Annotated in this window: 50 protein-coding genes and 2 pseudogenes (1 of these 52 cut by a window edge); 30 read left to right on the forward strand and 22 right to left on the reverse strand. The window is 65.9% G+C overall.

From position 1 onward, the window contains the following. Nucleotides 1-213: 213 nt before the first annotated feature. The 3 genes from B7R93_RS03340 to B7R93_RS15165 all read left to right on the forward strand — a co-directional run bounded on the left by B7R93_RS03340 (nt 214) and on the right by B7R93_RS15165 (nt 1911). Nucleotides 214-516, forward strand: a complete 303-nt coding sequence (locus B7R93_RS03340) for a DUF2306 domain-containing protein (RefSeq protein ID WP_262507547.1) — start codon at nt 214-216, stop codon at nt 514-516. A gap of 444 nt (nt 517-960) precedes the next feature. After that, nucleotides 961-1509, forward strand: coding sequence for a hypothetical protein (locus B7R93_RS03345; protein ID WP_103019432.1), 549 nt, complete (start codon nt 961-963; stop codon nt 1507-1509). Nucleotides 1510-1758: 249 nt separating this feature from the next. Next, complete coding sequence (locus tag B7R93_RS15165; protein WP_157942182.1) at nt 1759-1911, forward strand: hypothetical protein; 153 nt, start codon at nt 1759-1761, stop codon at nt 1909-1911. A gap of 69 nt (nt 1912-1980) precedes the next feature. On the opposite strand, the gene B7R93_RS03350 is transcribed toward B7R93_RS15165, so the two are convergent. The 4 genes from B7R93_RS03350 to B7R93_RS03365 form a co-directional block, all read right to left on the reverse strand. Further along, nucleotides 1981-4560: an ATP-dependent helicase gene (locus B7R93_RS03350; protein ID WP_103019433.1), complete on the reverse strand. Its 2580-nt coding sequence runs from the start codon at nt 4558-4560 to the stop codon at nt 1981-1983. Between the two features lie 201 nt (nt 4561-4761). After that, nucleotides 4762-5274 (reverse strand): single-stranded DNA-binding protein, encoded by a 513-nt coding sequence (locus B7R93_RS03355; RefSeq protein WP_103019434.1) that lies wholly within the window; start codon nt 5272-5274, stop codon nt 4762-4764. A 174-nt stretch (nt 5275-5448) separates the two neighbouring features. Continuing rightward, nucleotides 5449-5967, reverse strand: a complete 519-nt coding sequence (locus tag B7R93_RS03360; protein ID WP_232797960.1) for a 3'-5' exonuclease — start codon at nt 5965-5967, stop codon at nt 5449-5451. 214 nt (nt 5968-6181) lie between these two features. Then, nucleotides 6182-7003 carry an uS10/mL48 family ribosomal protein gene (locus B7R93_RS03365; RefSeq protein WP_103019436.1) on the reverse strand — a complete coding sequence of 274 codons (822 nt, stop codon included), beginning with the start codon at nt 7001-7003 and terminating at the stop codon, nt 6182-6184. Between the two features lie 577 nt (nt 7004-7580). On the opposite strand from B7R93_RS03365, the gene B7R93_RS03370 reads away from it, so the two are divergent. Together B7R93_RS03370 and B7R93_RS16295 are read left to right on the forward strand one after the other, a co-directional pair. Then, nucleotides 7581-8054 (forward strand): hypothetical protein, encoded by a 474-nt coding sequence (locus B7R93_RS03370; protein WP_103019437.1) that lies wholly within the window; start codon nt 7581-7583, stop codon nt 8052-8054. A 146-nt stretch (nt 8055-8200) separates the two neighbouring features. Continuing rightward, nucleotides 8201-8399 (forward strand): annotated as a pseudogene (locus tag B7R93_RS16295) (alcohol dehydrogenase); the annotation flags it as partial. An 11-nt stretch (nt 8400-8410) separates the two neighbouring features. Here B7R93_RS16295 and B7R93_RS03380 read toward each other — a convergent pair. Then, nucleotides 8411-8797, reverse strand: a pseudogene (locus tag B7R93_RS03380) (zinc-binding dehydrogenase); the annotation flags it as partial. Nucleotides 8798-9380: 583 nt separating this feature from the next. Further along, complete coding sequence (locus B7R93_RS03385; RefSeq protein ID WP_103019438.1) at nt 9381-9764, reverse strand: hypothetical protein; 384 nt, start codon at nt 9762-9764, stop codon at nt 9381-9383. 504 nt (nt 9765-10268) lie between these two features. On the opposite strand from B7R93_RS03385, the gene B7R93_RS03390 reads away from it, so the two are divergent. Then, on the forward strand, nt 10269-10652 hold the full coding sequence (locus B7R93_RS03390) for a TIGR03643 family protein (protein WP_232797963.1): 384 nt from the start codon (nt 10269-10271) through the stop codon (nt 10650-10652). 532 nt (nt 10653-11184) lie between these two features. After that, nucleotides 11185-11499: a hypothetical protein gene (locus tag B7R93_RS03395; RefSeq protein ID WP_103019439.1), complete on the forward strand. Its 315-nt coding sequence runs from the start codon at nt 11185-11187 to the stop codon at nt 11497-11499. A gap of 119 nt (nt 11500-11618) precedes the next feature. Here B7R93_RS03395 and B7R93_RS03400 read toward each other — a convergent pair whose 3' ends face one another. Both B7R93_RS03400 and B7R93_RS03405 read right to left on the reverse strand, forming a co-directional pair. Next, a complete protein-coding gene (locus tag B7R93_RS03400) occupies nt 11619-12197 on the reverse strand; it encodes an NAD-binding protein (protein ID WP_232797965.1) in 579 nt (192 codons plus the stop codon). A gap of 131 nt (nt 12198-12328) precedes the next feature. Then, nucleotides 12329-13519 (reverse strand): carboxypeptidase-like regulatory domain-containing protein, encoded by a 1191-nt coding sequence (locus B7R93_RS03405; RefSeq protein WP_103019441.1) that lies wholly within the window; start codon nt 13517-13519, stop codon nt 12329-12331. 622 nt (nt 13520-14141) lie between these two features. Here B7R93_RS03405 and B7R93_RS03410 point away from each other — a divergent pair. The 12 genes from B7R93_RS03410 to ispE all read left to right on the forward strand — a co-directional run bounded on the left by B7R93_RS03410 (nt 14142) and on the right by ispE (nt 28101). After that, complete coding sequence (locus B7R93_RS03410; RefSeq protein ID WP_103019442.1) at nt 14142-15554, forward strand: carotenoid oxygenase family protein; 1413 nt, start codon at nt 14142-14144, stop codon at nt 15552-15554. A 251-nt stretch (nt 15555-15805) separates the two neighbouring features. Next, nucleotides 15806-15961: a hypothetical protein gene (locus tag B7R93_RS15435; protein WP_198598569.1), complete on the forward strand. Its 156-nt coding sequence runs from the start codon at nt 15806-15808 to the stop codon at nt 15959-15961. Between the two features lie 437 nt (nt 15962-16398). Then, nucleotides 16399-16683, forward strand: coding sequence for a DUF427 domain-containing protein (locus B7R93_RS03420; protein ID WP_103019443.1), 285 nt, complete (start codon nt 16399-16401; stop codon nt 16681-16683). 67 nt (nt 16684-16750) lie between these two features. Next, complete coding sequence (locus B7R93_RS03425; protein ID WP_103019444.1) at nt 16751-17257, forward strand: GAF domain-containing protein; 507 nt, start codon at nt 16751-16753, stop codon at nt 17255-17257. Nucleotides 17258-17422: 165 nt separating this feature from the next. Then, nucleotides 17423-19939: an ABC transporter permease gene (locus B7R93_RS03430; RefSeq protein ID WP_232797966.1), complete on the forward strand. Its 2517-nt coding sequence runs from the start codon at nt 17423-17425 to the stop codon at nt 19937-19939. A 110-nt stretch (nt 19940-20049) separates the two neighbouring features. Then, nucleotides 20050-20235 (forward strand): CPXCG motif-containing cysteine-rich protein, encoded by a 186-nt coding sequence (locus B7R93_RS03435; protein ID WP_103019446.1) that lies wholly within the window; start codon nt 20050-20052, stop codon nt 20233-20235. A 143-nt stretch (nt 20236-20378) separates the two neighbouring features. Continuing rightward, nucleotides 20379-21137 (forward strand): YggS family pyridoxal phosphate-dependent enzyme, encoded by a 759-nt coding sequence (locus B7R93_RS03440; RefSeq protein WP_103019447.1) that lies wholly within the window; start codon nt 20379-20381, stop codon nt 21135-21137. 196 nt (nt 21138-21333) lie between these two features. Continuing rightward, on the forward strand, nt 21334-22506 hold the full coding sequence (locus B7R93_RS03445; protein ID WP_103019448.1) for a DivIVA domain-containing protein: 1173 nt from the start codon (nt 21334-21336) through the stop codon (nt 22504-22506). A gap of 59 nt (nt 22507-22565) precedes the next feature. Next, the gene (locus tag B7R93_RS03450) at nt 22566-23423 is read left to right on the forward strand and encodes a purine-nucleoside phosphorylase (RefSeq protein ID WP_103019449.1); all 858 of its coding nucleotides are present in this window, start codon (nt 22566-22568) and stop codon (nt 23421-23423) included. Nucleotides 23424-23538: 115 nt separating this feature from the next. After that, complete coding sequence (gene thrA, locus B7R93_RS03455) at nt 23539-26004, forward strand: bifunctional aspartate kinase/homoserine dehydrogenase I (protein WP_103019450.1); 2466 nt, start codon at nt 23539-23541, stop codon at nt 26002-26004. Between the two features lie 181 nt (nt 26005-26185). Beyond that, complete coding sequence (locus B7R93_RS03460) at nt 26186-27145, forward strand: homoserine kinase (RefSeq protein ID WP_103019451.1); 960 nt, start codon at nt 26186-26188, stop codon at nt 27143-27145. Nucleotides 27146-27240: 95 nt separating this feature from the next. Beyond that, on the forward strand, nt 27241-28101 hold the full coding sequence (ispE, locus tag B7R93_RS03465) for a 4-(cytidine 5'-diphospho)-2-C-methyl-D-erythritol kinase (RefSeq protein ID WP_103019452.1): 861 nt from the start codon (nt 27241-27243) through the stop codon (nt 28099-28101). 120 nt (nt 28102-28221) lie between these two features. Here ispE and B7R93_RS03470 read toward each other — a convergent pair whose 3' ends face one another. The 4 genes from B7R93_RS03470 to B7R93_RS03485 all read right to left on the reverse strand — a co-directional run bounded on the left by B7R93_RS03470 (nt 28222) and on the right by B7R93_RS03485 (nt 33592). Next, nucleotides 28222-28764: a hypothetical protein gene (locus B7R93_RS03470; RefSeq protein ID WP_232797967.1), complete on the reverse strand. Its 543-nt coding sequence runs from the start codon at nt 28762-28764 to the stop codon at nt 28222-28224. 225 nt (nt 28765-28989) lie between these two features. Further along, a complete protein-coding gene (locus tag B7R93_RS03475) occupies nt 28990-30285 on the reverse strand; it encodes a metallophosphoesterase family protein (protein WP_232797968.1) in 1296 nt (431 codons plus the stop codon). Nucleotides 30286-30415: 130 nt separating this feature from the next. Continuing rightward, nucleotides 30416-32788, reverse strand: a complete 2373-nt coding sequence (locus B7R93_RS03480) for a penicillin-binding protein 1A (RefSeq protein WP_103019455.1) — start codon at nt 32786-32788, stop codon at nt 30416-30418. Nucleotides 32789-32839: 51 nt separating this feature from the next. Further along, on the reverse strand, nt 32840-33592 hold the full coding sequence (locus tag B7R93_RS03485; RefSeq protein ID WP_103019456.1) for a UDP-2,3-diacylglucosamine diphosphatase: 753 nt from the start codon (nt 33590-33592) through the stop codon (nt 32840-32842). A gap of 152 nt (nt 33593-33744) precedes the next feature. Between B7R93_RS03485 and B7R93_RS03490 the strand changes: the two genes are divergently transcribed. The 3 genes from B7R93_RS03490 to ispG all read left to right on the forward strand — a co-directional run bounded on the left by B7R93_RS03490 (nt 33745) and on the right by ispG (nt 37228). Then, entirely contained in the window at nt 33745-34410 is a 666-nt protein-coding gene (locus B7R93_RS03490) for a rhomboid family intramembrane serine protease (RefSeq protein ID WP_103019457.1), read from the forward strand. Nucleotides 34411-34954: 544 nt separating this feature from the next. Continuing rightward, nucleotides 34955-35869 (forward strand): rhomboid family protein, encoded by a 915-nt coding sequence (locus tag B7R93_RS03495; RefSeq protein ID WP_232797969.1) that lies wholly within the window; start codon nt 34955-34957, stop codon nt 35867-35869. 189 nt (nt 35870-36058) lie between these two features. Next, nucleotides 36059-37228: a flavodoxin-dependent (E)-4-hydroxy-3-methylbut-2-enyl-diphosphate synthase gene (ispG, locus tag B7R93_RS03500; RefSeq protein ID WP_103019459.1), complete on the forward strand. Its 1170-nt coding sequence runs from the start codon at nt 36059-36061 to the stop codon at nt 37226-37228. A 48-nt stretch (nt 37229-37276) separates the two neighbouring features. Here the strand turns inward: ispG and B7R93_RS03505 are convergent, their stop codons facing one another. From B7R93_RS03505 to B7R93_RS03515, 3 genes are all read right to left on the reverse strand, one after another. Beyond that, complete coding sequence (locus tag B7R93_RS03505) at nt 37277-38227, reverse strand: L-lactate dehydrogenase (RefSeq protein WP_103019460.1); 951 nt, start codon at nt 38225-38227, stop codon at nt 37277-37279. A gap of 45 nt (nt 38228-38272) precedes the next feature. Beyond that, a complete protein-coding gene (locus B7R93_RS03510; RefSeq protein ID WP_232797970.1) occupies nt 38273-39115 on the reverse strand; it encodes a DNA-binding protein in 843 nt (280 codons plus the stop codon). 121 nt (nt 39116-39236) lie between these two features. After that, a complete protein-coding gene (locus B7R93_RS03515; RefSeq protein ID WP_103019462.1) occupies nt 39237-40082 on the reverse strand; it encodes a universal stress protein in 846 nt (281 codons plus the stop codon). Nucleotides 40083-40317: 235 nt separating this feature from the next. Here B7R93_RS03515 and B7R93_RS03520 point away from each other — a divergent pair, with 235 nt between their 5' ends. The 3 genes from B7R93_RS03520 to B7R93_RS03530 all read left to right on the forward strand — a co-directional run bounded on the left by B7R93_RS03520 (nt 40318) and on the right by B7R93_RS03530 (nt 43541). Continuing rightward, on the forward strand, nt 40318-41691 hold the full coding sequence (locus B7R93_RS03520) for a sensor histidine kinase (RefSeq protein ID WP_232797971.1): 1374 nt from the start codon (nt 40318-40320) through the stop codon (nt 41689-41691). A 210-nt stretch (nt 41692-41901) separates the two neighbouring features. Next, nucleotides 41902-42555 carry a response regulator gene (locus B7R93_RS03525; protein WP_103019463.1) on the forward strand — a complete coding sequence of 218 codons (654 nt, stop codon included), beginning with the start codon at nt 41902-41904 and terminating at the stop codon, nt 42553-42555. A gap of 44 nt (nt 42556-42599) precedes the next feature. Further along, the gene (locus B7R93_RS03530; protein WP_103019464.1) at nt 42600-43541 is read left to right on the forward strand and encodes a universal stress protein; all 942 of its coding nucleotides are present in this window, start codon (nt 42600-42602) and stop codon (nt 43539-43541) included. Between the two features lie 91 nt (nt 43542-43632). On the opposite strand, the gene B7R93_RS03535 is transcribed toward B7R93_RS03530, so the two are convergent. Further along, entirely contained in the window at nt 43633-43926 is a 294-nt protein-coding gene (locus B7R93_RS03535; RefSeq protein ID WP_157942183.1) for a hypothetical protein, read from the reverse strand. A gap of 224 nt (nt 43927-44150) precedes the next feature. Here B7R93_RS03535 and B7R93_RS03540 point away from each other — a divergent pair, with 224 nt between their 5' ends. Then, nucleotides 44151-44450, forward strand: a complete 300-nt coding sequence (locus B7R93_RS03540; protein ID WP_103019466.1) for a putative quinol monooxygenase — start codon at nt 44151-44153, stop codon at nt 44448-44450. Nucleotides 44451-44598: 148 nt separating this feature from the next. Here B7R93_RS03540 and aroA read toward each other — a convergent pair whose 3' ends face one another. After that, nucleotides 44599-45891 carry a 3-phosphoshikimate 1-carboxyvinyltransferase gene (gene aroA, locus B7R93_RS03545; RefSeq protein WP_103019467.1) on the reverse strand — a complete coding sequence of 431 codons (1293 nt, stop codon included), beginning with the start codon at nt 45889-45891 and terminating at the stop codon, nt 44599-44601. A 174-nt stretch (nt 45892-46065) separates the two neighbouring features. Continuing rightward, nucleotides 46066-47151 (reverse strand): adenosine deaminase, encoded by a 1086-nt coding sequence (add, locus tag B7R93_RS03550; RefSeq protein ID WP_103019468.1) that lies wholly within the window; start codon nt 47149-47151, stop codon nt 46066-46068. A 303-nt stretch (nt 47152-47454) separates the two neighbouring features. Here add and B7R93_RS03555 point away from each other — a divergent pair, with 303 nt between their 5' ends. The 4 genes from B7R93_RS03555 to B7R93_RS03570 all read left to right on the forward strand — a co-directional run bounded on the left by B7R93_RS03555 (nt 47455) and on the right by B7R93_RS03570 (nt 52071). Next, nucleotides 47455-47811, forward strand: a complete 357-nt coding sequence (locus B7R93_RS03555; protein WP_103019469.1) for a Sec-independent protein translocase subunit TatA/TatB — start codon at nt 47455-47457, stop codon at nt 47809-47811. 88 nt (nt 47812-47899) lie between these two features. Continuing rightward, nucleotides 47900-49444, forward strand: coding sequence for an amidase family protein (locus tag B7R93_RS03560; RefSeq protein ID WP_103019470.1), 1545 nt, complete (start codon nt 47900-47902; stop codon nt 49442-49444). A 209-nt stretch (nt 49445-49653) separates the two neighbouring features. Next, on the forward strand, nt 49654-50520 hold the full coding sequence (gene sucD, locus B7R93_RS03565; protein WP_103019471.1) for a succinate--CoA ligase subunit alpha: 867 nt from the start codon (nt 49654-49656) through the stop codon (nt 50518-50520). 210 nt (nt 50521-50730) lie between these two features. Then, complete coding sequence (locus B7R93_RS03570) at nt 50731-52071, forward strand: NAD(P)-dependent oxidoreductase (protein ID WP_103019472.1); 1341 nt, start codon at nt 50731-50733, stop codon at nt 52069-52071. 140 nt (nt 52072-52211) lie between these two features. Here B7R93_RS03570 and B7R93_RS03575 read toward each other — a convergent pair whose 3' ends face one another. The 4 genes from B7R93_RS03575 to B7R93_RS15665 all read right to left on the reverse strand — a co-directional run. Further along, nucleotides 52212-53195, reverse strand: a complete 984-nt coding sequence (locus B7R93_RS03575; RefSeq protein ID WP_103019473.1) for a YpdA family putative bacillithiol disulfide reductase — start codon at nt 53193-53195, stop codon at nt 52212-52214. 150 nt (nt 53196-53345) lie between these two features. Further along, nucleotides 53346-54653, reverse strand: a complete 1308-nt coding sequence (locus B7R93_RS03580; protein WP_103019474.1) for an arginine deiminase family protein — start codon at nt 54651-54653, stop codon at nt 53346-53348. 69 nt (nt 54654-54722) lie between these two features. Then, the gene (locus B7R93_RS03585; protein ID WP_103019475.1) at nt 54723-54911 is read right to left on the reverse strand and encodes a hypothetical protein; all 189 of its coding nucleotides are present in this window, start codon (nt 54909-54911) and stop codon (nt 54723-54725) included. Nucleotides 54912-55091: 180 nt separating this feature from the next. Continuing rightward, nucleotides 55092-57460 carry the 3' portion of a PAS domain S-box protein gene (locus tag B7R93_RS15665; RefSeq protein WP_232797972.1) on the reverse strand. The gene runs 1339 nt beyond the window's last position, so only the last 2369 of its 3708 coding nucleotides appear in the window; the start codon falls outside the window, past its right edge — the gene reads right to left on this strand; it ends in the stop codon at nt 55092-55094.

The raw sequence follows: 57460 nt of genomic DNA on the forward strand, positions 1-57460 counted from the left end.
TTCGCTACACCTGACGAAAAGTAGATGCCGTTTTGCTTATCTCTGACGCGTGGAGTCCTTCCTGTGCCCTTCGCACTCGGGGTGCCCCCCTCTTTTCCCAGGTGAGCTTTCCGTTACCCCGCCCATTCTAGGAGTCGATTCTGACTTGGCTCGTCGCTCGTGTCTGCAGGTTCCAACTGTCTTGTCACGGTTCCATCCTACAGATCCTTCATTATGGATACGCTAACTCTCTTTCATACCGGTTGTGGAATGGCAGCTCTGCTTTCAGGCGGGACGGTTGTAGGGATGCGTAAAGGAACGAGGCGCCACCGATACGTGGGCTGGATTTACGTAGCGACCATGATCCTCTTGTGCGTGACCTCATTTTTTATATACGAACTGTTCGGCGGCTTCGGCCCGTTTCACGTGGCGGCGCTCATCAGTCTCGTCTCGGTTATCGGTGGCATCCTCGCTCCTCTTCTTCGAACCCAAATTGGAGAAGAGTGTATGAAGGCCCACTACCGGTTTATGCTCTGATCTTACGTGGGGCTGGTGATGGCAACCGGATCCCATTTTTTTGAACCTATAGGGTCGTTTTTCTACAACCACACGCCGTTAGTTCAGCTCAGCAGTCTTATGGCAACTATCCTCGTGTGTTGGGGGGCTCCCGCGGCCATCGGAGCCTATTTTATCTACAGCCGGAAGGAACAGATCAAAGCACGTGCCCAGTCGGTTCTGGAACGTGTAGAAGGCATGTAGGGGTAACACGTCGCTAGAGCTGAAAATGGGCCGGTGCCGCTATCGGGCGAGATCGGCCAAGTGGTTTCGACTTCGCCGATCGAGAGTGACGATATCAGAGAGTAGAGACTTCGGCCATCGACTCTGTTCTAACTTCTAACGAAGTGAGATCTATGTGGTGGTTTCTTGCCCATTTCAGCTGAGCTCCGTCGTTATGCGTATCGCACCCACACCTCTTCTATAATGACGATTCTTACTGCAGTCGGCGTCATTTCCGGGCTTGGAGCGTTGCTCGGATTCGGGCTCGGCTGGGTGGTGAAAAAACAACCGGAGACGCGCTTTGGCCTCTTCATTCTCCTGCTCAGTCTTACGTTTGCTCCATTCTACCAATCCTACCAAGTTCGTAGCCAACAGGTCAGGGGCTGGTACGAAGATGTTGAAGAGCGCCTCGGTGAAGAGGAGTTCGGTCAGTCGAAAGCTGCCTTGCAAACCTACCAGTGGACCTCTTTAGTAGGAGGCGTTGTGCTCTTCCTGATTGCTCTGAGCGCGACAAAAGTACATCCGATTCTGAGTGCGTGCCTGCCCGGGGTCGGCTTCGTATTCTACTTTCTCGCTTTACTACGTGGACTACAGGAAGATCTTCCGCGGGGCGTGACGCTCGACAATGTACCTGCGATCTGGCTGTTTGTCTGGTGTGCCGGAGTTCAAATTTTCCTGCTCGGATATGTGTGGAAGGGATGGGGTTACAAAGTGAATTGGGACGAGGCACGCATAACACGCCACTGTAGCTGACGAAGGGCCAGTGCCAATTTCAGGCCCTGAAGGTAGAGCAATTCGCCTTCGTTAATCTGAAGTAATCACACGATTGAATGGATACTTCGACACCCGTTTTGCTTTACCGCTGTGCTGAACACCGGACCGCTTCCCGGCCCTTCGCGAGCTGAGTGTGATCGATATGCGCACCCACCCTCGGCTGCTTTCGAATCGGTTTCTGGGACGATACCTCAACGTCTGTCCGTGGAGGGCCGAGCCAGCGCGGCGATGCCCTCGGCATCCGCCCAGCAGAGGGACCGCACAGCCCTGACGTTCGGCGGTGGGGGGCTCGTGCAGGCCACAGGCCCCCCCTGGACCTACGTGGCGGGATTTCTCCTCATGGTGACGGTTATCCTGGCCGGACTGCCCGTCGGCCTGTAGCGTCCCGACCGGCGCGCTGTCCTCAACGGGGACAGGAATCGGCCACGTCGAAGCAGCCCCAGGTCCCCTTCATTCCGCGACGGTGCCGCCCACGGCGTCGTCTTCCGGAACGCCCTGAGGGCTGCTATCGGGCGCGGTACTGTCGGGAGCATGGGCGGCATCGCCTGCGTCGGGGGCCAGCCCGAGGGCGTCCTCGACGACCGCCCGGCCCTCTTCGAACGCCGTCCGCAGCTGTTGAACGGTCGCCTCGTCCACCGGCGCCTCCGTGGAGGCACCCGCGTCTTGTTCGGCCGTCTGACCAGCGTGCCCGTTCGCCCCGGGAGCCTCCTCCCCCTCCGTCGGGATGGCGTCGGCGTCGTGCGCTTCGTCCTCGGGGGCGTCGGGGTGGCGAGCATACGCCGCACTCTCGGCGTCCGCCGTCTCCCGGAGCGCCTCTGCGCGGCCAAGGTGGTCGGTGAGGGCCTGTCGCTGCCCCTCGGTGGGGGTCCACCACGCCTCCAGATACCGGCGGAGACGCAGCTCCCCGGCCCCGATGCAGAGCCAGGCCACGTCCGCGGCGGTCCAGTCGTCGGCCGGCCGCTGGGTGGCCTGCCGCACCCGGTCGCACAGGACGAGGCGGTGCTCGGCGTCGGCCTCCGCCAGGAAGGGCGACGGCGGCTCGGTGCGGTCGTAGGACAGGTGCAGCTGCTCCTGCGCCCGCGTGAGGGCGACGTAGAAGAGGCGACGCTCCTCCTCTCGGCGGGCGGGCGGGGCGTCGTCCGAAGACGAATCCCCGGCATCAGCGCCGTCGGGGGCGCCGTCCACGCTGCCCGCGTCGGGACGAGAGGTTCTGCCATCGTCACGGGACGTCGGAATCGTCCCCTCGTTGCAGCCCGGCACAAACACGACGGGCCACTCCCGGCCCTTCGCCCGGTGGATGCTCCGGATCTCCAGCACGTCCGCCGAAGAGTCGCGCTCGGGGCGGTCGGCGGAGATCTCCTTGATCCGGCGCAGGACCGACGCGACGTCGGCGTGCCCCCGCGCGAAATCGATGAGCGATCGGGCCGTCTGAATGCGCCGGTCGGCCAGCTCCTCGAAGGCGCTGTAGCGCCGGAGGTAGTCTTCGTAGTCGAGGGCCTTGAGGAGCCAGTCGACGGTCCTGTGGGCGGGCTCGTCGAGGCGGTCCACGAGCTGGTCGGCCATGTCCAGGAAGCGCTCCACCCGCTCGGCGGTCCGGTCGTGCATCTGCCCCGTCGAGGCGGCCAAAAGATCTGTGATCGCCGTCTCTTGGCCCACCGCCTCCCGGCAGAGGCGCGTGATGAGGTCCGTACGGACGTACCGGTTCGGCTCCCGCATGAGCGTCTGGAACCGGTCGACGTAGCGCTGCGCGTTGCGCCGGTGGTCGAACCAGTCGTCGCGGGCCGTCGCCTCCAGGGTGCCCCAGAACAGGTGCCGGAGCAGCACCTGCACCGGGCGCCGCCGGTAGAACGGCACGTTGCCCACGATCCGGTAGGGCAGGTCGCGGTCGATGAAGACCTGCTCGAGGGACGGCGTCTGGGCGTACTGCCGGACGAGCACGACCATCTCGGGCAGGGTGCGGCCCGTGTCGAGCTGAGCCTCGACGGCGCCGGCCACGTGGGTCGCCTCGGCGTCGGCCCCGTCGGCAGCGTGGACCTGCGTGCTGCCGCCGAAGCCGCGGGTGAGGTTGAGGTGCTTCTCGCGCCGGCGGTCATTGTGGGCAATGACCGCGTTGGCGAGGACCGTGTGCGGGGCCTGCGACCGAAAGGTATCCCGGATGAGGTACTCGTCGGCGTCGTATGCCTCCCGAAAGTCCAGGATGAACGACGGGTCCGCCCCGCGCCACTCGTAGATGCACTGGTCGTCATCCCCCACGGCCATGTAGTTGCGGTGCGGCTCGGTGAGCACGTCAAGCATCTCGTACTGGACGCGACTGATGTCCTGAAACTCGTCGATCAGGACGTGCTCGTACGTCTGCTGCGCCCGGGCCCGCAGGTCGTCGAACCGGAGGAGCGCCTCCCACCCCTCCAGCAGCATGTCGTCGAACGTGACCCATCCCTCCCGCCGCCGCTCCTCCTCGTAGTACTGGTAGAGCGTGACGAAGTCCTCGTTGTCGTGCTCGGCCTGCCGGGCCTCCTCGCGCGCCGCCGGCGGAAGGGCTGCGTCTTCGAGGTCGGGGTAGCAGAGCTGCGCCTTCCACGCGCTGACCTGGTCCTCCAGCTCGCCACGGTCGATATCCAGCTCGTGGTCGTCGAGGTCCCGCTCGCGGGCGAGGTGCGTGAGGGCACGGCCGGCCAGGACCGGTCCCAGGCGGGAGGGGTTGAGGTCCTCGTCCCCGAGCCGGCGCGACCAGTGGTGCTCCGCCTCGGCCCATTTCAGAAACTGGCGGCCCAGCGAGTGAAGTGTGCGGCAGTTCGCACCCGGCAGCCCGAGCTCTGTCAGTCCCTCCTCCAGGTCCTGCGCCGTGGCGCGGCTGAACGAGCTGGCCAGGATGTCGGTCGGGGCCACGCCGCCATCCTCCACGAGGCGCGCGATGCGGTGGACCAGCGACGTCGTCTTCCCCGCCCCGGCCACCGCGAACACCAGCGCGGGCCCCTCGCCGTGGTGGACGATCCGGGTCTGCTCGTCGGTAAGGTGCTCGCGGGCAATCATGTGAAGTAGGGTGGGTTCAACGTGGCCGTTGGGAAACGTGGCCGTTGGGAAACGTGGCCGTTGGGAAACGTGGCCGTTGGGAGGAGACGGGGGCCCTACGACACGGACGGGGCCAGTGCACTCCCGGCGGAGGGCATGCGGGGACGCGGGGTCTTGCTCCGATGGCAACACCGACCCGAGCGGAGCGCGCCGACCGGCGCTTTAAAACGGGAGGTCATCGTCGGGCTCGAAGGTCTCTCCCCCACCGGGCTGGCCGTCTCCGCCGGACGGGCCCGACGGCCCTCCGCCGGAGGATCCGCCCTGGCCGCCGGATCGCCGCTGACTGGGCGCAGGACGCTGCCCCTGGGCCGACTGGCCGCCGCCCGGCACAGCCCCCTCCGGGCCTTCTCCAAGGAACGTCGCCTCCAGGGCCTTCACCTCCGTCGAGTAGCGGGTGTTGCCGTCTTGGTCTTCCCACTGATTGGTCTTGATCTTCCCCTCGAAGTACACCTGCGAGCCCCGCTCAAGATATTCGTTGCACACCTCTCCGAGACGGCCCCAGGCCACCACGTCGTGCCACTCGGTCTGCTGGACCTCCTCCCCATCGCTGTTGGTGTAGGACTCGTTCGTGGCAAGGCTCATGTTGCAGACGGCCGTCCCGCTGCCGGTGTACCGGAGCTCCGGATCGTCCCCGAGGTTGCCGATCAGGATCACTTTGTTTACGCTTCGCGCCATGGTTTTTGGGTACGGTTCTCAACAGCAGTAATGACGTCAAGAGTGAGAGGCAAAGGCCCTACACTCGCCCCGGCCCCCGGTGATGCACGCCCAGTGTGTGATCGTGTAAACAGTCGATGGCCCCCGGTACGAGCCTTGCCTGAGCTGTGCCCTCCATTCGGACACGGACAGCCCTCACCCGGACGCGGGACGACGGACACTCGTCCAGACGCGGCGCGCGAGTTTGGCGTCGTAGAGGGCGCGGTGGTGGTCTCCCTCCGTGGGGATCGCCACGCCCAGGCGCCGAGCCGCGTCGGTGAGGGCAACGCGTTCCGTGTCTCCGAGAACGTGGGTCGCCCGGGGTTGCACGTCTTTCCACGTGTCCTCTTGAATCCGACGACGAGTGGCGGGCCGGTCGGCCAGGGTGGCCGTCTGCAGAAGCATGCGACGGTCGTAGGTCGGCCCGAAGGTCCAGACACGGTCGGCGTCCCCGAACACTGCGTCCAGCCGGTCGGCGACCGTCGCAAACGGGGGCGCGTCTGCCAGCTCCTCGTCCGTGATGCCGTGCACCCGCCGGGCGCCACGGGTGACGGGCGCAAGGGGGGCCACGAGGGTGTGAATCAGCACCTCCCCCTGGGCCGCGACTACCCCCACCTCAATCACGGCGTCTTGAGGGCCCGAGCCGGTGGTCTCCGTGTCGAGAAAGACGTCCACTGCCGGATGAGTGAGTTGATCAAGGGTCTTTCGGACGGGGCGGTCACAGCACGCATCGTCTCTTGACTGTTTCCCAGACGGTTGTTCAGTGCGCTCTGAGGCGCTCACTGAACGGGCCCGATCCTTCCGCCGCCGGTGCCCGCCGGTGCTTCCTGTGCATCAACGCTCTGCGGGCGGGAAGGTGTTGGGGGGGCCGGGAATCGTTTCCCGACGGTCAACGCTTTGCCTGCCGGACGGTGACGTCTACGGCCTCCGGCAGCTGAACCTGTCCGAGCTGGGCGACCAGCTTGGGACTGGCCTGCCACATTTCGATTGCGCGGTGGTGCACGTGTTGGATAAACGGCTCTTCACTGCCTGGCTTGCTGGTTGCTCCCTCCTGGCGTTCGCCCGCAGGGGATTTCTCTCGGGCCGGCAAGGGAACCGCGACCGGCGTTCGGTGATGGTGCTCGGACACGAACTGGGTGATCTGATGGACCGCCCGGTCCACCATTTGGTGATCCGTGCTCGAAAGGCGAATTTGGAGCACCGGCGGGCTCTTGCGTCCCGTCGGGGGAATCGAATCGGGAATGGCGGAGGGCGCGAGGTTAATCAGGCGGCCCTCTCCCCGATACCCCCCGGCTCGAAGGTCGCTCTCGAGCTTCAGGAGGGCCCGGTCACGCTCGTCGCGCTGCTGGTGCCAGCAGTCGTGGGTGGGCCACGGCCAGCTCAAATCGTCGAAAAGCGTAAAGGCACCACCGCCCTCGGTGTGCAGGTACACCTCCTCCGAGCACCACCAGCAGTCGAGCCGACAGGTGAGGGCATGGTCCAGGCCCTGAAGGCTCCAGTCCTGGCTGATCGTGGGGATGGATCCACACTCGTGCGGACGGGCCGCTGAGGCCCCCTGTTCACCCGGCTCCAGGGAGCGCCAGGCCCCATCGTCGGACCGGGCCATCCGGACCAGCTGTCCGCACCGGCTGCACGTCTTGAGGTACGAGCCCCCCTCCGCGCCAGCGGACGTAGAGGCGTGTTCTGCGGCATGTGCGGGCGAATTGGTCATACAGGCAAGTTAATCTGTGGGGCAGGGCCCTGCGGGATGAACGTAGGCGCTTCCGCATCAGCTTTTCGGCGACTGGAAGCGACCGTGCGGGCTGGCTGCTGGTTAAGCGTAGAATGCCCAAACGGGCCTCGGTGGGCGAGGGTCTCCACACTGCAGGTCTGTTTTGGAGTTTTTCACGTACCCCGGACGATGGCGCCGGCACGCTCCACGGCCCCCGTTCGGGCCTCCCACGGGGCCGGGACGCACACCGGCCGGGGCAGACAACCGCAGACGGCCTCGGCGCTCGGCTCGGGGCCCAGCCGCAGCCGCGGTAGACGTCCACCGGGCCTGCAGGACAGGGAGCCCAACCGATCGGCACGATGATCGCTTGTTTGCACTGCAGGCCCGAGCATCCGCGTTGTAAACGCATTTAAAAATGCCTCGTCCTGTTCGATAACTCTACTGGAGGTGTATATCAAGACGGCTTCTTGTGTGCCCTTCGTCTCGGCGCCTTGCAGAGTGCATCTCGTTGTGTACGTTCTCGCATTGCGCCAAAGGACAAGCCCCGCATTGGTCAAACAGATCGCTCCGACCGGCTATGCCTTCGATCCGCGACAGCTCCCGGCTGTACTCGATGGAGGTGGACCCTGAAATCAGGGCCGCCCGGTTTCGGTGGAAAGGACAGCCCACGGGGGAAGAGTTCCGGTACGGGGCCAATCAGCTTCTTGAGTTTGTTCGTTCGAGGACCGTGACCGGACTGATCGTCGACACGAGGAAGATGACGGCCCACCAGCGCTCCAGCATGGAGTGGCTTGTCCGGTCGTGGATGCCAGACGTGGCGTCGGCCGGCATTGAGCACATCGCGGTCGTTCACGGGGACGACTTGATTGCGAGAACGGAGATGAGCGCCCTTGACGATCAGTTTCAGCGGGCCGAGTCTTTTCCGTTCTTCTTTGCCACCCATAGCCCAAGGGACGCTCAGGAATGGGTTGCGGAGAAGGACCAGAACACGCTCTCTTTCTCCCACCTCGCCCGGTACTTCTCCTCCCTGAAACTGTTTTCGTTTTCCTGAGGGGAGAGTCCGCTCTCGTCCGCATCATGGCGACCGCGCCCTCGCATGGGCGACGGGTTGTCTTCTGCCGTGGTCTCCTCGTTGTCATGAGCCCTCGTCTGCGACGACTTCGGCGTCCCCCTAACGCTCCGGGCAATTTCGCGCCCTGTGGCACGTGTGCCCAGTGCCGGGCCGGCCAGCACCAGGGGTGTCCGAATCAATTGTCAGCCCGGCTTCTCGGCCCCGGGGGCCTTTGCCGAGTTCGTGGGCGTCGATTACGCCGATGAAAACCGAATCCGCCTCCCCGAGTCGATCGACGCGGTCACCGGGGCAAGCCTGGGCTGCCGCTTCGCCACCGCCTTCCGGGAATCCACCCACAGCTCCACCATCACCGTGATCGACGCCCAGTCGTCCATCGCGGCGTAGCCGTCGGGCACCTCCTCCAGGCCGACGGTCGTGTCGAATACGGGGGAGGGGTCAAGCGTCCCGGCGAGGACGTCGTCCATCAGCTCGGGGATGTACGCCCGCACCGGCGCAATGCCACCTTGGAGCGTGATGTTCTCGCGGAAGAGGCGAAACATGTCCAGCCCCCCGTCTTCGGCCCCGAACAAGCTCCCCACGTACCCAACCGTCCCCCCTGGCCGACACACGCCGATTGCCGTCTCGATTGCGGAGGCCGCGCCGACACACTCCATGACGTGGCGCGCCCCGCCTCGGGTCTTCTCTCGCACCTCTTCGACGGCCTCCTCCCCGCGGCTGGAGACACCAGGGCAGGCCCGGATTGGCGATCGGCCTCCGACGAGCAAAAACTCGCGGCACGGCGCGGAAGCTTGATTTGCCAAGGTGCCGGGCGTCCGTCTCGGTTTTCCCCAGATGGTGACCGTCGCTGCGCGTGCCCCGCCCCCGGAGGCGGAACCTTCCGGCCTCTGAAGAACTGAGATGCCATCAGGGGCATGCCGAAGAGGGCCCCTGGCTACAGCGGTCAGGCCCGGGAGCGAGAAGGCAGTGTCACCGAGCACGTCTATTTCGCCCCCCGTGGTGCTCCAGCCTGTTCTCACCCAACGTTCTTCCAGGTACCATGCAGCGACTTATTCGACCGGAGCTTGCTCGCCACCTAAATGTCTCCCAGGCAGCAGTGACACGAGCAACGCGCCGGCGAGAAATGTGTGAGGGCTGCCCGGTGGCAGAGTGGGCACTTCGACGGGGTCGACAGGTGTTTTACGAGGTGCCCGATGAGGCAATCTCAAAAATCACAGAACCGGACACAGGGTACCTCAAGAGACAAAGTCGAGTTCTCAGGGTCCTGATGCGAGGAGGATGACCGAAACGGAAGCGCCGGCCGTCGGGCTACATGCCCCATCCTGGGCAAGAGGACCACTCCAAAATGCCCCTCCAGACCCAGCCGATCCGCCACACAACCTGCCAGACTTCTTCTGTCCCGGTCGGGCCAAGGACCCAGATTCCCCCGGCGACCATCACCAAGACCGCAGCGGTCTCGCCCCACGACGCCTGCACCCACAGGGCCACCAGCATGCCCACCCCGGCCCCCAGTGCTACGAACAACAGGCCGGCCTGGGTGGGATCCATCCCTGTTTGGATGCCCCCCCATCCAGCGCCGGGCTCCGGAAGCCGGGACTCGCCTTCCAGAAAAAGGCCCCCGAAGAACAGCAGAAGCAGGCTGATTAGACAAAAAATGGCGCCGTAGGTAAGCGCGCTACGGACGTAGTTCACGGCAAATGGAATCTGCTGGCACGAAGGGGCTGACGTTGAAGGCTCTCGTCACATGATCGTCGAGTCGTTCTGCCCCGCGGAGGGGAAGGCGCCGGAGCACTGTCTGCCCTCGTCTCCTGCCTACGCGTTTCAAGCACACGAACGGGCTTCGGGCTTTTTGCTTGGCGCCCGAGCAGGAACCGGTTCGGGACGACGCCGATCCGGAAAACAAATTGAGTCTTTCCCCAAGTTCGCATGTATGATGTCGGGCAGGTCTACCCATTCGGTCGGGAAAGCGCCCCGCGGAGCCCCGGTCCACGGTACAACCTTTCGACCTTGTTACTCGCAAATCCGGACCTCCGGCGAACCGGCTGCCGTCTCCCCCATGCTTGTACTGAGATCTCTTCCCGGTGAAAGGGCAGGAGGGGCTATCGTGCGCAGCGCCATCGCTGCAGGGCCATTGCCGTGTGCCGGGCCTCCGAGCCACTCCGCCGTTTGCACTCTGCTTCAGCCCCGCCGCACTCCATGGGTGTTCAAAGCGACCACGGCCTTTCCGACGAGGAGGTCTCCCACGTCATCGGGATGGCCTGGAAGGACGACGTGCCTTTCGAGGCGATCAAGGCGCGGTATGGCCTCGACGAAGAAGCGGTCATTGCGCTCATGCGCGACCGGCTGAAGCGATCGAGCTGGACGCTTTGGCGGGAACGGGTCAGTGGACGCCCGTCGAAGCACGCCTCCCGTCGTTCTCTGACCGACTCGGTCAGCAAGCGGCCCCCTGGCGCCCGTTCACTAGACTCCTTCGAGCAGGAGTCGTCCCGCTCGGGTTCACCGAGGCCTTCCTCTGTCCAGGACCGCCCGGGCGACCCAGGCGACGCCTCCGGACGCAGCGAAACGAACCCGGAGGAGTAGAGGCCGTGGAGCCGAGGTGTCGCTGGGCCCTCAGACGCTGTCCGGTGCACGTTCGGTGGCCCCGGCCAGAATTCTCGCGCTGCGATGCATCGCCACGACCCTCACTCAGGGCCCCCTGTGGGCACATGGAGGAGCGTACACTGGTGCCGTTTATGATGCCACGACGGTTCCAAGGACAGGCCTCGAACAGCAACACACCGCCCACCGAGCATGTCTAGCCCCCTATCGCGAGGGGTGCACGAGGGATCTCGACCGCAGCCCACGTGAGGGGGACGGCCGGCCCAGGAGAAATGAGGATCGGGGCGCAATCGAAAACGGCCCGCTTCGATGATTCGTCCACCTCACACGAGCAGACCGGCTCGTGTGAACAGACCGCCGGTCTGTTTTCGTTTGGAAACACACTCCGCAGACTGAGATGCATTGGTCTGCTTCTCTCTGCCTCAGCGGGATGTGCTCCCGACGGCCGGGTCCGCTCCCTGCTCCCTCAATGCTCGCCGTCGGGGCTCTCCCCCCCTCACAGATTCACAGGCCCATGGACGACACAGACGCTGTGCCTTCTCGCCCTGACCTTCGCGACCAGTTCGAGCGACTCTTCGGAAGCCGGACGCCTGACTTTGAGCAGCAGGCCGAGGAGCTGCAACGACTGCGCCGCAGGGTGGCCGAACGTCAGGGGGAGCAGTTTGCGACGGAATGGTACGAGGTGTACGGCCGTCCGGTCGAACTGGGCCGCCTCGCCCATGGGCAGTGGGCGCAGTTGGGGCCGAGAACCAAGCGGCACGTCGTGGACACGCTCCAACTGGCAGAGCCGATCGGGGACGAGATGAGCTACCTTCCTGCCTCAAACTAGCACACTCAGGCCCGCGACGCGCAGAGGCACGGACGCAAGAGTGTGTCACTCGGGACAGGAAACGACGGCTCTTGTCTGTGCCCAGGGATGTCTGCACACGGGGATCCATCAGGCCCTTCTTACAGATTGCCCCGGCGCTGGCCAACCAGACAGCGCTCCGCCCGATGAGCCACACCGGGCGCGGCCGCAGTCAAGTACTGGTGGCCCAGCACGAGTTCGGTGCCGGGCTGCGGCACCTCCTCGTTCGTGACCTCAAATGCAACGTGGCTCTGGTCTGGAAGCCCGGCGGTCGGCACCTCCGAACCGACCTGGACCTCGAGCACGTCGAGGTCGCTGGTCGCGTCCTCGAAGATGTGCGCACCGCCGGACAAGATCTGGTTGACCGCGGACGTTGCACCGGCCCGCTCCGGGTAAACGACCCGATCAAAAGACATGCCCTCCTCGTCGAGCTGGCCGGGCCGTTTGATCCGGGCGACCGTTCGGATGCTGTCCGTGAGGTGCGTGACGACCGCACAGATCGCGAAGTTTGTCGCTCCGGTCTCAGTCAGAGCAGCGAGGACATCGGCGTGCTCGGGATCGGCCTGCGCTGGAACGCCCGGATCCGTGGCGTCTTCGTCAATGACCGTCGCCCCCAGTGTCTGCCGGGCATCCTCGACAGCCTCAGGGTTCTTGTCGATGAGGTCCGCATCGTGGGACAAGAGCCATCCACACCGGTTCATCGTTCACAGCGCACGGGTCGCCCCGCACCGAAACACCCATCGCTTTCCATCTCGGGAAATCCCCATCTTGAGACATCCCCGACACGCCCACTGGACGCTCACATCGGGACCTACTGCGGACGGTACTCTTTCGGCACCTGGTCGGCCACCCGCTCGAACCCGAAGTGTCCCGACACCGTCACCCCGTACCGCTCTACGACTTCCCCTTTGTAGTCGACCGTGGCCGGGCCTCGTTCCAACCAAAACTGAGAGGTTTGGTAGCGGGGCGCCCGCCCGCTCCGACGCCCGGTGCGCTCCTCCTGCCAGTCCGAATAGGCCTCGCTTTGCTTCTCTCCGAGGTAGACGACCTCGGCCGCGCCCTGAAAGTCGAGGATGTGCTCGTCCGGCACGTCTCCATCGGTCATGATATCGCCCACCTCGATGGACATCCGTCCCCCGGACCCGCCCGAGAAGCCCGCCCCACCGCTGCCGGGCAGGCCCGACGATGAGCGTTCGGGAGGCCCGCCCGGTGCATCTTGGTGGTAGAACAGCTTGAAGCCCTGTCCCTCGACTCGATCCTCAATCATGGCGAGCATGAGATGATGGAAGGACCCAAAGAACGCCTCTCGACGGGCCTTCTCCCACTTCGCTTCTTGGGCCGGGCTGCCCTCCAGCTCTTCAAAGAACGGCTCTCCATCATACTGCGTCCGTCGCTGGGTAACCTTGAAGTCCTCCAGGTGATACTCGACCCGGTAGCCAAGGGCTCGATTCTCAATCACGATGGGCCGGGCCGCAAAGGCCTCCAGTGAGCCCAGTCCTCCGTCGAAGCTAAGGACCTCCCGGTTCAGAATGTCCGCCCGCTCGGCGTTCGGGGTTTCCCCAAGGAAGGCGGCCCGGAACCGCTCGAAGCGCCGCTGCCACTGCTCGTCGCGCTCGGCCTCGACGACGACGCCCTCCCCTTCGAGGACCGTCTCCTGCAGTGCAAACTCGAAGCGGTACGTCCTCGACTCACGCAGGTTGAGGCTCCGGGACTTCGCTTCGTACCCCACGAAGGAGACGTAGAGCTGCTGTGCCCCGAGCGGCACCCCCCGGAGACGAAAGCGCCCCTGGTCGCCGGTCGTCGTCCCTTGCATGCTCCCCGCAATGAAGACATTCGCGTCCGAGATGGGGTCACCGCTCGCCGAATCCACGACGGTGCCCACGAGGGTAGCCCGGCCGCGAGCGGGGTCGGACGGCTGGGCATGGGCCTCCTGCCCGGCGGCAAGCAGGGCAAGAAGGCAGAGGGGAAGGAGAAACCGGAAGACGCCTGGGCCACGACGCATGGGACGAAGGAGTGCGAAAATGTAGAGGGTGGACGAAAGAGGGCAGAGGGAGGGTGGGCCTTGCGCGAGCCTTGTGCGGGCCCAGAGTGCATGCGCACTCCGCCTGCACACTTGCTCTCCCCCTTGCGTGCGTGGCCGGAGCCACGGAGTTACAGCTCCTCCGAAGCACGAGGCTTGCCGGCCGGGCAGCGCAACTCGCCATCGCGAGGCAACCGCACAGGAGAGTGAACTCGCCCCCCTCCACAGCAGCGTTGCTTCGTGGATGCATTAGACGCTGTCTGCCCCCCCGGAAGTACTTGGTCGCTGCGCTCCCAGCGCAAGATGGCTTCTGCATTCGCCCGGTAGCTCCCCACGGGCATGACCTCGCTCCTGCTCGGCCCCCGCTACAGAGACTCATTACAGAGACTCATTTGAGCACCATTTTGCAGCTTCGCCCACTGTGTGTACTCGGCTGGGCCTCCTCAGTCGCTACGCTCGTGTCGGTTGAACATCAATCCACGAAACAGCTTCTGAAACATCAGAAGTGCGAATCGCCTTGGGCCACACACGTTTCATAGGAGCTCTTTGGGGTGTCCGACGCGGAAGCCCCAACGCCCCCCACACGAATCGCGCCGTTTTGCCAATGCCTGCCGACTACCGCCGCGGGTTTGAGGACCTCCGCCGGGAGATCCACAGACCAAGCCTTCCTACGACCGGGGACCTGCCCGAGTGGCTCACCGGAACCCTTCTCCGGAACGGACCGGCCCAGTTTGAGGTCGAGGGTCAGGAATACAACCACTGGTTTGACGGCCACGCGATGCTTCACGCGTTCAAGATCGGGAACGGGGACGTGGGGTACCGAAATCGCTTCCTCGAGTCGCAGAGTCGGGCCGAGGCGCTTGAGCAGGGCCGAATTGCGCGCTCGGAGTTTGCGACCGACCCCTGCATGTCGATTTTTGGGCGGGTGATGAGCCTGTTCCGGCCCGGCCATCCCAAGCCCACGGACAACGCCAGCATCAACGTGGCCCGGCTCGGTGACGCGCACGTGGCGCTTACGGCGACGCCCCTCCCCATTGCTTTCGACCCAGACACCCTCGCCACCGCCGGCGTGGTGGAGTACGAGGACGAGATTGGGGCCGACACCTCGACGGCCCACCCGTACGTGGAGCCCGGCTCTGGACGCACCCTCACACAGATGCTCTCCTTCGGGCGGCAGTCCCAGTACATTGTCGGGTACATCGACCCGGACGGACCCACCCGAGAGCCCATCGCCAGGCTCGACGTGGACAAGCCCAGCTACATGCACAGTTTCGGCATGACCGAGCGCCACGTGATCCTGTCTGAGTGGCCACTCGTCGTCGATCCGCTGAGCCTGCTGGCCCAAGGGAAGCCCTTCATTCAGAACTTCGAGTGGGCCCCTGAGCGGGGCGTTCGCTTCCACGTGCTGCGCAAGAGGGATGGGTCGGAGGTTGCAACGTGCAGGGCCGAGGCGGCCTTCGCCTTTCATCACGTAAATGCGTTTGAGCGGGACGGAGAGATCATCTGCGATGTGGTGGCGCACCCGGACGCATCGGTCATCGAGGACTACTTCCTCGATCGGTTGCGGGGCCCGGAGCCCACCTCCGGAACAGGACGCCTGCGCCGGTACCGTCTTCCCCTCGGGGGCGGACCGGCAGAATGTGAGCGGCTCAGCGGGACGCCCATCGAACTGCCCCGCATCCACGAGGCACAGGCCCGTGCCCGGCCGTACGGCTACGTCTACGGGATCGGCGAGCGTCACCACGGCCAGTTTGCCGATCAGCTCGTCAAGGTTGACGTGGAGACCGGAAGCGCTGACGTCTGGCGCGAGGACGGCACGTGTCCCGGGGAGCCGGTGTTTGTGCCGGCCCCCGACGCCACAAACGAGGACGAGGGCGTGGTGCTCTCGGTGGTGCTCGACCCCGAGGCGGACCGCTCGTTCCTACTCCTCCTCGACGCGGCGTCGTTCGCCGAACGGGCCCGGGCCGAGGTGCCTCACGCAATTCCCCACGGCTTCCACGGACAGTTTTTTGCGTAGCCGGTCCGCGAGGTACGGGCCGAAGCCACTCAGGGAGCGCCGCCGTCCAGGGACGGAACGCAGGCGGCTCGGGGGGCCGCGCCCCGAGGCATTTACACCGGTCGACTACGGCTTCTACCACACCGAGGCCCTGGTCGACGGAGAGGGCGGCGCGGTCCGTCTATGCGCGGCGCACAGGGGCAGACCTGACGGACGACCAGACGAACGCGATCTTTGAGGCGACCCTGCCGTGCTTCACACACGACCCGTCCATGGCGCCCCGGTACTACGAGCACCTGGAAGGCTGGATGGCACGTCGTGGCCTAATTGACGCCTGCCGCGGAGGCGAGGCCTACTGGGCAAAGGCCTTTGCACTGCCGGCCCCACAGCCCGCCCAGGCAGAGAAGACGACCGCAAAGTCTGAATAGGTTGAGCGCGTCTGCGACGAGGGGCGTATGGCGGCCGGTCGTCCGAGCGAGGGGAGGCTCTTGCCCCGAGCCCCACCGGGACCGGTGGAAATAGTGTGCCCTGCGTTCCGGTCCCGATTATTGCCGTACTTCCCGATGTCCTCTCTTCCACCACGGGCGCCGTACTGACTGAGCGGCTCGAAGGGGCGTTCTCCTCATTTTCACGCCCGTGGCCGTCGCCCGGCGGTATGGAAGAGTGTGGGGGGCTGCCCCTGTACGCCGCGCATGCTGCCACATCCTGCTTCATCGTGAGGGACGCCGGGAATACTGCAACGACTTCGACACGGTATGGCACCTGACGGCTGCAGGTCCGTAACGGATTGCCAGGGTCTTTCACTCCCAATACGGCAAAATCGCTTCCTCCTTTTCGTGTCTTCTCTCACAACCCACCGACTCTCATGAAAGCCATTTGGAACGACACCGTTCTCGCCGAGAGCGACGACACTGTGACCGTTGAGGGCAACCACTACTTCCCGCCCGAATCGCTGAACGAGAACTATTTCCGGAAAAGCGAGCACCGCACCACCTGTCCCTGGAAGGGCAAGGCCCACTACTACGACCTGGTAGACAACGGCGACCGCGCAGAGGATTCCGCCTGGTACTACCCGGATCCCTCCGACGAGGCGTCCGAGCTTAAGGACCACGTCGCCTTCTACGCCAGTCAGGTGGAGGTGACGGAGTAGAAGGGCTCCTCACGGCCCCGCCCGCGGGCCGTCCTCGACCATCTTCGTTCATGACCAGCCGTCTCCGATGTCTTCTCCTGCGTCCGCGCCCACGCTGGACACAGCCGATCGCTACACCGACACACGCCGCCGCATCGACGCGCTGCTGGACGGGCCTACCGACTGGGTATCGGCCATGGCCACTGTAGCGTGCGAGCTCCACCACTCATTCGCACACTACGACTGGACGGGCTTCTACCGGGCGGTCTCCGACGAGGAGCTGCTCGTGGGGCCGTACCAGGGCCCGCACGGATGCCTCCACATTGACGTAGGCCGCGGGGTGTGCGGGGCGGCAGCACAGGCTCGCGAGACCCAACTGTGGGCGGACGTGTCCGAGGCCCCGGATCACATCGCGTGCCAGTCGTCCACCCAGTCGGAAATCGTCGTGCCCGTCCTTACCCCAAGCGACGACCTGCTGGCCGTGCTCGACGTCGACTCCGACACGCGGGGGGCCTTTGATGCCACGGACCAGAAGCACCTGGAGGCACTGTGCCAAGACCTCGGGGAGCGATTCGACGCCACAGGGCTGAGGTAGCCTGAAGAGCAGTTCCCCTCCCGGCAAGAACGCACGTATGCCGGCCGCGATGCGTGGCCTTCTCTTCCCCCCTCCGGCCTCCTTTCTGCACACGTCCCCTTTTCTGCCCCACCACTGACGCTTTCTAGAGCCCGGATGAGCGAGAACGTCCCATGGACTCTCAAGATGGCCTGGCGCGACAGCCGCGGCAGCCGCACACGCTTGGCCCTCTACCTCTCCGCGATGGTACTGGGCGTCGCGGCCCTGGTGGCCATTCGGGGGTTCGGGGAAAACCTGACGCAGACGGTCGACCGGGAGTCGAAAACACTTTTGGGGGCCGACCTGAAGATCGAGAGCGATTCGCCGCTTCGGGACTCGACCGAGGCGCTCCTCGACTCGATTGGTGGCACCCAGTCGCGCCGCGTATCGTTTGCGTCGATGGCCTACTTTCCCGCCACCGGCGGCACTCGGCTCTCCGCCGTGCGGGCCGTGGAGGGCGGCTTTCCGTTCTACGGCCCCCTGGAGACGCGCCCGGACGACGCGGCGGCCCGCTACCAGGATGAAGGCGGGGCGCTCGTGGACGGAGCGTTGCTGCGTCAGTTTGGGGTGGAGGTGGGCGACTCCGTCCAAATCGGAGACGTGCACTACCCCATCCTCGGAGAGCTGAAGCAGGCCCCGGGTGAATCCAGCTTTACCTCGGCTGCGAGTCCCCGCATCTACCTGCCCCGGGCTCGGCTCGACACGTCCCTCTTCGGCCGCGGGAGCCGCGTGGAGTACGAGGTGATGTTTGCGTTCGCGGAGGCCCGCGACGTTGAGGCCCTGATCGCGGAGATCGACCCGTACCTGGACCGGCACGACCTTGATCTCGACACCGTCGAGGAGGCGGCCTCGGGCTGGCAGGATGGCCTCGGCGACCTGTACCGATTTCTGGGGCTCGCCGGGTTTGTGGCCTTGCTGCTGGGAAGCCTCGGCGTGGCGAGTGCGGTGCACGTGTACGTGCAGCGTCGCCTCACCTCGATCGCCGTCCTGCGCTGCCTGGGGTCGACGGCCGGACGCACGTTTCGCATCTACCTCGCCCAGGCCGGTGTGCTCGGCCTGATTGGAGCTGGGCTCGGCAGCCTCCTCGGTGTGGCCCTACAGGCCTTCGTGCCCCGCCTTCTGGCCGACTTCCTCCCCGTCGAGGTCAGCTTTGCGGTGTCGTGGACCGCCGTGGGCCTGGGGCTGGTCGTGGGCCTGGGCGTGACGCTCCTCTTCGCGCTGTGGCCCCTGCTGGAGGTGCGGGGCGTCTCGCCGCTCCAGGCGCTGCGAACCGAGGTGGACCCCTCCACCGGGGGCTGGCGCGACCCCGCCCGGTGGGCCGTGGCGGCCGCCGTGGCGGCCGCGGTCTCGGGCATCGCTGTGCTGCAGGCCCCCACCTGGGAAATTGGCCTCGGGTACGCCGCGGGCGTGGGCACTGTGTTCGGGGTGCTCGCCCTCGTGGCCCGCGGCATCATGGCGGGCGTGCGTCGCTTCTTTCCCACGTCCTGGTCCTACCCCTGGCGGCAGGGCCTGGCCAACCTGTACCGCCCCCACAACCAGACGACCGTCCTCCTGCTCACCCTGGGCCTGGGCGTCTTCCTCATCACCACCCTCGTGCTCGTGGAGCGCACGCTCCTGGAGCAGATTCAGGTGGCCGGCGGCGAAAACCGGCCCAATCTCGTCCTGTTCGACATCCAGAATGATCAGGTCGACGGCGTCCGCGACGCGGTGGAGGCGGCGGGCGCTCCGGTCTTGGCCAGCGAGCCCATCGTGACGACGCGCCTGCAGGCCCTCCAGGGCCGCTCCCTTGAGGCCCTGCGGCAAGATTCGACGGTAGACGTGGACTGGGCGTACGAGCGCGAGTACCGCGTCACGTACCGCGACCGCCTCACCAAGAGCGAGACGGTCGTGGCGGGAGAGTTTGTCGGCGCCGTCGAGGGCAATCCGCTGCAGTCCGGCGAGGCCGTTCCGGTCTCGATGGAACAGAGCATGGCCCGCGAGGAGCTGAACGTGGGCCTTGGGGACACCCTCACGTTCGACGTTCAGGGCCGGCCCGTCACGACCTACATCTCTAGCCTGCGCGACGTAGACTGGCAGCGCGTCGGCACCAATTACTTCGTCGTCTTTCCGGAGGGCGTGCTCGGTTCGGCCCCGCAGACCCACGTCCTCCTCGGGCGCACCCCCAACGACGACGTGGCGGCCGCGGCGCAGCGGAACGTCGTTCAGGAATACCCGAACGTGTCCGCCATCGACTTGTCCCTCATTCTCTCCACCTTCCAGGACCTCTTCGGGCGCCTGGCCTACGTGATCCGGTTTATGGCCCTCTTTAGCGTGTTTACGGGACTCATCGTGCTGGCCGGAGCGGTGGTGGTGAGCCGCTACCAGCGGGCCGAGGAGAGTGTGCTTTTGAAGACCCTGGGGGCTTCGCGCCGCACCGTACAGACCATCATGACGGTGGAGTACCTTTTTCTCGGGGCCTTCGCGGCCGCGACGGGCCTGCTGCTCGCGCTGGCGGGTGCCTGGGGCCTCTCGTACTTTGTCTTCGAGGGCCCCTTCGTCGTCGCACCACTCGTGCTTCTCACGGCATTCGTACTCGCCGTGCTCGTGACCATCGGCATCGGCCTCTGGAACAGCCGCGGCCTGTACGACCGCCCGCCGCTCGATGTGCTCCGGACGGAGACGTAGTAGCCCCGCGCGGATCTGAGGGCCCCATCCAACAGTCTCGTGCCCCCCGTGGGACCATCGTGCGGGGTCCGTCGCATTTCGTCCCCTCGCCTCTTCAAACTGCCCCTGCCATGAACGTCCGCGAGCAGACGTTTACGTGCCCACACTGCTGGGAAACAACCGCCGTCCTCCTCGATCCGTCGGTGCGCGAACAGACCTACATCGAGGACTGCGGCGTCTGTTGCCGCCCCCTTCAGGTTCACGTCGTTGCACAGGGCGGCCGCGTCGTGTCGTTCGACGTGCAGCCGACCCAGTAGAGGCCGACGCCAGCCCAGCGAGGCACGCACCGCACTCGGCTCGTTCGGCCGTGCGAAACACCCGTACGGGATCATGCGCGCCGCTGCCGAGATACCAGTTCCCGACCCGCAACGGCTTCCCAACACACGCCCCCGTTCCGCACATGAGCAAGATCCCGGATGCCACCCCGGAGGTGGAGGCCCAAATCCGCCCCGAGGCCGTCGAGGAACGCGTCCAGTCCGTCCGTAAGCGCATCGTTCAGGCCTGCGAGCGGGCCGGGCGGTCCCCCGACGAGATCACAGTGGTCGCCGTCTCCAAGACGTTTCCGATGCAGGCCATTGAATCCGGGACGGACACGGGCCTGGAGCACTTTGGCGAAAACCGGGCCCGACAGCTCCGCGACAAGGCCAAGGCCCGCCCCGGGGCCTTTGAAGGCGGCGACGTAACGTGGCACATGGTGGGCCATCTGCAAAGAAACAAAGCCAAGTTCATCGCCCGCCACGCCGACTGGTTCGACGCGCTCGACAGTCCCCGCCTGGCGGCGGCACTCAACAAACGGGCCGCGAAGAACGACCGCGTGCTCCCGTGCCTGGTGCAGGTCAACATCACCGGCGACGAGCAAAAATACGGCCTCGCCCTGTCCGAAACGCACGACTACCTCGACCACTGTGCGCAGTACGACCACCTTGCCGTCGAGGGGCTCATGGCCCTCGGCTCGTTCGTGGACGATCCCGAAGAGGTGCGGGGCGAATTCCAAAAGATGCGGGCGCTGTTCGAGACGTACGACGCGTCCGACAACCCGCAGGTGGAGATGAGCGAGCTCTCCATCGGAATGAGCAACGACTTCGAGGTGGCCATCGAAGAGGGGAGCACCATGATCCGGCTCGGCACCTCCATCTTCGGGCCTCGCGACTACGAATAGACGGTCTCTCGACTGGCACGGCCCGCCCCAAAAACCGCACGGTCCCGAAACAGTGTCAGGGCAGTCCGGTGAACACAGGGTAGCCCCCTGAACCCTCCCAGGCGTCCCACGGCGGATCGGAACGGGCCACCGATCCGGCCGAGACCGCCAACCGTCCCGTTGCCGCACGCACTTCCACGTCCAACTCGCCATTGCTATGACCCTCACGCCGCTCGACATTCGAAAGCGAGAGTTTGACCGGAGCCTCCGTGGGTACGACCCCCAGGAGGTGGACGCGTTTCTCGACATGGTGGCCGAGCAGTGGGAGGACCTGGAGGACGAGCGCCGCCGCCTGAACAACAAGGTGGAGGAGCTGCAGAGCCGGATGGATCACTACCAAGAGGTTGAGGAGGCCCTCCAGCAGGCCCTCGATCAGACGCGCAAGAACGCCGAGGAGACGCTCGAAAATGCCCGCGAGAAGGCTGAGCGCATCGTGCAGGACGCCAAGGCGAAGGCGGCGGACATCGAGCGGGACGCGGAACGCGTTGTGGAGGATGCCAAGGAGCAGGCCCAGGAAATCAAGCACGACGCAGAAACCGAGCGCGAGCAGTTGCGGGCCGACATCCGCCATCTCCAAGGCCGGCGTACCGAGGCGGTGGCGCAGTTGCGGGCCTTCCTGAACTCGGAGCTGGAGGTGCTGGAAGCATACGACGAGGGCCGTGACCCATCCGGGGCGGTGTCGACGGCGTCTCCAGGACCGGCCTCAACAAGCGGGCAGTCCTCGTCTCCGCCGTCGTCCGATCCCACGTCCCCATCGGGCCCAGGCGCCCCCTCTGAGGCTCCCCCGGCCCCGGACCTGGCCCAGGCAGACGACGCGCCCGACGCGGGCTCGGAACCAGCCCCCGACGCGGAACCGGACGATCCCGACCTCCCGTCCCTAGACACCACAGACGCAATGGACGCCGATGCGCCATCCGGCCCGGACCGCGTCGACGATCCCGATTCGCCCGAAGCGGATTCCGCGTCGGGCGAGGAGGGCGTTCCCGAGACCGAGCCTCTAACCGACATCGGTTCTTCGACCGACGCGTCGGCCGAGGACCGCTCCCCGTCGGAGAGCTTCACGGACGATGTCGCGGAGGAGGAGCCCCCCCCCACTCCATCCGAGGATGATCCTCCCGAGCAGGATGAGCAGGACACTTCTCCAACCGATGCACCGGAGAGCTCCCTCGATGCCCCGGGCCACGAGACGGACGACGCCTCCGACGAGCCCACGTCCGACACGGGACAGGCGGACGAGTCGAACGCTGAGAATCGTTCCGGGGACGATGAGGACGGCACCTCCGAGGAGATCGAGAAGATCTGGAATATCCTCGAAGACATGGAAGACTAAACGTCGGTTCTCTTCGCTTCCCGTTCCTCCGCGACAGACTGCCCTCGATTCCCCTCCGCATGCCTACCGCCCCCAACCCCTCCGCCCTCACCGCCGACGGAACCGCCGCGTACAAACAACAGGTCGACGCGGCGGCCGCCGCCCTCCCCGACGTGGACACGGCTGCCCCAACCGTGGCCGTCGTTCACGACACAGACCTGGCCCCCATCTTGCAAGAGGGGCGAGTTGAGCGTACGATTCCACACACCGACCTTCCACACTACCCCGGGACGAGTGGAACGCTGACGGTGGGCACCCTGGGCGAAACCCGGGTCGTGGAGCTGGACCAGACCCTCCACCTCTACGAGGGGCACACGCCCCGAGAGGTCGCCTTTCCCGTGCGCATGCTCGCCGCTGCGGGCGTGGATACCCTGTTTCTGACGGCAACAGCCGGCAGCGTTGCCGCACAGGCGGGTCGTGGCGACCTGATGCTACTGACCGACCACATTAACTTTCAGGGACAGAATCCGCTCGTGGGGCCCAATGTGGACGCCTGGGGCCCACGCTTTCCCGACATGACCGAGCCCTACGACGCAGCCCTCCGGCGACGGGCCAGCGATGCGGCACGAAGCGAAGGGATCTCTCTGCGAAAAGGCATCTACCTCGGCCTTCTCGGGCCTCACCGTGAAACAATGGCCGAGCACCGGATGGCCCACCGGCTAGGGGCCGACGCCGTGGGGACGGGCGTGGTGCCCGAGGTGCTTGCGGCCCGCCACATGGACCTGAACGTCATGGCCCTTGCGCTCCTCACGGCTCAGCACCGGACGGGGGGACCCGTCGCTTCCTCCCCCGACGGCACGGTCCTCCAGACGGGCCGTTCACAGATGCACCGTCTCCTTGCAACGCTGATCGGCGGAGACGCCACGGAATCTCGATAAGTGCTTTCCGTCCGTTCCGTGTGGGAGCACGAGGCGACCGGCGCCGTGCCTCTCCCGTTTCACGAGGCACCCATCGCCCGCCACGGGTCCACTTCTCCAACGCGCTCCTCCCCGCATGAGATCGTCCGTCCCTGCCTCCACCGACTGGCGCGTTCACAAGTTTGGCGGGACCAGCCTTGCCACACCGGCACGCATCCGGCATGTGGCCGACCTTCTTGGCGACCGTGACCGTCCCCTTGCGGTCGTGGTCTCCGCCGTGAGCGGGGTTACAGACCGCCTGCTCGCCCTCGCCGAGAACGCGCACACCGACCCCGACGGCCTGTCCGATCGCCTTCAATCGCTCCGCGACGATCAGCGGGCCATGGTCTCCGACCTGCTCGACAGGGACACCGCGGCCTCTGTGCTGGACGCGCTGGACCAGGACCTGGACGACCTGGCCGACGTGCTCCGGGCCACCCACCTCATGGGCACGGCCCCCGACACGACGCGCGCCCTCGTGGCTGGATACGGCGAGCTGTGGTCTACCCGCCTGCTCGGCGGGGTGCTGCGCAGCCGGGGCCTGTCGGCCGCCGTCTGCGACGCCCGCGAGGTGCTCGTCGTTACCCACGAGAAGCTGGGGCCTGTGGTCGACTGGGACGCCACCCGAAGGCAGTTTGCCAACTGGCGAGCCGCCCGCAGCGAGTTCGACATTCTCGTCGCCACCGGTTTCATCGCCACCACGCCCGACGGGGTGCCCACCACGCTGGGCCGGAACGGCTCGGACCACTCCGCCGCCCTCTTTGCCTCGCTGCTCGGGGCCGAGGCACTCACGATCTGGACGGACACGGACGGGGTGATGAGTGCCGATCCCCGGTACGTCCCCGATGCCCGTCGCCTCGATGTCTTGTCCTACGAAGAGGCCCTGGAGATGGCCTACTTCGGCGCCGGCGTCATTCATCCGCGCACGCTGTCGCCGGCCATCGAGCACGAGATTCCAATCACGATCCGCAACACCTTTGCGCCCGACCGGCCCGGCACCCGCATTCACCTCGAGGACGACGGCGCGTCGGTCGTTAAGGGCTTCTCGACAATCGACGACGTGGCCCTTCTCAACCTTGAGGGCAGCGGCATGATCGGGGTGCCCGGCATTGCCCGGCGGCTCTTCGACGCATTGGAGGACGAAGGCGTGTCCGTCATTCTCATCTCGCAGGGCAGCTCCGAGCACTCGATCTGTTTCGCCGTGCCGCAGGCAGAGGCGAAGGTCGCCCGCAAGGCCGCCGAGCAGGCCTTCTACGCCGAGCTGGATCGCGGCCAGCTCCGGACGGTCGAGCTGGTGCCCGACTGCAGCATCCTCGCCGTCGTGGGGGACCGCATGACCGGCACGCCCGGCGTCGCCGCCACCTTCTTCGGAGCCCTCGGCGAGGCCAGCGTCAACGTGCGAGCCATCGCGCAGGGCTCCTCGGAGCGCAACATCTCGGCCGTCGTGGACGGGGACGACGCCCACCGCGCCCTGCGGGCCGTCCACGCGGGCTTTTATCTCTCGAAGCGGACCCTGTCCATCGGCGTCCTCGGGGCCGGAAACGTCGGCGCGGCCCTGCTTGACCAGATCCGTACCGAGGCCGATCGGCTCCGCGACGAACAGGACATCGATCTCCGCGTGCGGGGGATCGCCACGTCCTCGCGCATGCTCCGGGCCGAACAACGCCTCGACCTTGGGACGTGGCGCGACGACTTGGCCGAGGGCGACGCGGCCGATCTCGACGCCTTCGTCGACCACGTGCAGACGGACTACCACCCACACACGGCGATCGTCGACTGCACGGCCAGCGGGGCCATCGCCCGCCACTATCGGGGGTGGCTGGAGCGTGGCATTCACGTGGTCACGCCCAACAAGAAGGCCAATACCGGTGCCTGGGACGCGTACCAGGCCCTCCAGGCCGCCAGCCGAGGGCCCGGGCCCCAGTACCGCTACGAGACGACGGTCGGGGCGGGCCTGCCCATTCTGCGCACCCTCAACAGCCTCACCGAGACGGGCGACCAGGTACACCGGATTGAGGGCATCCTCTCCGGCACCCTGTCGTATCTCTTCAACGCGTTTGACGGCGAGCGGCCCTTCTCCGCGATTCTTCGTCAGGCCAGGGACGAAGGCTTCACCGAGCCCGACCCCCGCGACGACCTGTCCGGCATGGACGTGGCCCGCAAGGTGGTCATCCTGGCACGCGAGATGGGCGTGTCGCTGGGGCTGGACGAGGTGTCCGTGGACGGGCTCGTGCCGGGGCCGCTCCGCGACGGCTCGGTCCCGTCGTTTCTGGATCGCCTCCCCGAACATGACGCGGACATGACCAAGCTCCTCCGGGACGCCCGGGCCAACGACAAGGTCCTCCGCTTCGTAGGCAGCGTCACGCGCGACGGCGACGCCTCGGTCCGCCTGCGCCGCTACCCCGTCGACCATGCCTTCGCCCGCATCAATCACACGGACAACATCGTCCGCTTTCAGACAGACCGGTACGCCGACACGCCTCTCATCGTGCAGGGCCCCGGCGCCGGCCCCCAGGTGACCGCCGCAGGCGTCTTCACCGACCTGCTCCGCCTAATCTCGTAGTCGGACGGGTGCGTGGGAACGCGAGAGACGGGAAGTGTTGAGGCACGGATGGGAGAGCAAAAACACAGCGAGTCGAGAGAAGACAACGAACCCGTTTCGGCGTGCGAACCGGGCTCGCTTCCAACTCACACGTCCTGCTTCCTGCGACACCGAGCAACGATCCAATGAGAAAGTGACCCCAATGGCCGACCAAGTAACGGTATTCGCTCCCGCCTCCATGGGCAACGTCGCCGTGGGGTACGACGTGCTCGGGGGCGCAATCGACGGCCTCGGCGACCGGGTGACGGTGCGGCGGCTCGACACACCCACGGTCCGGGTCGGCTCCATCACAGGGCGGGCCCCCGACCTGCCCACGGCACCCGCCGACAACACTGCCTCCGTCGCCCTCCGGTCTCTTCGGGACGCCGTGGGCCTGGACGACGGGTTCGAGGTCTCCATCGAAAAGGGAATTCCGCTCGGGTCGGGACTCGGGGGCTCGGCCGCCTCCGCCGTAGGCGCAGTTGTGGCCGGGGCCGCGCTGCTTCCGACCTCCTGGTCACCGGCGGACTTGCTGCCCCACGCGCTGGCCGGAGAAGCCGTGGCCAGCGGCGACCTACACCCCGACAACGTCGCCCCCTGCCTGTTCGGCGGCCTCGTGCTCACCCGCGAGATGACCCCGCCGGACGTGGTGCCGATTCCGGTCCCCTCCGACGTCCGCTGCGTCCTCATCCGCCCGAACCGCGTCCTCCACACCCAGGACGCACGGGCGTGCCTGCCCGACACCGTACCGCTGTCCAAGTCGGTGCGGCAGACGGCTCACCTGGGCGCGTTCGTGGCGGGCTGCTACCGCGACGACCTCGCACTCATCGGGCGCGCCCTGCGTGACCTGATTGTGGAGCCCCACCGGGCCGCACTCATTCCGGGCTTCGCGGACGTCCAGGACGCGGCCCTGTCCCACGACGCCCTGGGCTGCTCCCTCTCGGGCGCCGGCCCCACCCTGTTCGCGTGGTGCACGGGCCCCGACCATGCCGAGCGCGTGCGGGACGCCATGATCGGCGCCTTCACGCAGCACGACGTGTCTGCAGAAGCCTGGATCTCACCCATTCCTTCTGAGGGCGCCCGCATCACCAATCTCTCCCCCTCCGACTCGCAGTCCCCATAGCCCCACAGCTCCAGGCCCTCGGCCCCGGGAACGTGCGGGACGGCGGCCACTCCTCCGTGCTGCTTCATGCGTCTCCTCCCCATCTACCTTCGCCGATGCCCTTCACGCAAAACGCCCCGGCCAAGATCAACCTGGGCCTGCACGTCCTCCGTCAGCGCCCGGACGGGTACCACGACATCGAAACGATCCTGCACCGGATCGACTGGGCCGACACGATTGCCGCGGCGCCGGCCGGGACGCTCTCCCTCACGTGCTCGGACCCGTCGCTGCCCACGGACGAGAACAACTTGTGCCTCCAGGCAGCCCACCGGCTCGCAGACGCATTCGACGTGACCGCAGGCGCTGCCCTTCACCTCGAAAAACGGGTGCCCTACGGCGCCGGACTGGGCAGTGGCTCCAGCGACGCCGCGGCCACGCTCCGCCTTCTCACTCGGCTGTGGAACCTGGACGCGTCCCTCGAGACCCTCCGAGAGATCGGCGGGACGATCGGGGCCGATGTTCCGTTTTTTCTCACGGCGCCTCCGGCAGCCCACGCCACAGGACGCGGCGACACGCTGTCGCCCCTTTCCAAAGACGGGGCGCCCTACCGGTTGCCCTGTTCTCTTCTCGTCGCCGTTCCGACCGTCACGGTGTCCACACCCTGGGCCTACGGCCAGGTAACCCCCACGGAGGCCAACCGGCCCAGCCTGCGATCCCTCGTGCTCTCAGAGGACCCATCTCACTGGCAAGAGGCCCTTGGCAACGACTTTGAGGCCCCCGTGGTGGCAGCGGAGCCGGCAGTCGGTGCGGTCCGAGCGGCCCTGCGGGAGACCGACGCCGCCTACGTCTCTCTCTCCGGATCCGGCAGTGCCGTGTACGGCCTCTTCAACGCGGCGGATGCGGCCCGGGCGGCCCAGGAAATGCTCCGCGCAGGCCCGCTGGGGGTCCGGACTCACCTCATGCCAGCCACAGACTGACCTAAGGGGGGCGACATCCGTTTGGAACGGGTACAGAGTGGGTGTTCGCTCGGAAGCACTCCCCCTAGAGCGGTACGTCGGACGGCGCAGAACCGGGACAACGAAGGGCCTCAGCCGCAGTCAGATACGGCTGTAATACTGATCGTCGTCGTCCCCTTCGTCATCGACCATGTAGTCGTCCGAAGGAACCTCGAGGTAGGCCATAAGCCAATCGAGGGCCCAGACCTGCTTCTCAACGCCGTCCCAGTTGTACCCCTTTTCGATCCGATCGGCCACCTCTTCCCAGTCGACCGTCCAGTCTTCGAAGACCTCAAAGGCAAAGTGGTGCTCGTCGGTTTCGAAGTGAAAGGCTCCCTCGTCGGGGTCGTAGATGGGTGTCGAACCATCATCCTCACGGGCGAGCTGGGCACCGAGCACGACCAGAGGGACCTTGAAGCGATAGTCCATCTGTTCGACCTGCTCGGCCTGGCTGATCAGGAAGTTGGCCAGGGTTGCACAGCCGTCGCTCACCTCCATGGCCGCCTCGGCCGCTTGGTAGGTGGTCGGGTCGGCGTCAACCTTGTCAAGCGCTGCCTCAACCAAGGGCCACACTTCGACAGGCTCTTCCTCTTTGGTCGTGTCTTCCTTTCGCGGGACGACTACGGTGCAATTTTCGATATCCACGGGTGTTTGGTGCATTGATTGCGAAGCTGTTCGCACGGCCTGTGCAGCCGTACGTTTCCAGCTTCGGGCACGGAATGAATAATGGGATGCCCATAAGATGGAGGTAGGTGAGCGGACATTCAACCGTGTCCCAGTGCCCTCACGTCAATTACAGATTCGGCACGACTACTCCAGGGATGCGGGCAAGCCCAAGAGTCTCCTTCTGGCCTCGTCGGGAAACGGTACTCACCCCGGGTCCGTCTCGTTGGCGTCCAGTTCGGCCTCGAGCGCCAGGGCTGCCTCTACGAGGTCCTCCTCCATCCCCGACAGCTCGTCGTGCTGCCCCACGTACTGGCGCACCGCGTCCTCAAGCCCGGACGCGCGCGTGACGGCCGTTCGTCGCTTGCGGTCGGCCGGGTCCACGGTTCGTTCGATGCCAGCGACCGTGTCGGCCGCCGCCAAGGCCTCTCGGAGCCGTTCGGACTCCACCTGTGCCACCTGCTCCTCCCGCACACGGTAGCGGACCCGCACGATGGCGTCCGTGACGTCTCGCATCCGAATTGCCGAGAGGATCTGCTCGGTCGGGTCGTCCGCGTCTCGGGCGTCGACCGCCACCGCCACGAACGGACGGGCCGGCGTTTCGACGAAGGTTGTACGGGTGACCGGGTCGCGCTCCGGGTCGATGTCCACCAATTGAACGCCCTTGTCCTCGCCGGCCTCATTGAACGTCACACGCTCGATGCTGCCGGAATAGACGACGGGGGGATGGCCCTCTTCGTTGCGGTTCTGCGGCTGATGCACATGGCCCAGGGCGACGTAGTCGATGGGACGCACGGCGAGCTGCCCGACGGTAAACATCGGCTCCGACGCAATTGTGGTGGTGTGCTCCGAGCCCGACAGCGCTGCTCCCTGGACAGTCACGTGCCCCGCCAGCACGGTGGGCACGTCGGGCGACAGGGCATGCTCAGTGCCCCCGGGCGTGACGCCCGTTGCCTCGTCCATGATCTCGGCGGCCCGGCGCTGAACATACGTGACATAGTGCTCCTCCACGAACTGACGGAGCTCGTCCGGCCCCATGCGACGGTACTCGTCCTTGGCCAGGATTTGGCTGCGGATGGGCCAGGGCAGCGGAACGAGCTGGAGCGGCCCGCTCTTCGTATCGATGACCTGGACATTGGACGCCGGCCGGCGGTAGCAGTACACCTCCCCGGCGATGTGATCGAAGATGTCGAGTGACGAGGCACGGCCGAACGTGACGGGGTGATCGTGGTTGCCCACAATCAGCACGACCGGAATGTCCGCGTCGGCGAGGGGCCGAAGGCACTGGACAAAAATGTCTTGCTGCGTGGGGGTCGGGTCGGCGGTGTGGTAGGCGTCTCCGCAGAACAGAAACGCGTCCACGTCCGCGTCGAGGGCCCGCTGCACCACGGCCTCGAGCGAGTCCTGCACATCGAGCAGCCGCGTGTTCAGGCCCGTGTCCGAGTCGCGCTGCCCGTGCGTCTTGAATCCCAGATGGATGTCGGCGGTGTGGAGGAGCCTCACGAGATTGAGCGGTGGGGGTCGGGGAGCGAGTGTTGCGGGGACACGGCCCGTCTTCGCAAAAGGACCGTCTGGGAGACAGGCCGGGACGCCTCCGTTCGCACGTTGCGATGCGGCACGCGCCAGCCCTCTCCTACCAGCCGACACGTCCTTCATTCTGGCCGCCGGTCGTGTCTTCCGGGGCACCGTACCCCTCCACCAGCGGGAAGGACGTGTCTGCAAGCGACACCTCGTCCGTCTCGGTGATGCGCCGGTAGTAATCCCCCACGAGGAAGAGGGCGGTGTGCGCCCCCTGTCCCCAAAAGTTCGTCCGGAAGGTCAGGCGCTGGTCCTCGAAGCCCACCCAGGCCCCACTCACCAACTCCGGGTGCATGAGCATGAACCAGGTGTCCGCCGCCCGATCGGTGGTCCCCGTTTTCCCCCCCAGATCGTAGTCCCCGAGCCCGAACTGCGTGCGGATGCGCATGCCCGTGCCATAGTCGATCGCCCCGCGCATGATGTCCACGACCGTGTAGGCCGTCCGCTCGGAGAGGGCCTCTCGGGGACTCGGGGACGCCTCCCAGAGCACGTTGCCGTACCGGTCTTCGACGCGGGTGATGGCGACCGGCTCGTTGTACAGCCCGCCGTTTGCCAGGGTGCTGTAGCCCGCGGCCATGTCGAGCAGTCGCACGTTGCTGGTGCCAAGCGCGATGGACGGGACGGCCTCCAGGTTCTCTTCCGGAATGCCCATCCGGCGTGCGTACGTGGTGACCGTGCGCGGATTCAGGTCAAGCGCAAGCCGGGCCGTGATCGTATTTTTGGAGTTGGCCAGCCCCTGGCTCAGGGTTAACATCTCGCCGGAGGATTTCCCGTTGTAGTTCTTGGGCGACCACGTTGTGTCCGCCCCTGCATCCTCCCACGTAAACGTGCTGTCGAGGAGCGTGTCGTAGGGCGAGTAGCCGTTGTCGATGGCGGCGGTGTAGGTAAAGGGCTTGAACGTCGACCCTGGCTGGCGCTCCGCGATGCCGACCTTGTCGTACTTGTCGGTCTCAAAGTCGCGCCCTCCGATCCACACCTTCACGTGCCCATTGCGAGGGTCGAGCGAGACAAGGCCGGCCCCCAGGCGGCTCTTTGCTGTCTTCAGCGAGTCCAGAAACGAGTCGGTTTCGCGGAGCCGATCGACCGCCGCCCTCGGTCCCACCCCACGGGCGCGCAGCGTGTCGTAGCGGGTCGTCTGACGGATGAAGTCGTTGAGGACCTCAGGGTTGGATTTCCAGAAGTGCGCGAACGGCTCGTGGTCCTCGCCCGGCGTGAGCGAGCGATAGTCCTCAAGCGAGCTGCTGTAGAGGCCCGGCGAGGGCTCGCTCCACTGGTAGCCCACCACCGTCTGGAGGGCCGTCATGTTGTGTCTGACCGACGCCCGAGCCAGCTCTTGCAGCTTGGAGTCGAGCGTCGTGTACACCCGCAGCCCGTCGCCGTAGATGTCACGCCCGTGGAGGGGATGGTCGCTGTGCCTCTCCTTCGTGGCCCAGTCCGACAGGGTCGTGCGCACGTGCTCGGCGAAGTACGGCGCGAGGCTCGCGGAGAGGCGGGACGAGTGATAGTCGGCCCGGACCGGGTCGTCCACATGCTCGCGGTAGTAGGCCGCGTCGAGGACGTCCTGCTCCCGCATCAGCCGCAGGACCACGTTCCGTCGCTGCTTCGCGTTCTGCGGGTTGCGCACTGGGTTGTAATAGGAGGTCGCCCGCAGCATGCCCACGAGGGTCGCGGCCTGGAGGGGCCCGAGCTGCGCGGCCCGTTCGCCGAAATACGTTCGCGCCGCGGACTCGATGCCGTACACGTTTCCCCCGAAGCTCACGGTGTTGAGGTACATCTCCAGAATTTCCCGCTTCGTGTAGCGTCGTTCCAGCTCGACGGCGGTCACCATTTCTCGGATCTTGCGCGGGATGGTGACCGCCCGCCCCACCTCCTTGTTGTAGAGATTGCGCGCGAGCTGCTGCGTGATGGTCGACGCCCCCCGGAAGCCGCCCGTCAGGATGTCGACCATCGCGGCCATGATGGCCTGCGGGTCCACGCCCCAGTGCTGGTAGAACCGCTGATCCTCCGTGGCGATCAGTGCATCGGTGACGGAGGCGGAGATGCTATCGTAGGGGGCCCAGGAACGATTCTGGCGGGCATACCGGGCCAGCTCTTCGCCGTCGGCCGTGTACGCGATCGTGGCCAGCTGCATGGTGGGGTCTTCGAGGCGCTCCGTAGACGGAATGTCGTCGGTCAGCGACCACACATACAGCCCCGCCGCAAGCAGCCCGATTACCATCCCTCCCGTGAGGACAGAGAGGACGGCGGCGGCCTGGGCCCTCCATGGATCCGATATTCGCCGGTGGAAGAAGCCCCGCAGCCCCGTGGTAGGGCGCCGGGAACGATCCTCCTCCCCTGGCGGGCCGCCGTTCGGGGCAGCCCCCTTCCGGGCGGACCGGTCTTGGAAGTACTGATCGAGCTCCTCGTCGGAATAGGACCACTCAGACATGGAGCAGCGGGCCGGTGTTGGAGAACAAGCGAGGGCGACGGGGGCGACCTGTCACAGCGGAACGGATTCAATGTCCTGAGCGCGCGCGCCGTTCCACCGCTGGAGGTGCAGTCCCTCCCCGTCCAAACGAGCAAAAGTCTGCCGTTCGTACCAGGTGCCGGTGTTGAGGTACCCCCCCTCTGGGCCACGATCCAGGGCAGGCACATGGCCGTGCCCCAGAATCACCCCATCCACTGCCTTCTGCCGGAGAAGCCGGTGGGCCTGTGCACGGAGGCGGGCGGGCGTGGTGGGGTCCTCCTCGTCCCGGTCGTGGAGCCGCTGGCTCACCCAACGGGCAAGGCCGAGCCCGACGTCCGCGGGCAACAGGGACCGGTAGAGCCCCACCGGCACCGGGTGACGAAGCAGTGCCCGCAGCCAAGACCGTGGCGGATCGGCCGCCAAGCCGTCCCCGTGCGCGAGGTACAGACGATGTCCCAGGTGTGTGGTCTCGAGCGCGTCCGGAATGAGCGTGACGCCCAGCTCCTTCGAAAAGTGGTCTTGGTGCCACGGGTCATGATTGCCGAGCAGATACGTGACCGGAATCCCGCGATCGGTCCAGCGCGCGAGCAGCCCCTGAAACCGGACGAATCCTTTTGGGACGAGGTGACGATACTCGATGTAGCCATCGAACACGTCCCCCAAGAGATACAGATGGTCAATGTCTGCCGCGTGGGCCTTTAGACACTCGATCAGCGCCGCCTCCTTCTTTCGCTCCGCCGAGCGGGCCCCGCGCCCAAAGTGCATGTCGGAAACGAAGAGAACCACGGGACCGAACAGGGAGACAACCAGTGATGAGGAGTCATGATGGGTCCTTTTTCCGCCGGCCCGAACGCACACCCCCGCAAGGCGTAAAACCTATGGATGGTTCCGCACACTCGTGCGGCCCATCCTTCTCCCGAACAAGACGCCCCCCACGCATGCCGCGACGCACCCAGCACCGGCCCCCCACTCGAGTTTCGATGATGCCCCCGGTGATCAAGAACCTCCTTATTCTCAACGGCCTGTTCTTCCTGGCGCAGTTTGTAACGGTCGAGACGTTGGCACAATCCTCGATACTGGCGAGCGTACTCGACCTCATGCCCCTCTACCCCCCCGGGACTGCTGGCCCTGATTTCTGGCCTTGGCAGTTGGTGTCCTACAGCTTCCTGCATGGGAGCTTCGGACACCTGTTTTTCAATATGTTTGCCCTTTGGATGTTTGGGGTTCAGGTCGAGAATCGGTGGGGGTCGCAGCGATTCGTATCATTCTTCTTCGCGTGCGTCGTGGGCGCCGCCCTGACCCACCTTGCATTCGTGAGTGCCCCCATTCCAACAGTGGGGGCCTCCGGCGGGGTGTACGGCATTCTCTTGGCCTTCGGCATGATGTTTCCGAATCAGCCGATCTACATCTGGTTTCTGTTTCCGATCAAGGCCAAGTGGCTCGTCGCCGGGTTTGGGGCGCTGGAGCTCTACTCGGCGGTCACGGGCACGCAGGCAGGGGTGGCAAACTTTGCCCACCTCGGCGGCATGGTGATCGGCTTCCTCTTGATCCAGTACTGGCGGGGCAAGCTGCCGGTGCAGCCGGAGCGCACAATGCGATGGTAGGGGCGTCCGGGACTGTGTAGTGCGCTCTTAGAACCTGTTTCACTTTCTGTCTCGGGGCTCCAAGCGGCAGTGAGGGCCTGCACATCGCCTCCGGGCTCAGGCGGCAGCGCTCTGAACGCACTTCACTGCCCGACAGCACTAGCTTCGCGTCGCGTCGCTGACGCTTAGGGCGCCCCACGACAGCCCTCGGCCATGCACCGATTGTCGGCTCATCGATGCTCGCGTCCCCCATCCGATCCACAATCAAAGCAGGTCCTCATGGATCAGTCTTTCGAGTGATACGGCATCGTACCCCGGGACGTGAAACGTGAAGGGGATGCGCAAGAGGCTGCTCAAGTCACGGTTCACCCTTCGCATCCCCCCTTCCAGGAAGCCGAGCACACAGACGATCGACGACCCAGCGAAACGAGGCGTGGGAGCGTTGACGGAGCAAACCTTGCCCTCGCTCCACGGTATAAGCCCGTGTGTTCGGTGAACAGGGCACTCGAAACGACGCCCGCTCTTCCTCTGCCTCCGATTGGGGTCAACAGCCCAGCGATCGATCGTGTACGATTTCAAGACGTGGTACTACCGGCAGCCGTCGGCGCTGCGCACCATCATCACCATCAACGTGGGGGTGTGGGTCGCCATGCAGTTTCTGAATCTGTGGGGTACCGGACGTATGTTCGTCCGGTCGCACCTGGCGCTGCACCCGGTGTTTCCCGACATCCTGCTGGAGCCCTGGCAGCTGGTGACGTACAGCTTTATGCACACCGGGCTGTTTCACATTGGGGTGAACATGTTGCTGCTCTTCTGGATCGGGCGCGAATTTGAGCGGATGCACGGCTCGGAGCAGTTTTGGAGCGTCTACGTGACGACGGCCGTCGGCGGCGCGCTGATCTGCCTTCTGCTAAGCCCGATCGCACCTAGCATTTCGGGGGGCATGGTGGGGGGACGCAGCATTCCGGTGCTCGGGGCCTCTGCCTCGGTGCTCGGCGTGCTCACGACCGTGGCGATCCTATACCCGTACAAGCAGATCCGACTGCTCTTCTTTGGGGTGGTCCCCCTGCTGTGGGTCGTGATCGGATTTTTGGGCATCGACGCGCTGATGGCCCTGCGTCCCCGCGGCGACACGGCCGTCGCGGCCCACTGGGGCGGCGCCCTCACCGGCTTCCTGTATGCGAAGAATCAGCAGGGGGCCCTCGGGACACTGCCCGGAATCGGCGTTCTGTTTCGGGGCCGCTCGTCCCGCCGCTCCGGCGCCGGGCTGTGGGCCCGTGTCAGGGGCTGGTTCCAGTCCTCCTCTTCGTCGTCGGACTCCCCCCCCACTCAGCGCCCCAGCGACGCCAACGGTGCGTCGAACGCGTCGCCCAGCCCCACCAAGAGGGTGGATCGCATTCTCGACAAGATCAGCGAGGAGGGATACGACGCGCTCAGTGAGGAAGAAAAGCGCATCCTGTACGAGGCCAGCGAGTCCTGACGCCTTCTACGAACAAGCCCTTCAAGACCACCAGGGCTGCGTCGCGGGGCCGGAACGACCCAGACGTGCCCGAGTGTCTACCGGATCGTTTGCCGGCGCATCAATGCCGAGTCGGCCGCAGACGCGGACTCAGTGTGCGCCGTCCATTTGCCTTCACGCCCACGTTCGTCACCAAGCTCGCTTCGGTTTATGGAACGTCCTCGTCGCTCGTCCCGCCCCGTTCAGGTTGGCGATGTTCAGATCGGAGGCGAGGCGCCGATCTCTGTCCAGACCATGACCGTTTCGAAGACGCACGAGGTGGAGACAACCCTCAACGAAATTGAGCGGGTGGTCGATGCCGGCGCCGACATCGTGCGGGTGGCCGTGCCGCGCCCCGAGGATGCCGACGCCCTCGACGACATCGTGCAGGGCGCCCCTGTGCCCATCGTGGCCGACATTCACTTCAACTACCAGTACGCCCTCAAGGCCATTGAGGCGGGCATCGACAAGGTGCGCATCAACCCCGGCAACATTGGGAAGCGCGAGTGGGAGCGCGAGGTGCTGCAGGCCGCCAAGGAGGCCGGCACGCCCATCCGAATCGGCGTCAACTCCGGCTCGCTGGAGGAGGACATCCTCGACAAGCACGGCTACCCCAAGCCGCAGGCCCTCTTCGAGAGCGCAATGCGCCACGTGGAGGTCTGCGCCCGCAACGACTTCGAGGACCTCGTCATCTCGGTGAAGCACTCCGACCCCTACATGATGATCCAGGCCTACCGCAAGGTGGCCGAGGAGACGAACTACCCACTGCACCTGGGGGTCACCGAGAGCGGCTCGCTCGACACGGGCACGGTCAAGAGCTCAATCGGGCTCGGGGCGCTGCTGGCCGACGGCATCGGCGACACAATTCGCGTCTCCCTGGCCGCCGATCCGGTAGAGGAGGTGAAGGTGGGCCACCGCATCCTCAAGTCGCTCGGCATCGGGCGGCCCGGCGTCAACATCATCGCGTGCCCCACCTGCGGGCGCCTCGTGGGCGACCTCTTCACCGTCGTGGAAGAGGTGGAGGAAGCGATTGCCGAACAGAATTTCGACAAGGACCTCGACGTCGCCCTCATGGGATGTGCCGTCAATGGCCCCGGGGAGGCCGAGGGGGCCGACCTCGGCGTCTCTCTGGGACGAGGCCGTGCCCACTTCTTCAAGCACGGCGAGGTGGTGGATACGGTCCCGGAGGACGAGATCGTGGACACCGTCCTGGAGGCGATCGAAAACTGGGACGAGGACGCCGAAGCGGGCGATGAGCCCGCCGCGGCCCCTACCGGCGACGGCGCCGCTACGGACGAGAAAGATGCGGGCGTGACCAAGCCGGATCTTCCGACGTCGTAGGCTTGCGGGGCTCCTCGCCTGTCTTCCCGTGGGATCCACCGGTAGTTCCTACGTCCCCACCGTCAGGTCGGTGCGGCTCTCACGGAGGGCCTGCGCAGAGTCGCGAAGGGCCTCCCGCTCATCGTCGCTCAGCTCCGGCTCCACGCGCTTTTCCATCCCCTCCAGCCCCACGACACACGGGACACTCAGGCACATGTCGTCGATGCCATAGGCGCCGTTGGTGCGCGTACTGACGGGCAGTACGTTTTGCTGATCTTCGAGCACGGCACGGACGATGCGGGCAATGACGAGGCCAATGGCCGTGTCCGTGTGGCCCTTCCGGTCGATGATCTCGTAGGCCGCGTTGCGCGCCTGCTCGAAGATCGACCGCATCGCCTCTTCCTCCCACGCCTTTCCCAGTACGGTCCGGCCCTCGATCTGCTGTCCCCCAATCGTGGCGTTGCTCCAAATGGGCACCTCGGAGTCGCCGTGCTCACCGAGGATGTATGCGTGCACCGACCGGGGGTCTACACCGTAGTGCTGCCCCAGCAGCGCCCGGAATCGGGCCGTATCCAACAGCGTCCCGGTGCCCAGGATGCGCCGATTCGGCCGGCTGCTTAGCTTCTGGGAAACGTACGTCAGTACGTCAACGGGGTTTGTCGCCACCACGAGGATGGCGTCCGGCGCGTGCTTGTCGAGCTGGATGATGATCTCGCGGAAAATCTCCGCGTTCCGCTGCAACAGGTCGAGCCGCGTCTGGTCGGTCGACTGCTGACTCGCCCCTGCCGACAAGACAATTATCTGGGCATTGCCGAGGGCCGGGTATTCAACGGCCCGGCACGTGATGCCCCCCACCAGTTGTTGACCGTGCATAAGGTCCATGGCCTCCCCCTCGGCCCGCCGGGCGTCCTGGTCCAGCAGAAGAATTTGGCTGGCGAGGCTTTGGTTGAACATGGCGTAGGCGGCCGCGGTGCCGACGTTGCCGGTGCCGACGATGCCGACGGTGCGTCGCTGGATCATAGAACAGAGAGGGGGTTGTGGGAAAAACAGGAATAGGTCGCCGGACTACCCGGCGAGCACAATCAGCGCGATGGTGGCGAGGAAACTCAGCACGGCGAACAGAGACACTGTGACCGAGAGGGTCGTGCTCGTTTGCGCCTGTGTGGCCGGCCCCGCGATCCGGGCCGACGCCCGCGGATTCTCGGCCTCGGGCGCACGCTCCTCGTCGTCCACGGGCGGAGCGACGACGAACGGCACCGGATCGCTCCAGGGCCCGGGCTGGGCCACGCGGAAGAGCGGCCGCACGCGCCAGCGGAACGACGTGCCTTCTCCGGAGAGTGTGTCGTAGAGGGTGACCGACATGGTCTGGTCAACCGTGAGGTCGACGACCGGGGCCTCCGGGGCATCGGCCGGCGCCACCTGAAGCTGATAGCCCGTGGCTTCCGGCACGGCCTCCCATGTGAACGGGACGGCACTCTGATCGAGCGGGGGATCCTGATCGCTCGTGGGATGGAGCGGCACCGGCGGCGCCTCCACCCGGACCGTGCCCGTGGCGGACTCCAGGCCCGCCGAAGGGACCGCAACGCGGGCCGGCTCGCTCCAGTCGGACCGGACCTCTTCTCGTCCCTCCGCCCGCACGCGCCAGCAGGCGGTTTCCACGTCGTCGGGGAGCACCGACCCGAGCGGCACGGCGCTTCCGCGGTCGGTCGTCTCGTCGTAGTGGACAGCCCCGAAGGCTTCCGTGCTCGCAATTTGGACCCGATAGCGGGTCGCGTCGGGCACCGGTGTCCAGTCGAACACCGGCGTGGTGGTCTCGACGGGACGCCCCGCTACGGGGGCGGTGGGACACGGAACCGGAAGCGTCGCGGGGGGCATTTCTTGTTGTGGAACGGGTAGAGACGTGGACATGAATGCGCAGCGTACTGAAGAAGAACGATGGATGGACGAGGTTATAATGTAACGGAGGCGGGCGACGACGTCCATTTCCGAGATAGGCGGCGACCGTTTGGCCCCGCCCCGCCGGGCGCGGTTACGCCCCCTCGTCGGACGGGAGGAGGAGTGACGGCCCGGCCCCCCGAAGCAGGAACAGAGAACAGGCCGTGCGTCTCAGCACACGCGCCCCGACCCTCCCAATCGGGTCCTCTCTTGCGTTCCTGCCGTGGGCCGAAAGCACCGTCAGGTCCATGTCGGCCCGATCGACAAAGCGGATGATCTGATCCGCAGCGTCGCCGTGCATGATGTGGGACCGCACCTGAACGTTGGGCGCCTCCCCGTCCGCGAGGAAGGCACGGAGCCGACGGCGCCCGCGGCGCTCCGACAGCGGTTGGGTCCCGAGTGAGAGCCGGTCCGTGGGGGTGAGGGCCACGTACGGCAGGGACTCCATCACGTGTAGGACGTCGATGGTGGCGTCGTACAGGCGCGCAAGCGCCACGGCGTGTCGAAAGGCCCAGAGGGCGCGGTCGGAGAGGTCAGTGGGTACGAAGAGGTGCTGCACTGCGTCCGGGCTGTCCTGGTGCTCCACCCCGAAGAGGGGACGGGCCAGGCGCCGGGCAAGGGCCTGCAATCGGTCGGTCGTGAGTGGGGCAACCGGCCCGCGGTCGGGGGAGGCGTCGGCCACCACCAGGTCAATGTCTGCATCAGACACGTATCGGAGGACCGCCGGCACAGAGTCAGTCCGCGCCCTGACAAGGCGTGTCGGCACCGTCGCCGCCTCCACGGAGATCGGGGCTCCCTTCGTCGGGGTGGAGGCCGGCCGTTCGGACGGTAGAGCGGGCACTACGTGGAGCGTCGCCTCCAGGCACCGGGCGAGGTGCACAGCCTGCGTCCACGTTGCCGTGGAGGTCCCCAGACACAGAATGTGGGCGGCATGCAGCATGACAGGCCGGGACGGATGAGAGAAGCATCCCTCAACGGAGACAAACGAGACGAACTCTGCTTCGCAAAGACCATTGACAACAAAAGGCCAAAAAATTTCTCCGTCGGTCCGGTGGTCATCCCACCTTGCTGTAGGAGCTTCCGGAGGGGGACTGTGGGGACTTTCCCCATACGCACCTCCTCCCCCGTTGTCGCCGTCTCTTCGGTGCCTTCATTTCCATCTCGCACTCGCTCTCATGTCCCTTCCCGTGCGGCGTATTTTCCTGTGCGTCGGCCTCGGTCTTTTGTCCGGGGCGCTCTTTCTCCTGGACTGGATGCTGCCGATCGGGGCAACCGTGGAGATGCTTCAGGTCGCGGTCATCCTGCTGACCCTCTTCCTGCCGGGACAGGGGGCCACACTGGGGCTCGGCCTCCTGACGACCGTGTTCGTCGGGCTCGGGTGTGTCCTCAAGTTTGAGGCGTTCGTTCCGCCCGAGGCCCTGATGGAACGTGGCCTGGTGCTGGCCGGCCTCTGGACGGCGGTGGCGGTGGTTCTCCGCTACAAGCGCGTGCGCCAGGCCCAGCGCGAGAGCGAGGCCAAGGCCCAGGCCATCCTCGAGACGACGGTCGACGGCATCATCACGATCGACGCGGGGGGCATCATCGAGTCGTTCAATGAGGCCGCCGAGAACATCTTCGGGTACGACGCCGAGGAGGTGATCGGGCAAAACGTGAAGGTTCTCATGCCCCCTCCGTACCGCGACGAGCACGACGAGTACCTTCGCAGTTACCACGAGACCGGGCGCAAGCGCATCATCGGCGTCGGGCGAGAGGTGTGGGGCCGCCGCAAGGACGGATCCACCTTCCCGATGGACCTGGCCGTGAGCGAGGTGGAGCTGGGCGATCGGACCCTCTTCACCGGCATCGTGCGTGACATCAGCGAGCGGCGCCGGCTCGAGAAGGAGATCCTGGAGATCAGCGAAGAGGAACGGCGCCGCATCGGGCAAGACCTGCACGACGGCCTCGGACAGATGCTGACGGGCATCGGCCTGTTGAGCCAAGACCTGGCTCGGCACCTGGATGACGAGGGCCACGAGCGCGCCGAGGACATGGCCGAGATCACCGACCACGTCAAAGAGGCCGACCAGTACGCCCGCGACCTGTCGCACGGCCTAATCCCGGTGGACGTGGAGGCCAACGGCCTGACCGAGGCCCTGCGCCGCTTGTCTCAGAATGCGGTGCGGATGTTCGGCGTGGAATGCTCGTTTCGGGAGGTCGACACCGTTCTCGTGCACAACAGCACGGTCGCAACCCACCTCTACCGAATCGCTCAGGAGGCGGTGAGCAACGCCGTGCGCCACGGCGACGCCAACGACATCAAGGTCATTTTGGCCTCCGGCGACGAACAGATCCGGCTTCAGGTTCGGGACAACGGCACCGGCTTCGCCCCCGACGTATCGGATGAGTCCGGAATGGGGATCCACATCATGCAGTATCGTGCTCGCATCATTGGGGGCGCCCTCGAGATCACAAGCGAACTCGGAGACGGAACGGTGGTAACGTCTACAATCCCTCGATCGGCCGATGTGGCGGTGGAGGACTCCCCGGCCCCCATGCCGGCCAAATCGTGATGCATGCCGGGGCACGCCCGCCGTCGGGATATTCCCCACGGGGGGAGGCAAAAGGACCCGGTACGGATCGCAGACCCGGCTCGGTACTTTCCGTTCCCCGCGATACTCGTTATTCTATCCCTCCGGCCGCACGAGGAAGCGGAGAACAGAAGGACCACCTCCTCCTCGTTCGCCGCCCGTCCGTGCCCTTTACGCCAACCGTGTCCTCCCATGAAAGACATCGTGCTGGTTGACGACCACCCGCTCCTGCGAAAAGGGCTGGCCCGCACCATCGAGGCGGAGGCCGACCTCAACGTGACCGGCCAGATGGACACCGCCGAGGAGGCCCTTGGCGAGATTGAAAACCTCGCCCCTGCCCTGGTCGTCGTGGACATCTCCCTGCCCGGCATGAGCGGCATGGAGCTCATCAAGCACCTCGAGTCGCGGGTGCCCGACGTGCAGATTCTGGTCGTCTCGCGGCACGACGAGACCCTCTACGCCGAACGCTGCATTCGGGCCGGCGCGCGCGGCTACGTAATGAAGCAGGAGGCCGGCGACGACATCGTACAGGCAATCCGCACGGTGCTCAATGGCCGCGTCTTCGTGAGCGAAGAGATCAACGATCGGCTGCTTCAAAGCATGGCAGAGGGCGGGCGGGAGCGCATCATGCAGTCTCCGCTCGAGGTGCTGAGCGACCGCGAGCTGGAGGTCTTCGAATTGACGGGCCAGGGCCTCCCGACCCGCGAAATCGCCGAGCGGCTCCACCTGTCCGTCAAGACCATCGAGTCGTACCGGGCCCGCATCAAAAACAAGCTCAACCTCGACTCCGCCAACGAGCTCATGAAGCACGCCGTGCAGTGGGTGGAGAGCGAAGAGGGCACGTAATCTTGCTCCCTCACCGTTTCGTCCCTGATTCTGTGACTCCTCCGATGCTCAACATCAACACCATTCTGTTTCCGACCGACTTTTCCTCTGTGGCCGAGGACGCATTCGCCCACGCCGCGCATCTGGCCCTGCAATCCGGCGCCACGATTTGCGTGTTCAACGTGGTCACCCCGGACGAAGGGGGCACGTCGAATCCCATGGACTTCTTGCCGGTGACCCCCGTGGAGGGCGGTTCGGTCGACGAGGCAGCCCCACAGCGCGTGGAGGTGCAGACCGTGACGCAGGAGCGCGGCACGGTACCGGTCGTGTACGCCCAAACGGACAGCACCTCCCCGGAGACGGCGATCGTGGAGCAGGCCACCGATCAGGACACGGACCTCGTGGTGATGGGGACCCACGGCCGGAAGGGCATGGATCGGCTGCTGAGCGGGAGCGTGGCCGAAGAGGTGGTGCGCCAGGCGCCCTGCCCGGTGTTCACAGTGCTGGCAAGCGACGAAGAGGCCCCTGTAAGGACCCCAATCGACCGCGTGCTCGTCCCCGTCGACCTGTCGGAGCAGTCGCCCCTCGTGGTGGACCACGCCACGGCCCTGGCGGATGCCTACGGCGCGTCGATCGACCTGTTGCACGTGGTCGAGGAAGCAACCTTTCCCACCGCGTACGGCATCGACCCGCTCGCTCCCTCCCAGCCCGACGTCCAGGAGCGGGCCGGCGAAGCCCTCGAAGCACTGGTGGCGGACCTCGACGACGTTGAGGCGCCGATCGACACGCACGTGTTGGCCGGCTACGCCGCCCGCGACATCGTCGACTTCGCCGAGGAGCAGGCCGCCGACCTCGTGGTGATGGCCACCCACGGCCGCACGGGCCTGCAGCGCTTCCTCATCGGAAGCGTGGCGGAGAAGGTGACGCGAAGCGCCTCCTGCCCCGTCTTCACCGTCAAGAGCTTCGGCAAATCGCTCGTCCCCTCTCGGAACAGCGGGAACGCGTAGGGGAATCGCGCACGGGGGGCCAGAACGCCTGCCTCCTTCCCTTCGTCCCGGCCTCCCAGTTTGGGGACACGCTGGCGGCGGGCATCCTTCTCTACGTCCAGATCCGGTTCCAGAGCCCTTCCGCACGGCGGCGGAACGGCCGCACATGGCCACGCAGCCGAGATGCGAGCGGCCCAAAGGCATCGGCGAGCCGCCCACGCAGCTCCTCGCCCGCCAGGGACAGCCGCGCGCGTCGCCAGGCCACGCTGCCTCGAAACTGCTGCGCCACCTCCTGCTCCGACATGGAGGCCTGGAGGTGAAGGGACCGCCGCACACGACGGGCCACCTTCGCCTCTCGGTCAGTAAGAGAGCGGCGGCCATTCGGATCAGAAGGACGGGGCCTCATAGCAAGGGAGCCACTGGGGACGGGGACCACACGGACACGCGGCGGGCACGTACACGGTCGCCTCAAAAGCGTTCGTCGGGGGTCATCAGACGTGCCGAGATGTTGGGGAATGGTAACGCTTGTGAGGGGACACTGTCACGACCCGGAGGTTGCAAGGATCGGGTGTGGCAGTGCCGCCTCTCCCATCGACTCGCGATCCTCCTCCAACCAGTTCTGCACCTCCCGTGGCCCCCGAACGAACGTCTCTCCTCGCCCGTCTTCACGCCAAGCCCGACAAGGTGGACGAGGTCCGCACATTTCTTGAGGACGCCCTCCCGCTCGCGGAGGACGAGGAGAAAACCCTCTCCTGGTACGCCCTCCAGATCAACGATACGACCTTCGGCATTTTTGACACCTTCGCGGGGGAAGAGGGCCGACAGGCCCACCTCGACGGCGACATTGCCGCTGCCCTGATGGAGCACGCCGACGACCTCCTCGAAGAGCCCCCCGAGATCGAGCACGTGGACGTTCTGGCGGCCAAGTAGCATGGGGGGCAGGCTGGGTCGGCGGTAGGCCTCCACAGATCACGGCGAGCCGTCGGCGCTCGGTGTCCCTCCCTGTCTGGACCGACGGTGTCCCATGCTCTGTTCTCCCTCCGGCACGTACGGCCCGGCGTCTCCGCTGCGGAATCTCTCAGGACCCCGACACACGCGAGAGCTCGTCCCAGAAGCCCGGGTAGGAGACGCGGGCGCACTCGGCGTCAGCGATGGTGGTCGTGCCGTGTGCCACGAGGCCGGCCACCCCCATCGCCATCGCAATGCGATGATCGTCGTGGCTCTGCACCGCAGCCCCCAGCAGATTGGGGCCGTTGCCGTCGATGATGAGGCCGTCTTCTCGCTCCTGCACATCGGCCCCTAGGGCCTTCAGGTTTTGCGCCATGGCGTGAAGGCGATCGGTCTCTTTCACCCGTAGCTCTTCGGCGTCCCGGATCTCGGTGCGCCCCGCCGCACAGGCCGCGGCCACGGCGATGACTGGAATTTCGTCGATGAGATTGGGGATGAGCGGGCCTCCGATGTCAATGCCGGAGAGCGACGCGGAGCGGACGGTAATGTCGCCGACCGGTTCACTTCCCTGTACCCGCTCGTTCTCGACTGTGATGTTGGCCCCCATCCCGTCCAGCACGTCGAGCAGGGCCGTGCGCGAGGGATTGAGCCCCACATCGTCGAGGTGCAGTTCGCTGTCGGGCACCAGCGTGCCGGCCACGAGGAAAAAGGCCGCCCCCGAAAAGTCCCCGGGCACCGACCAGTCGACCGCCGGCACGGTGTGATCTTCCTCCACAATGATGTGCCGCTCACCGCCCACCTCTTGCACTTCCAGGCCCAGCATGCGCTCGGTGTGATCGCGCGAGGGAGTCGTCTCGATCACAACAGTGCGCCCCGACGCGTACAGGCCGGCGAGCAGCACGCACGACTTGACCTGGGCCGAGGCCACCGGCAGCCGGTACTCAAGGGGCTGCAGCCCATCCCGACGCTGCGGGCGGATGCGGATGGGCGCGTGCCCGCTCCGCAGGTCGATGCGGGCCCCCATCGCCTGCAGGGGGTCGGCAATGCGCTCCATCGGCCGCTGCTGCAGGGACTCGTCCCCAGTGAGCACACTGCCAAACTCCTGCCCGGCCATCACGCCCGAGAGCAGGCGCATGGTGGTGCCCGAGTTGCCACAGTCGAGCGGCTCGCTCGGCGGGTGCAGCCCGCCCAGCCCGCGACCGTGGATCGCAAGCACCCCCTCGTCGGTCCGGCCGGCCTCGACCCCAAGGGTGCGTACGCAGTCGAGCGTCGACTGCGGATCGGCTGAATTGGGAAAATTGTACACCCGCGAGCGCCCGTCCCCAAGGGCCGACAGGATTGCGGAGCGGTGCGAAATCGACTTGTCGGCGGGCAGGGACACGGTGCCGCGCAGGGAGGCGGCCTGAGCGATCGTCTGAACCATGTGGTGGTGTTTCGGTCGAAACGAGGAGCGGATAGACTACATGGTAGCCAACAAGATGCTCCTCGACAATCCGGCACCGGAGACGTTGGACGCCCTAAACACTTGGCGCCCTCGGAGCAGACGGGACGCATTTGACCTCGTCCTCACGCGCATGCGGCACTCGGGCCACTACGACTACCACAGGGGCGTTTCCGAGGTCTTCTCCAGTGGAAAGTCTTCCGTGACGGACCGGAGAAGGTCTTGCTTCTGCTGGTATGGCAGAAACGCATATCGAAATCCATTGAGGGCAATCTCACGGAGGTGGTGGGCCTCCAGGTTGCAGTGCTGATACACGCGCCAGAGCTCCTTCGTCACCGTGGTGCGGCTAAAGAGGCGATTGTCGGTATTTACGGTGACCGGGATGTTGGACCGAACATACGTCTCGATCGGGTGGGCCTCCAGGCTCGGCACTGCCTGCGTGTCGACGTTGCTCGTGGGGCATATTTCGAGCGGAATGCGGTGATCCGCAAAGTACTGCATGAGCTCCGGGTCCTTCCGCAGCGAGATGCCGTGTCCGATGCGGTGCGCCCCACAGTAAAAGAGCGCCTGCCGAATGGAGTCCGGGCCCCAGTCTTCGCCGGCGTGGATTGTGAGGTTAAGAAGGTTGTTGCGGGCCCGGTAGAACGCGTGCAGGTGTCCCTTCGGCGGATTCCCGGCCTCGCCCCCCGCGAGGTCAAACGCCACCACGCCCTCGTGCTGGTACTCGATGGCCAGCTCCGCCAGCCGCATCGACGCACTCTCGAACCGATCCCGGAGGCCACAGATGATAAGAGAGGTCGTGAGGTCGAAGTCCGCCTCCGCGCGCCGGAGTCCCTCGATCACCGCGTCGTTCACGGCCTCCAGGGACAGATCCGACTCGACGTGAAGGATGGGCGAGTACCGCACCTCCAGGTACCGCACATTCTCCGCCGCGTTGTCGGCCGCCAGCTCGTAGGCCGTCCGACGGAGCGCCTCCCGGGTTTGGAGCAGCGGAATCGTGTAGTCGAACCACGCGAGGTACGCCTCCAGGGTCCCGGATTCCTCTACTCCCCGAAGTTCGTCTCGGAGCCCGTCGACGCTGTCGGCGGGAAGCACGTCCAGCTTGCCCTGGTGCTTTGCCAGGTCGAGCATTGTCTCCAGCCGCATCGAGCCATCGAGGTGACAGTGCAGTTCGGCCTTCGGCCAGCCCTGGATGTCGTCGTGGGTGAGCGTCGTAGCGTCGGGGGCGGTCGTCGAGGACATTGGCACGCAGGGGCAGGTGGGAAAGAGCCAGCGGGCAGCGCCGACGCCGAAGCACGAAGATCGGGCGCGCGGCGAAAAAAGTTTTTCTCCGATACACAACCGCTTGGTGAGCTGTTTCAGGGGGAAGTCTCGTCTTTGCCGAGGACACACAGGCGGGAACCCCCATTCCCCCGTCTCGTTTGCGTCGCGTCCAGCCGAAAGTAACTCTCCCGGTGTCCTCAGATGCATTGACTCGCCTGGGCGTGACCGGCAGGCAAGACGCGGACGCTGATTTTTTCTTCCCTCAAGCTCCCCATCCCCCCCATGGGCGGCATTGGCTTTCCCGAACTGATTATTATTTTCTTGGTCCTCTTGCTCGTGTTTGGGGCGAAGCGGATCCCCGAGATCGCACGCGGCATCGGCAAGGGCATTCGAGAGTTTAAGAGCGCGACGAACGAGATCTCGCGCGAGATTGAGAACGAGAGCCAGGGCCCCCAGATCAACGAGCCACAGGCCCCACGGCAGGGCACGCCCCAGCCCCGTGAAGGCCAGCAGCGCCCGCAGAAACAGCGCCAGGAGCGTTCGTCGGAGTCGACCGCTGACCCATCCTCCAGCACCAGCGCCTCGTCGCCGGACGCCGCCGAATCGGGCTCGCCAGAACAGGAGACGGAGCCCTCCTAGGCCCCCGTCCGGGCTCGTCTGAGCCAGTCCCCCACGTCGTTTCCCCCTTCGCTGTGCTCCCCTCTCCGCCGAACCCTCTCGTCTACGCATGGAGTACCCGACATTCGCCGACGCCCGTCGCGCCCTCGACGCCGGAGAGACCAGCTGCGAAGCCCTGGTCTCTTCTTTTTTGAAGCGAATCGACGCGCGCAATGACGAAATCAACGCGTTCACGAGCGTCGATCAGGATGGGGCCCTCAATCACGCCCGCTACCTCGACAGCCAGCGCGAGCGGGGCAACCCGCGGCCCCTCGCGGGTCTCGTTCTCGCCGTAAAGGACAACATTTGCATCCGGGGCTATCCGGTCAGTTGCGGGTCAAAGATGCTGGCGGACTTCTCGTCCCTCTACGACGCCACGGTGATCGACCGCCTGCGCGACGCGGGGGCCATCTTCATCGGCAAGACGAACTGCGACGAGTTCGCAATGGGCTCGTCGAACGAGACCTCTCACTTTGGCCCCGTGCACAATCCCCACGCCCCCGAGTACGTGCCGGGCGGGTCCTCGGGCGGATCGGCGGCGGCGGTGGCGGCCGGCATGTGCCACGCCGCCCTCGGAAGCGACACCGGCGGCTCGGTGCGCCAGCCGGCCGCCTTTTGCGGCACGGTGGGCCTCAAGCCGACCTATGGCCGCGTCAGCCGCTCCGGCCTCGTGGCGTTTGCCTCGTCGCTCGACGCAATTGGGCCGCTAACGCGCAGCCCCGAGGACGCGGCCATCATCCTGAACATCATCGCGGGCGAGGACGAGCGCGACTCGACCAGTGCGCCGGTCAACGTGCCCGACTACCCGACTGCACTGGGCGACGGCGTGGAGGGCCTCCGCCTCGGCCTTCCCACGGAGTACTTCGCCGAGGGCCTCGACGACGACATCCGGCGCATGGTGACCGAGCAGGTCGACCGGCTCGAAGACGCCGGCGCGACCGTCAAGGAGGTGTCCCTCCCCCACACCGAGTACGGCGTGGCCACCTACTACCTCATTGCCACGGCCGAGGCCTCCAGCAACCTCGCCCGCTACGATGGCATCCGCTACGGCTACCGGGCCGATCTGCAGGAAACGAAGCAGGCCCTCCAAGAACGCCGCGAGGAGCTGAAGGCGGAGCTCGCCACCGCCCGCACCCAGGGCGAGGAGGCCCGTGTGGACACCCTCGAAGCGCAGCTCGACGACGAGCAAAGCACCCTCGACGCCCTCTACACCCGCACCCGCACGGAAGGCTTCGGCGACGAGGTGAAGCGCCGCATCATGCTCGGGACCTACGCCCTCTCCGCCGGCTACCACGACAAGTACTACGAGAAGGCCCAGCGCGTACGTACCCTCATCCGCCACGACTTCGAACAGACCTTCGAGGAGGTCGACGCCCTCGTGACCCCCACTACGCCGACCCCACCGTTTCAGATTGGCGAAAAGGCCGACGACCCACTTGAGATGTACCTGAACGACATCTACACCGTCACGGCCAACCTGGCGGGCCTGCCGGGCCTCACGGTGCCCATCGGCACCCACCCCGACCCGCCGAACCTGCCCGTGGGCCTCCAGCTTCTCGGCTCCCACTTCGACGAGGCACTGCTCCTGCGCGTCGGCGAGACGATCATGGAGTAGGGCGGGAAACATGAGGCGGGAAACGGAGGGCGCACGTCTCCTTCTGCCCTCGCGCATCCTGCCTCGCCCATCACGCTCTGGTTTTGGATTGTTTTTCGTTCGTGCCCCTGGCAGTTTGTGGGGATGCTCGTTAGCCTACACCTCCAACCTACCGGCCGGCCGTAGGCCCTCTTCCACACTCGGACCTTCCATTTCAAACTTCTAGACGCATGAGTATTCTCGTCGACGACGACACGCGCGTAGTGGTGCAGGGCTTTACGGGCTCGGAGGGCACCTTCCACGCCAAACAGATGATCGACTACGGCACCAACGTGGTGGCCGGCGTCACCCCCGGCAAGGGCGGCCAGACGCACCTGGACCGGCCCGTATACAACACCGTCGCCGAGGCGGTGGAGCAGGAGAACGCCAACACGTCCATCATCTTCGTCCCCCCGCCGTTCGCGGCCGACGCCATCCAGGAGTCCGCCGACGCAGGGGCCGAGGTAATCATCTGCATCACGGAGGGCATCCCGGTGGCGGACATGAAGCCCACCTACCACTACGTCCGGAAGAAGGGCGCCCACCTCATCGGCCCGAACTGTCCGGGGGTAATCACGCCCGGCGCGGCCAAGGTGGGCATCATGCCGGCCATGATTTTTGAGCCCGGGTCCGTTGGCATCATCTCCCGCTCGGGCACCCTCACCTACGAGGCCGTCGACCAGATCACGCGGGCCGGCTTTGGGCAGAGCACGGCGGTGGGCATTGGGGGCGACCCGGTCATCGGCACGCGCTTCATCGACGCCCTTGAGCTGTTCGAGGACGATCCCGACACGGACGGCGTCGTCCTGATCGGCGAGATTGGTGGGGCCGACGAACAGGAGGCCGCCCGCTACATCCAGGACCACATGGACACGCCCGTCTTCGGCTTCATCGCGGGCCGCACGGCCCCTCCGGGCCGCCGCATGGGCCACGCCGGCGCAATCGTGTCCGGCGGCTCCGGCACGGCCGAGGCCAAGTTCGAGGCGCTCGACGAGGCCGGCGCGACGGTGGTCAAAAACCCGGCCCTCATCGGCGAGACGGTCAAAGAGACCCTGTAGCGCGGTCCACGCCCTTCCATTCTACCGACGGTGACGCCCCACGGGGCCATTCTGTGGAGACGACAGCCCACCGCGCCCTTGCGCCCTCTCCGCCGAAGACGTGGCTCGGTTTTCACGGATGCGCCCTAGACGGGGCCGGCCCTCTTGTCGTATTTAATGAGCCCACCCCCACCCGGCCTCTGTTATTCCAGCGTCCCCACAGCGTGCACCATGGACTCCCCCGAGACACGCTTCCTAAACGATCACTTCGACAAGGCCCTGATCCTGGAGGAGCCCGATCCGAGCCTTGATGCGCTCCTGCGCGAGCAGGGCATCGAGCCGGATCGGGTGCCCAAGCCGGAGTGCTACGACCAGGCTGCAATGGCCGACCGGCTCCGCACGGGGCAGCACGACCTCATTTACAAGCGGAGCACGTTTGTCGTCGACGAGCAGGTGGTACAGGCCTCCGACAACCTGGCGGCCGTTATGCTATGCTGCATCGGCGACGATACGGTCGACAAGCAGGCCTGCGCCGAGGAGGGCGTGCTCGTGCTCAACGACCCGGTGAGCAATGGCCGATCGGTCGTGGAAATGGTGATCGGCGAAATGGTCGTGCTGGCCCGCCGGCTCTACACCGCAAACGAGACGGGACGCCGCCACCAGTGGACGAAGGACAGCACCCGTCGCTACGAGCTGATGGACAAGACCCTCTCCATCATCGGGCTCGGCAACATCGGCAAGCAGCTGGCCCGCCTGGCCGACGCCTTCGGGATGAACATTTGCTTTTACGACGAGGCAGACGTGGCCCGTGAGGTGGGCACCACGCTGGGCTGGACCTCCTGCTCCAACCTCTCGGAGGCATTTCGGAAGGGGGACTTCGTAACCGTCCACGTCTCGGCGGAAGACCCGCAGGGGCAGCCCAACAGCGGCCTGCTCGACTACAGTCACTTCCGCCAGCTCGGGGCGGACCGGCCGGACAACAGCCCGCGTGCCTTCATCAACGCGGCCCGTGGCTTTCTGTACGACCCGGCTGACCTGAAACGGGCCATCGACGAGGAGCACGTGCGCGCCGCGGCGGTCGACGTCTTCCCCGAGGAGCCGGGCAGTGCGGGCGCGAACTGGACCAATCCGTACGCCGAGATGGACAACGTCTTTACCACGCCCCACATCGGTGCCGCCACGCAGGAGGCCCAGCCCCGCATCGCCTCCCGAATGAGCACCTCCACCCGGCTTCTGAATGAGCAGGGCACCGTCCGGGACACCGTCTTCGGGCAGGGGCATACAATCGGTGTGAACGCCGAGCTGCCCCACTGGGTGTTGGCCGTGGTACACAGCGACGTGCGCGGGACGAAGAAAGCCATCGACGATGGCATTTACGAGGCCGGGGCGAGCAACCTCCAGTCGAGCCACCGCGACTTTCCCGACCTTGGCATCGCCTACGACGTAAATGCAGTTGATCGCCCCCTGAGCGACGGTCAGCTCCGTCAGATCATCGACGCGTCCACGTCCCTCTCCGAAGACCCCCACGCCATCCGGGCCCTCCGCCAGTTCAAGGTAAACGACACGGCGTGATGATGCCGCGCCTCCGGCGCAGGGGGCTGTTGAAACAAGGTCTCTCCCCTGGAGCCGTGCCGGACGGGGCATGAGCTGTGCGAGCATCCCGCCCCCGATCCCCAGACATCACGATCGCTGCCCCGTGCCTGCCCGCCGCATCATGCCACGGCGGGCTCGGCATCGATCGTCGTGGCAATGTGATCCGTAATCTTCTCAGCGTGGGCGCGGCCGTTCTCAATGAACCATCGGCTCGTGTCGCAGCCGCCACAGATGGTGCCGGCGAGGTACAGGCCGTCCCGGTTCGTTTCGAAGGTGCCCCCCTCGTCGTGCACTGGCGTGCGGGCCTCGTCGTTGCGGATGGCGATGCCGAGCCGCTCCAAAAAGTCGTAGTTGGGCCGGTACCCCGTCATGGCGAGGACAAAGTCGTTGTCGATCGTCTCCGGGCCCTCGGGCGTGTCGAGGTGGAGGGTGTCCGGCTCGATGGCCGAGACGGTCGTATTGAAGTAGGCATCGATGGCCCCGTCTTCGATTCGGTTTTCCACGTCGGGCCGGAGCCAGTACTTGACCCCGTCGTCGAGCTCTGGCTCACGCACCAGCATTGTCACGTTCGCCTCGTGGCGGTAGCAGTTCAGGGCCGCCTTCACCGCCGAGTTGGCCCCGCCCACGATGGCCACGTCCGTCAGGGCGTACGGGAAGGGCTCCTTGAAGTAGTGCCGCACTTTGTCCTGGTCTTCCCCCGGCACGCCCATCTGGTTGGGCACGTCGTAGAAGCCGGTGGCCACCACCACCTTTCGGGTCTCGTACGTGGCGTCTTCCGTCACGACCGTGAAGTGGCCGTCTCGCCCTTGGAGGTCCGTCATCGGCTCGTAGAGGCGCAGAGCCAGCTCCTCCGTCGTGGCGACGCGGCGGTAGTAGTCGAGTGCTTCTTCGCGGCGCGGCTTGTAGTCGCGGGTCGGGAACGGGTGCCCCCCAATCTCCAACGGGCCCGGAGTGGAGAAAAACTCCATCCGGGTGGGATACCCGATGAATGAGTTGCAGAGCGCGCCCTTTTCGATAAGGAGCGCGTCAAGGTCACGGCGCTTCGCCTGAACCCCACAGGCGAGCCCAACGGGCCCGGCCCCAATGATGATCACATCACGCATAAACACCGAAAGGTGGATTCAAAGACGCATGCGACGTTTGAACCTGCGGGCGCGGGGGGCAGTTTCGGGGACCGTGTTGGAGAATGGAAGAATGGGGGAACGAGCGCAGGGGCCTCAACGGCACGCAGGCAGGGCCACTGGGACCCGTACTCACGCTTCTTCGGAGGCATCGCCCGAGGGCGCGGTGTGACGAAGGATCGGGAGCGTCATGCAGCGCGGCCCTCCCCGTCCCCGTGATAGTTCAGTGCCCCCCAGCTGGATGGCGACCTTCTCTCGACCGGGGTGAAACTCGCCCGACTCGAAGTAGGACAGGAAGCTCTCGGCGGACACAATCCGGTATCCGTGCTCTCGCAAGCGCTCAAAGGTGCGGCTGTTGCGCTCGTAGCCCAGGATGGCCCCCGGCGCGGCGGCAAACACATTGGCCCCGTCGGTCCACTGCTCGCGCTCTTGGTGGAGGCGCTCCGTCCCACCGCAGGGGATGAACGTAAGGTCGCGATCGAGCAGCTCACCGAGCACGTCCCGCAGGTTGCGGCGCATGTCCGTCACAAAGCGCCCCGTCTCGTCCGCGGCCGTGAAGTGCATCGCGTAGCCGAAGCCGTGGGTTTCGAGGAGCGGGGGAAAGGCGATGATCTCCTCCGGGGACGCGAAGGTAAACACCGTGTCGAGGTGCATGGTGGCCCGCCGCTTGGGCAGGTCCACGGCGAGCACGTGCTCGACCGCCGTGCGCTCAAACAGCTCGTGCGCAATGGCCATGATGGCCCCCAGCGAGGTGCGTTCCGAATGGCCGATCAGCACCGTATCCGGGCTCGCCACGAGCAGGTCGCCCCCCTCGAACGTGACGCCCGGGGGCAGCTCGATCACCTTGTCGCTGTGCGGGGCGAACCGGGGGTGGTGGTGGAGAATGACGTTGATGATGATGCTCTCTCGCGTCCGCGCCACCGTCGCCGCGTGACTCAGGATGATGTGATCGTGCACCACCGCCGCGAGGTCCCGTGTGAACATCAGGTTGGGCACCGGCTGGGCCCGAATGGCGAGGTCCGACTGGCCGGTGAGAGCAAACTGCCGGAGCTCCTCGGGCGAAAATCGCTTCAGCTCGTCCTTCACCGCCCCCAGGTTTTGCTCCGGCAGGCTCCGGCACAGCTTCTCCACGAAGGCATGGCGCGCCGCCTCCTCCGCCTCAAACGCCTCCAGCAGGAGGTCCTTGATTTGGAGCACCGCGTCGGGACGGCCCACGATTTTCTCAAAGACCGAGCACATGAGCAGGTGCTCCTGCCGTGCGTGGCCCACGAACAGAATGTCGTCGAAGAGCAGGTCCTCCCGGTTTCCCGGCGACACGAGCTCCATCTCCGCCCCGGGGGTATGCACGATTACCTGTTCGAGCAGATGCGCCTCGGCGGGAATGTTGTACGCCGAAGACTGCTCAACAGAAGGGGTAGCGGGCGCCTGGAGGGTGTCCACGAGAAACAGGGTTAAGTGGGGAAGACTGGAATACTGACAAGGTGGAAATCAATCTGGAGAAAAGCCACCCTATCCCGACCGCACACCCTCCAACACGCGAATCACGAGGAGCACCACGAGCACGACGGCCCCGGCCTTGAGGATAAGTTGAAGCAGCGCTCCCGCGACGTCCACCAGCACGCCCACGAGACTGAGCCCGATGAGCGCAATCACGCCAATGATAAGCCAGCGAAGAACGGTGCGGATGTCGAGATCCATGGGGAGACGCTGTGTTTTGTGATGGATGCGGGGCGTAAAACGCACTTTGCCCCCGTGATTGTTACGGTCCGGTGGGAACCCGACCGGTCCCGAAATGGGCCTTCGTCCAGTCCCCCGCACACAGAAGCAAGCGAGGAGATCCACCCTCCCCCGCCGGGCGAGGGTGCGTTCGGTCTTCACCTAGGAGTCACGGTCCACGGTCGCGTCGGCGTCCGGCAGGCGTACGACAAAGCAGCTGCCCTCTCCCTTTCGAGTATGAACCTTGATGGCTCCCCCCATTTCCTCCACTGCTTTTTTCGTCACCGCCAGCCCCACCCCTGTGCCCTCGTACTCTCGACTCATCCCCTCGGAGGCCTGCCGGAACGGCTCAAATAGCTCCTTCGCCGTCTCCGGCTCCATCCCGATCCCGGTGTCCTCGACGTCCAGAACCGCCGCGTCGTCCTCCCGGTAGACCCGGACCCTGACGAACCCGGTTGAGGTGTACTTGATCGCGTTGGAGAGAAGATTGCGGAGCACGATCTGTACCCCACCCTCATCGGCCAGGGCCCAGACGGGGCGCTCGTCCGTGTCTACCTGCAGATCGAGCCCCTTCTCCGCGGCCTTCGAACGAAGTTCGTCGGCGGTGCGGCGGGCCTGGTCGGCCAGGTTCACGGGCTGCGTCTCCAGCTCCATCTGCCCGGCCTCCAGTTTCGAGAGGTTCAGCACTCCCTCCAGGGTCTCGAGCAGGCGCTTCCCGCCCTGTTCGATAAGGGGGGCAAAGCGGGGCGCAGCGGCCGTGTCCGTCCCAATCGCCTCGGCGAAGCCGATAATTGACGTCAGAGGGGTCCGAATCTCATGGCTCATGTTGGCAAGGAACGACGACTTCATGCGACTGGCCTCTTCGGCCTTCCGCTTCGTCTCGCGGAGGGTTGTCTCCCGATCGAGCCGCTCGAGCACCAGCGCCGCGTAGGCGGCGAGCACCTCCAGGAGCCGACAGTCGAAGGCATCGATGCCGCCCACCTCGGGGCTGCCCACCGAGATGAGGCCGTATGCCCCAACCGGGACGTATGCGGTTGCCCGGATGTCCCCGCGATCCATCCCGTCAACGACGGCCGAGAGGTCATCGTAGACCTGCGTTTCTCCGGTGCGGTAGGCCTGGGCGGCCGGCGTGTCCCCGTCGAGGTCGTACGCCGGTCGTTCCGGCATGCGGTCATGAACAACCGGAGGAACCCGACTCGGCGCGAGCTGACCATCCTGGACCCACCGGATGGTCGTCGCCGGGTGGCCGAGCGTATCGCTGACGAGGGCGATCAGACGGTCCGCCACCTCGGCTCGACGTTCCGCTCGCAGAAGCTCCCCCGTCGCCTCGTACAGCGCCTCAATCTTTCGTTCTCGCTCCCGCAAAGCCCACTCTCGTTCCCGCTGGTTCGTGATGTCGTGGAGGTGAAACACGACTTCCACGACGTCCCCCGCGTCGCTGCACAGCGGTGCCCCGCTCACCGACAGAATCCGCTGACGTCCGTCGGGCCGCCGGATGGTATGCTCAACGTCTTGCACCGGCTCTCCGGTGGAGATGACCTGGACGAACGGCAACTCATCCTCCGGCACACGGCTTCCATCAAGGGCCGTAATCCCCCACTCCGCGTCGTTGTACGTGCGGCCGACGATTTCCTCCCGGCCGGCCCCCAGCACCTCTTCGACCTGCCCGTTCGCCTCGCTGAAAGTCCCGTCGCGATCCACCCGCACGATGGCGTTGGGACTGGTCTCAAGAACACGCCCCAGCAGGTCCCGCTCGTCCTGCAGGGCCTGCGTCTGGTCCAGGCGGTCGAGGATCACCGTGGCGTAGGTGCCAAGAACCTCAATCAGGTGCGTATCGAACGTGCCGATGGCGCGAGGCTCCGGGGAGGCAACCGCAAAGGTGCCGTGCTCCCCCATCGGCGCAACAACCACCGACCGCAGGTCGCCGTAGTCGTGACGCGGCTCCACCTCTGCCGTGTCCAGGTCTTCCACCGCGAGCGGCTGACCGCTGCGGTACACCTCGGCCACGGCACTGTCTCCGTCGACGGGGACATTGGGGCGCGGCGGCATGAACGTCCGGGTGCGGTCCGCAACGTGACTTGCCTCCAGCACTCCGCCCCGCGCAAAGCGGACCGACACGCCCGGGTAGCCGAGCGTCTGGCGCACCAACCGGACGAGCGCGTGTCCCACCTCGTCCGGGCTGGAGGCCCGGAGCAGCCGATCGGCCGCTGAGTAGAGGGCTTTGATCTTCGCCTGGCGCTCCTCCAAAGTCTCCCGCTGACGCTTCCGTTCGGTCATGTCTTGCGAAACGGCCATCCCGCCGACCACTTCCCCCTCATTCCAGATTGGAAGGACCTGGACGCGATAATGGCGTCCCTGGTAGCTCTCTTCCAGCGTGCTCTCCTCACCCTCAAGGGCCCGGCGGTAGTGTTCGGCCTGCCGGTCGGCGATCTCGTCCGGAAAGAGGTCGTGGGGCGTGCATCCGATCAGGTCCTCCCCCGACATCCCTGCCGTCGAGAGCCCTCGCCCCCCCGCAAGCTGGTAGGTGAGGG

Origin of the sequence: Salinibacter altiplanensis, from assembly GCF_002894645.1 — a bacterium.
In the GTDB taxonomy this organism is placed as follows: domain Bacteria; phylum Bacteroidota; class Rhodothermia; order Rhodothermales; family Salinibacteraceae; genus Salinibacter; species Salinibacter altiplanensis.

Bases quoted from the DNA above. Each gene is read 5' to 3' on its own strand.
- B7R93_RS03340 (WP_262507547.1), top strand. From the start codon at position 214: ATGGATACGCTAACTCTCTTTCATACCGGTTGTGGAATGGCAGCTCTG.
- B7R93_RS03345 (WP_103019432.1), top strand. From the start codon at position 961: ATGACGATTCTTACTGCAGTCGGCGTCATTTCCGGGCTTGGAGCGTTG.
- B7R93_RS15165 (WP_157942182.1), top strand. From the start codon at position 1,759: ATGCCCTCGGCATCCGCCCAGCAGAGGGACCGCACAGCCCTGACGTTC.
- B7R93_RS03350 (WP_103019433.1), bottom strand. From the start codon at position 4,560: ATGATTGCCCGCGAGCACCTTACCGACGAGCAGACCCGGATCGTCCAC.
- B7R93_RS03355 (WP_103019434.1), bottom strand. From the start codon at position 5,274: ATGGCGCGAAGCGTAAACAAAGTGATCCTGATCGGCAACCTCGGGGAC.
- B7R93_RS03365 (WP_103019436.1), bottom strand. From the start codon at position 7,003: ATGACCAATTCGCCCGCACATGCCGCAGAACACGCCTCTACGTCCGCT.
- B7R93_RS03370 (WP_103019437.1), top strand. From the start codon at position 7,581: ATGCCTTCGATCCGCGACAGCTCCCGGCTGTACTCGATGGAGGTGGAC.
- B7R93_RS03390 (WP_232797963.1), top strand. From the start codon at position 10,269: ATGGGTGTTCAAAGCGACCACGGCCTTTCCGACGAGGAGGTCTCCCAC.
- B7R93_RS03395 (WP_103019439.1), top strand. From the start codon at position 11,185: ATGGACGACACAGACGCTGTGCCTTCTCGCCCTGACCTTCGCGACCAG.
- B7R93_RS03405 (WP_103019441.1), bottom strand. From the start codon at position 13,519: ATGCGTCGTGGCCCAGGCGTCTTCCGGTTTCTCCTTCCCCTCTGCCTT.
- B7R93_RS03410 (WP_103019442.1), top strand. From the start codon at position 14,142: ATGCCTGCCGACTACCGCCGCGGGTTTGAGGACCTCCGCCGGGAGATC.
- B7R93_RS15435 (WP_198598569.1), top strand. From the start codon at position 15,806: ATGGCGCCCCGGTACTACGAGCACCTGGAAGGCTGGATGGCACGTCGT.
- B7R93_RS03420 (WP_103019443.1), top strand. From the start codon at position 16,399: ATGAAAGCCATTTGGAACGACACCGTTCTCGCCGAGAGCGACGACACT.
- B7R93_RS03425 (WP_103019444.1), top strand. From the start codon at position 16,751: ATGTCTTCTCCTGCGTCCGCGCCCACGCTGGACACAGCCGATCGCTAC.
- B7R93_RS03430 (WP_232797966.1), top strand. From the start codon at position 17,423: ATGGCCTGGCGCGACAGCCGCGGCAGCCGCACACGCTTGGCCCTCTAC.
- B7R93_RS03435 (WP_103019446.1), top strand. From the start codon at position 20,050: ATGAACGTCCGCGAGCAGACGTTTACGTGCCCACACTGCTGGGAAACA.
- B7R93_RS03440 (WP_103019447.1), top strand. From the start codon at position 20,379: ATGAGCAAGATCCCGGATGCCACCCCGGAGGTGGAGGCCCAAATCCGC.
- B7R93_RS03445 (WP_103019448.1), top strand. From the start codon at position 21,334: ATGACCCTCACGCCGCTCGACATTCGAAAGCGAGAGTTTGACCGGAGC.
- B7R93_RS03450 (WP_103019449.1), top strand. From the start codon at position 22,566: ATGCCTACCGCCCCCAACCCCTCCGCCCTCACCGCCGACGGAACCGCC.
- thrA (WP_103019450.1), top strand. From the start codon at position 23,539: ATGAGATCGTCCGTCCCTGCCTCCACCGACTGGCGCGTTCACAAGTTT.
- B7R93_RS03460 (WP_103019451.1), top strand. From the start codon at position 26,186: ATGGCCGACCAAGTAACGGTATTCGCTCCCGCCTCCATGGGCAACGTC.
- ispE (WP_103019452.1), top strand. From the start codon at position 27,241: ATGCCCTTCACGCAAAACGCCCCGGCCAAGATCAACCTGGGCCTGCAC.
- B7R93_RS03480 (WP_103019455.1), bottom strand. From the start codon at position 32,788: ATGTCTGAGTGGTCCTATTCCGACGAGGAGCTCGATCAGTACTTCCAA.
- B7R93_RS03490 (WP_103019457.1), top strand. From the start codon at position 33,745: ATGCCGCGACGCACCCAGCACCGGCCCCCCACTCGAGTTTCGATGATG.
- ispG (WP_103019459.1), top strand. From the start codon at position 36,059: ATGGAACGTCCTCGTCGCTCGTCCCGCCCCGTTCAGGTTGGCGATGTT.
- B7R93_RS03505 (WP_103019460.1), bottom strand. From the start codon at position 38,227: ATGATCCAGCGACGCACCGTCGGCATCGTCGGCACCGGCAACGTCGGC.
- B7R93_RS03510 (WP_232797970.1), bottom strand. From the start codon at position 39,115: ATGTCCACGTCTCTACCCGTTCCACAACAAGAAATGCCCCCCGCGACG.
- B7R93_RS03515 (WP_103019462.1), bottom strand. From the start codon at position 40,082: ATGCTGCATGCCGCCCACATTCTGTGTCTGGGGACCTCCACGGCAACG.
- B7R93_RS03520 (WP_232797971.1), top strand. From the start codon at position 40,318: ATGTCCCTTCCCGTGCGGCGTATTTTCCTGTGCGTCGGCCTCGGTCTT.
- B7R93_RS03525 (WP_103019463.1), top strand. From the start codon at position 41,902: ATGAAAGACATCGTGCTGGTTGACGACCACCCGCTCCTGCGAAAAGGG.
- B7R93_RS03530 (WP_103019464.1), top strand. From the start codon at position 42,600: ATGCTCAACATCAACACCATTCTGTTTCCGACCGACTTTTCCTCTGTG.
- B7R93_RS03535 (WP_157942183.1), bottom strand. From the start codon at position 43,926: ATGAGGCCCCGTCCTTCTGATCCGAATGGCCGCCGCTCTCTTACTGAC.
- aroA (WP_103019467.1), bottom strand. From the start codon at position 45,891: ATGGTTCAGACGATCGCTCAGGCCGCCTCCCTGCGCGGCACCGTGTCC.
- add (WP_103019468.1), bottom strand. From the start codon at position 47,151: ATGTCCTCGACGACCGCCCCCGACGCTACGACGCTCACCCACGACGAC.
- B7R93_RS03555 (WP_103019469.1), top strand. From the start codon at position 47,455: ATGGGCGGCATTGGCTTTCCCGAACTGATTATTATTTTCTTGGTCCTC.
- B7R93_RS03560 (WP_103019470.1), top strand. From the start codon at position 47,900: ATGGAGTACCCGACATTCGCCGACGCCCGTCGCGCCCTCGACGCCGGA.
- sucD (WP_103019471.1), top strand. From the start codon at position 49,654: ATGAGTATTCTCGTCGACGACGACACGCGCGTAGTGGTGCAGGGCTTT.
- B7R93_RS03570 (WP_103019472.1), top strand. From the start codon at position 50,731: ATGGACTCCCCCGAGACACGCTTCCTAAACGATCACTTCGACAAGGCC.
- B7R93_RS03575 (WP_103019473.1), bottom strand. From the start codon at position 53,195: ATGCGTGATGTGATCATCATTGGGGCCGGGCCCGTTGGGCTCGCCTGT.
- B7R93_RS03585 (WP_103019475.1), bottom strand. From the start codon at position 54,911: ATGGATCTCGACATCCGCACCGTTCTTCGCTGGCTTATCATTGGCGTG.